General features: G+C 45.3%; 55 protein-coding genes (1 of these 55 running past the window's edge). 32 read left to right on the top strand and 23 right to left on the bottom strand.

All coding sequences use genetic code 11. From position 1 onward, the window contains the following. Positions 1–105, bottom strand: the 5' portion of a protein-coding gene (locus QUA80_RS07890) for a hypothetical protein (protein WP_333422983.1). The gene continues 132 nt to the left of window position 1, outside the view; the window shows 105 of its 237 coding nt (coding positions 1–105); the start codon lies at positions 103–105; the stop codon falls past the left edge of the window. Positions 106–281: 176 nt separating this feature from the next. On the opposite strand from QUA80_RS07890, the gene QUA80_RS07885 reads away from it, so the two are divergent. The 3 genes from QUA80_RS07885 (at position 282) to QUA80_RS07875 (ending at position 3843) form a co-directional block, all read left to right on the top strand. Further along, positions 282–1889, top strand: coding sequence for an aminotransferase class I/II-fold pyridoxal phosphate-dependent enzyme (locus QUA80_RS07885; RefSeq protein ID WP_333422981.1), 1608 nt, complete (start codon positions 282–284; stop codon positions 1887–1889). 99 nt (positions 1890–1988) lie between these two features. Continuing rightward, positions 1989–2582 carry a precorrin-6Y C5,15-methyltransferase subunit CbiT gene (gene cbiT, locus QUA80_RS07880; RefSeq protein ID WP_015174540.1) on the top strand — a complete coding sequence of 198 codons (594 nt, stop codon included), beginning with the start codon at positions 1989–1991 and terminating at the stop codon, positions 2580–2582. Between the two features lie 343 nt (positions 2583–2925). After that, positions 2926–3843 (top strand): phosphatidate cytidylyltransferase, encoded by a 918-nt coding sequence (locus QUA80_RS07875; RefSeq protein ID WP_333422978.1) that lies wholly within the window; start codon positions 2926–2928, stop codon positions 3841–3843. A 201-nt stretch (positions 3844–4044) separates the two neighbouring features. Here the strand turns inward: QUA80_RS07875 and QUA80_RS07870 are convergent, their stop codons facing one another. Continuing rightward, on the bottom strand, positions 4045–4836 hold the full coding sequence (locus QUA80_RS07870) for a DUF2993 domain-containing protein (protein ID WP_333422976.1): 792 nt from the start codon (positions 4834–4836) through the stop codon (positions 4045–4047). Positions 4837–5433: 597 nt separating this feature from the next. Here QUA80_RS07870 and QUA80_RS07865 point away from each other — a divergent pair. Together QUA80_RS07865 and QUA80_RS07860 are read left to right on the top strand one after the other, a co-directional pair. Then, positions 5434–6228: a pseudouridine synthase gene (locus tag QUA80_RS07865; RefSeq protein WP_333422974.1), complete on the top strand. Its 795-nt coding sequence runs from the start codon at positions 5434–5436 to the stop codon at positions 6226–6228. Next, complete coding sequence (locus tag QUA80_RS07860) at positions 6225–7106, top strand: RodZ domain-containing protein (RefSeq protein WP_333422971.1); 882 nt, start codon at positions 6225–6227, stop codon at positions 7104–7106. Before QUA80_RS07865 ends, QUA80_RS07860 begins: the two co-directional genes overlap by 4 nt. A 387-nt stretch (positions 7107–7493) precedes the next feature. Here QUA80_RS07860 and malQ read toward each other — a convergent pair whose 3' ends face one another. After that, positions 7494–9002 (bottom strand): 4-alpha-glucanotransferase, encoded by a 1509-nt coding sequence (gene malQ / locus QUA80_RS07855; protein ID WP_333422969.1) that lies wholly within the window; start codon positions 9000–9002, stop codon positions 7494–7496. A gap of 135 nt (positions 9003–9137) precedes the next feature. Between malQ and QUA80_RS07850 the strand changes: the two genes are divergently transcribed. Continuing rightward, positions 9138–9278: a hypothetical protein gene (locus QUA80_RS07850; RefSeq protein ID WP_333422967.1), complete on the top strand. Its 141-nt coding sequence runs from the start codon at positions 9138–9140 to the stop codon at positions 9276–9278. 158 nt (positions 9279–9436) lie between these two features. Here the strand turns inward: QUA80_RS07850 and QUA80_RS07845 are convergent, their stop codons facing one another. From QUA80_RS07845 to QUA80_RS07835, 3 genes are all read right to left on the bottom strand, one after another. Then, entirely contained in the window at positions 9437–9562 is a 126-nt protein-coding gene (locus QUA80_RS07845) for a photosystem II protein Y (RefSeq protein ID WP_333422965.1), read from the bottom strand. A gap of 205 nt (positions 9563–9767) precedes the next feature. After that, positions 9768–10526: a MinD/ParA family protein gene (locus QUA80_RS07840; protein WP_333422963.1), complete on the bottom strand. Its 759-nt coding sequence runs from the start codon at positions 10524–10526 to the stop codon at positions 9768–9770. Between the two features lie 82 nt (positions 10527–10608). Further along, on the bottom strand, positions 10609–11853 hold the full coding sequence (locus QUA80_RS07835) for an RNA-guided endonuclease InsQ/TnpB family protein (protein WP_445302219.1): 1245 nt from the start codon (positions 11851–11853) through the stop codon (positions 10609–10611). A gap of 29 nt (positions 11854–11882) precedes the next feature. On the opposite strand from QUA80_RS07835, the gene QUA80_RS07830 reads away from it, so the two are divergent. After that, entirely contained in the window at positions 11883–12029 is a 147-nt protein-coding gene (locus QUA80_RS07830; RefSeq protein ID WP_015174531.1) for a CopG domain-containing protein DNA-binding domain-containing protein, read from the top strand. A 30-nt stretch (positions 12030–12059) separates the two neighbouring features. On the opposite strand, the gene QUA80_RS07825 is transcribed toward QUA80_RS07830, so the two are convergent. After that, complete coding sequence (locus QUA80_RS07825; protein WP_333422959.1) at positions 12060–13847, bottom strand: CHASE2 domain-containing protein; 1788 nt, start codon at positions 13845–13847, stop codon at positions 12060–12062. A gap of 338 nt (positions 13848–14185) precedes the next feature. On the opposite strand from QUA80_RS07825, the gene QUA80_RS07820 reads away from it, so the two are divergent. The 5 genes from QUA80_RS07820 (at position 14186) to QUA80_RS07800 (ending at position 19001) form a co-directional block, all read left to right on the top strand. Next, the gene (locus QUA80_RS07820; protein ID WP_333422957.1) at positions 14186–14923 is read left to right on the top strand and encodes a DUF928 domain-containing protein; all 738 of its coding nucleotides are present in this window, start codon (positions 14186–14188) and stop codon (positions 14921–14923) included. A gap of 139 nt (positions 14924–15062) precedes the next feature. Beyond that, complete coding sequence (locus tag QUA80_RS07815) at positions 15063–15797, top strand: DUF928 domain-containing protein (protein WP_333422956.1); 735 nt, start codon at positions 15063–15065, stop codon at positions 15795–15797. 419 nt (positions 15798–16216) lie between these two features. Then, positions 16217–17011 (top strand): HAD family hydrolase, encoded by a 795-nt coding sequence (locus tag QUA80_RS07810; protein ID WP_333422955.1) that lies wholly within the window; start codon positions 16217–16219, stop codon positions 17009–17011. Positions 17012–17420: 409 nt separating this feature from the next. Beyond that, positions 17421–18638, top strand: a complete 1218-nt coding sequence (locus QUA80_RS07805) for a DNA double-strand break repair nuclease NurA (RefSeq protein ID WP_333422953.1) — start codon at positions 17421–17423, stop codon at positions 18636–18638. Between the two features lie 144 nt (positions 18639–18782). Beyond that, complete coding sequence (locus QUA80_RS07800) at positions 18783–19001, top strand: hypothetical protein (RefSeq protein ID WP_172184703.1); 219 nt, start codon at positions 18783–18785, stop codon at positions 18999–19001. Positions 19002–19109: 108 nt separating this feature from the next. Here the strand turns inward: QUA80_RS07800 and QUA80_RS07795 are convergent, their stop codons facing one another. Then, positions 19110–21161 (bottom strand): ABC transporter ATP-binding protein, encoded by a 2052-nt coding sequence (locus tag QUA80_RS07795; RefSeq protein ID WP_333422951.1) that lies wholly within the window; start codon positions 21159–21161, stop codon positions 19110–19112. Between the two features lie 44 nt (positions 21162–21205). Further along, positions 21206–21337 carry a hypothetical protein gene (locus tag QUA80_RS07790; RefSeq protein WP_333422949.1) on the bottom strand — a complete coding sequence of 44 codons (132 nt, stop codon included), beginning with the start codon at positions 21335–21337 and terminating at the stop codon, positions 21206–21208. A gap of 269 nt (positions 21338–21606) precedes the next feature. Between QUA80_RS07790 and QUA80_RS07785 the strand changes: the two genes are divergently transcribed. Next, the gene (locus tag QUA80_RS07785; protein WP_333422947.1) at positions 21607–22122 is read left to right on the top strand and encodes a GNAT family N-acetyltransferase; all 516 of its coding nucleotides are present in this window, start codon (positions 21607–21609) and stop codon (positions 22120–22122) included. Positions 22123–22212: 90 nt separating this feature from the next. Beyond that, positions 22213–22737, top strand: coding sequence for a GNAT family N-acetyltransferase (locus QUA80_RS07780; RefSeq protein WP_333422945.1), 525 nt, complete (start codon positions 22213–22215; stop codon positions 22735–22737). A gap of 198 nt (positions 22738–22935) precedes the next feature. On the opposite strand, the gene QUA80_RS07775 is transcribed toward QUA80_RS07780, so the two are convergent. Continuing rightward, positions 22936–24270 (bottom strand): tetratricopeptide repeat protein, encoded by a 1335-nt coding sequence (locus QUA80_RS07775; protein WP_333422943.1) that lies wholly within the window; start codon positions 24268–24270, stop codon positions 22936–22938. Between the two features lie 21 nt (positions 24271–24291). Here QUA80_RS07775 and QUA80_RS07770 point away from each other — a divergent pair, with 21 nt between their 5' ends. The 4 genes from QUA80_RS07770 (at position 24292) to hisC (ending at position 28482) form a co-directional block, all read left to right on the top strand. Next, positions 24292–25575, top strand: a complete 1284-nt coding sequence (locus QUA80_RS07770; protein ID WP_333422941.1) for an esterase-like activity of phytase family protein — start codon at positions 24292–24294, stop codon at positions 25573–25575. Positions 25576–25818: 243 nt separating this feature from the next. Then, positions 25819–26673 carry an alpha/beta hydrolase gene (locus QUA80_RS07765; protein WP_333422939.1) on the top strand — a complete coding sequence of 285 codons (855 nt, stop codon included), beginning with the start codon at positions 25819–25821 and terminating at the stop codon, positions 26671–26673. Then, positions 26670–27383, top strand: a complete 714-nt coding sequence (locus QUA80_RS07760; protein ID WP_333422937.1) for a glycerophosphodiester phosphodiesterase family protein — start codon at positions 26670–26672, stop codon at positions 27381–27383. The genes QUA80_RS07765 and QUA80_RS07760 overlap by 4 nt, the downstream gene beginning before the upstream one ends. Positions 27384–27435: 52 nt before the next feature. After that, positions 27436–28482, top strand: a complete 1047-nt coding sequence (gene hisC, locus QUA80_RS07755; RefSeq protein ID WP_333422935.1) for a histidinol-phosphate transaminase — start codon at positions 27436–27438, stop codon at positions 28480–28482. 89 nt (positions 28483–28571) lie between these two features. Here hisC and QUA80_RS07750 read toward each other — a convergent pair whose 3' ends face one another. From QUA80_RS07750 to QUA80_RS07725, 6 genes are all read right to left on the bottom strand, one after another. Further along, positions 28572–29045, bottom strand: coding sequence for a type II toxin-antitoxin system VapC family toxin (locus tag QUA80_RS07750; protein ID WP_333422933.1), 474 nt, complete (start codon positions 29043–29045; stop codon positions 28572–28574). Further along, positions 29039–29329, bottom strand: coding sequence for an antitoxin family protein (locus tag QUA80_RS07745; protein WP_193973425.1), 291 nt, complete (start codon positions 29327–29329; stop codon positions 29039–29041). The genes QUA80_RS07750 and QUA80_RS07745 overlap by 7 nt, the downstream gene beginning before the upstream one ends. Before the next feature lie 420 nt (positions 29330–29749). Further along, positions 29750–30550 (bottom strand): class I SAM-dependent methyltransferase, encoded by an 801-nt coding sequence (locus QUA80_RS07740; protein ID WP_333422931.1) that lies wholly within the window; start codon positions 30548–30550, stop codon positions 29750–29752. A gap of 144 nt (positions 30551–30694) precedes the next feature. Then, positions 30695–32335, bottom strand: coding sequence for a 2-isopropylmalate synthase (locus QUA80_RS07735; protein ID WP_333422929.1), 1641 nt, complete (start codon positions 32333–32335; stop codon positions 30695–30697). 315 nt (positions 32336–32650) lie between these two features. After that, positions 32651–33172, bottom strand: coding sequence for a LabA-like NYN domain-containing protein (locus QUA80_RS07730; protein WP_006633075.1), 522 nt, complete (start codon positions 33170–33172; stop codon positions 32651–32653). A 338-nt stretch (positions 33173–33510) separates the two neighbouring features. Then, on the bottom strand, positions 33511–34161 hold the full coding sequence (locus QUA80_RS07725) for a response regulator transcription factor (protein ID WP_333236948.1): 651 nt from the start codon (positions 34159–34161) through the stop codon (positions 33511–33513). A 45-nt stretch (positions 34162–34206) separates the two neighbouring features. Between QUA80_RS07725 and QUA80_RS07720 the strand changes: the two genes are divergently transcribed. Continuing rightward, positions 34207–34335, top strand: a complete 129-nt coding sequence (locus QUA80_RS07720) for a hypothetical protein (protein ID WP_333422927.1) — start codon at positions 34207–34209, stop codon at positions 34333–34335. Positions 34336–34808: 473 nt separating this feature from the next. Here QUA80_RS07720 and QUA80_RS07715 read toward each other — a convergent pair whose 3' ends face one another. Further along, complete coding sequence (locus tag QUA80_RS07715; RefSeq protein ID WP_333423085.1) at positions 34809–35234, bottom strand: ferredoxin; 426 nt, start codon at positions 35232–35234, stop codon at positions 34809–34811. 257 nt (positions 35235–35491) lie between these two features. Here QUA80_RS07715 and groES point away from each other — a divergent pair, with 257 nt between their 5' ends. The 6 genes from groES to QUA80_RS07685 all read left to right on the top strand — a co-directional run bounded on the left by groES (position 35492) and on the right by QUA80_RS07685 (position 42586). Further along, positions 35492–35803: a co-chaperone GroES gene (gene groES, locus QUA80_RS07710; protein ID WP_006633072.1), complete on the top strand. Its 312-nt coding sequence runs from the start codon at positions 35492–35494 to the stop codon at positions 35801–35803. 138 nt (positions 35804–35941) lie between these two features. Further along, positions 35942–37585, top strand: coding sequence for a chaperonin GroEL (gene groL / locus QUA80_RS07705; RefSeq protein ID WP_332958098.1), 1644 nt, complete (start codon positions 35942–35944; stop codon positions 37583–37585). A 126-nt stretch (positions 37586–37711) separates the two neighbouring features. Next, positions 37712–38713: an ATP-binding protein gene (locus QUA80_RS07700; RefSeq protein WP_333422925.1), complete on the top strand. Its 1002-nt coding sequence runs from the start codon at positions 37712–37714 to the stop codon at positions 38711–38713. 28 nt (positions 38714–38741) lie between these two features. Continuing rightward, positions 38742–41327, top strand: coding sequence for a S8 family peptidase (locus tag QUA80_RS07695; RefSeq protein WP_333422924.1), 2586 nt, complete (start codon positions 38742–38744; stop codon positions 41325–41327). A gap of 171 nt (positions 41328–41498) precedes the next feature. After that, positions 41499–42161, top strand: a complete 663-nt coding sequence (locus QUA80_RS07690; RefSeq protein ID WP_333422922.1) for a glutathione S-transferase family protein — start codon at positions 41499–41501, stop codon at positions 42159–42161. Further along, complete coding sequence (locus tag QUA80_RS07685) at positions 42158–42586, top strand: hypothetical protein (protein WP_333422920.1); 429 nt, start codon at positions 42158–42160, stop codon at positions 42584–42586. The genes QUA80_RS07690 and QUA80_RS07685 overlap by 4 nt, the downstream gene beginning before the upstream one ends. Before the next feature lie 259 nt (positions 42587–42845). Here the strand turns inward: QUA80_RS07685 and QUA80_RS07680 are convergent, their stop codons facing one another. Then, entirely contained in the window at positions 42846–43769 is a 924-nt protein-coding gene (locus QUA80_RS07680; protein WP_333422918.1) for an SH3 domain-containing protein, read from the bottom strand. Positions 43770–44359: 590 nt separating this feature from the next. Here QUA80_RS07680 and QUA80_RS07675 point away from each other — a divergent pair. Next, the gene (locus tag QUA80_RS07675) at positions 44360–44806 is read left to right on the top strand and encodes a hypothetical protein (protein WP_333422916.1); all 447 of its coding nucleotides are present in this window, start codon (positions 44360–44362) and stop codon (positions 44804–44806) included. A 169-nt stretch (positions 44807–44975) separates the two neighbouring features. Here QUA80_RS07675 and QUA80_RS33735 read toward each other — a convergent pair whose 3' ends face one another. Next, complete coding sequence (locus tag QUA80_RS33735; protein WP_445302218.1) at positions 44976–45140, bottom strand: zinc ribbon domain-containing protein; 165 nt, start codon at positions 45138–45140, stop codon at positions 44976–44978. A gap of 1049 nt (positions 45141–46189) precedes the next feature. On the opposite strand from QUA80_RS33735, the gene glcD reads away from it, so the two are divergent. Beyond that, positions 46190–47665 (top strand): glycolate oxidase subunit GlcD, encoded by a 1476-nt coding sequence (gene glcD / locus QUA80_RS07665; protein WP_333422914.1) that lies wholly within the window; start codon positions 46190–46192, stop codon positions 47663–47665. A gap of 136 nt (positions 47666–47801) precedes the next feature. On the opposite strand, the gene QUA80_RS07660 is transcribed toward glcD, so the two are convergent. Next, a complete protein-coding gene (locus tag QUA80_RS07660) occupies positions 47802–49619 on the bottom strand; it encodes a PAS domain S-box protein (RefSeq protein ID WP_333422912.1) in 1818 nt (605 codons plus the stop codon). 549 nt (positions 49620–50168) lie between these two features. Between QUA80_RS07660 and purH the strand changes: the two genes are divergently transcribed. Further along, positions 50169–51716, top strand: a complete 1548-nt coding sequence (purH, locus tag QUA80_RS07655) for a bifunctional phosphoribosylaminoimidazolecarboxamide formyltransferase/IMP cyclohydrolase (RefSeq protein ID WP_333422910.1) — start codon at positions 50169–50171, stop codon at positions 51714–51716. A gap of 215 nt (positions 51717–51931) precedes the next feature. Further along, positions 51932–52855 (top strand): 2OG-Fe(II) oxygenase, encoded by a 924-nt coding sequence (locus QUA80_RS07650; RefSeq protein WP_333422908.1) that lies wholly within the window; start codon positions 51932–51934, stop codon positions 52853–52855. A 306-nt stretch (positions 52856–53161) separates the two neighbouring features. Here QUA80_RS07650 and QUA80_RS07645 read toward each other — a convergent pair whose 3' ends face one another. Continuing rightward, positions 53162–54643 (bottom strand): ankyrin repeat domain-containing protein, encoded by a 1482-nt coding sequence (locus QUA80_RS07645; protein ID WP_333422906.1) that lies wholly within the window; start codon positions 54641–54643, stop codon positions 53162–53164. Positions 54644–54739: 96 nt separating this feature from the next. Here QUA80_RS07645 and QUA80_RS07640 point away from each other — a divergent pair, with 96 nt between their 5' ends. The 3 genes from QUA80_RS07640 (at position 54740) to QUA80_RS07630 (ending at position 56498) form a co-directional block, all read left to right on the top strand. Further along, positions 54740–55210, top strand: a complete 471-nt coding sequence (locus QUA80_RS07640; protein ID WP_333097454.1) for a DUF4079 domain-containing protein — start codon at positions 54740–54742, stop codon at positions 55208–55210. A 129-nt stretch (positions 55211–55339) separates the two neighbouring features. Beyond that, entirely contained in the window at positions 55340–55882 is a 543-nt protein-coding gene (locus QUA80_RS07635; RefSeq protein WP_333422904.1) for a type II toxin-antitoxin system antitoxin SocA domain-containing protein, read from the top strand. 4 nt (positions 55883–55886) lie between these two features. Beyond that, positions 55887–56498 (top strand): type II toxin-antitoxin system PemK/MazF family toxin, encoded by a 612-nt coding sequence (locus QUA80_RS07630; RefSeq protein WP_333422902.1) that lies wholly within the window; start codon positions 55887–55889, stop codon positions 56496–56498. A gap of 222 nt (positions 56499–56720) precedes the next feature. Here QUA80_RS07630 and QUA80_RS33730 read toward each other — a convergent pair whose 3' ends face one another. Further along, positions 56721–57047, bottom strand: a complete 327-nt coding sequence (locus tag QUA80_RS33730) for an HNH endonuclease (protein ID WP_445302217.1) — start codon at positions 57045–57047, stop codon at positions 56721–56723. A gap of 143 nt (positions 57048–57190) precedes the next feature. Beyond that, positions 57191–57526 carry a hypothetical protein gene (locus tag QUA80_RS07625; RefSeq protein WP_333422900.1) on the bottom strand — a complete coding sequence of 112 codons (336 nt, stop codon included), beginning with the start codon at positions 57524–57526 and terminating at the stop codon, positions 57191–57193. Positions 57527–57671 lie beyond the last annotated feature (145 nt).

Genomic DNA, 57671 nt, shown 5'->3' with positions numbered 1-57671 from the left:
GGTAGGATTATGTGCTTTAACTGAAACCACAGCCCCTAGACAAACCATAAGTAAAGCAGTAGCCAGGATTTTCAACTGTTTGGGTATCACACTTAAGCAGTCCATATTCAGTCATTTTAGAGAAGTTTGAAATTGAGACGGTGTTGCTTGTGGGCGATTGCAACGAAAAAGGAAGCAGTCGATGCGATCGCAAAATTTCCAGCAACGGTTTCAGCAATTAATAACGTCCAGTGAAACCTCGGCGGTTGCTATAATTCCAAATAATCAAATCAGGATTAAGCGTGTCACCAGCAAACTCTCAACAACAAACGCCTCTATTAGATGCCTTGCGCGATCGCACAAATCATCCGCACGCCCCATTTTATGCCCCCGGACACAAAGGCGGACAAGGAATCTCTCAACCCCTAATTGACTTATTCGGTGCAGCAGTATTTCGATCGGATTTGCCGGAATTGCCGGAGTTAGACAATCTCTTTAACCCAGAAAGTGCAATTGCCGAAGCTCAATACTTGGCCGCCGAAGCATTTGGATCTCAATCAACTCGGTTTTTGGCTAACGGTTCGACTTGCGGAATTATCGCCGCCATCTTAGCAACTTGCGGCCCCGGCGATAAAATTATCCTACCTCGAAATATCCACTCCTCGGCAATTTCTGGTTTAATTTTATCGGGTGCAATTCCAATTTTTGTCAATCCAGAGTACAACCCGGATTGGGATATTGCCAACAGCATCACCCCAGAAGCCACAGCCTCCGCATTAGAACAACATCCCGACGCCAAAGCAGTAATGATAGTTTACCCAACCTATCACGGCGTCTGCGGAGATTTGCGGGCGATCGCCCAAATTACCCATCAATACAACATACCGTTATTAGTAGACGAAGCTCACGGCGCGCACTTTAACTTTCATCCCAACTTGCCAGAACCGGCACTATCAGCCGGCGCCGATTTAACAGTACAATCCATCCACAAAACCCTGGGTGCAATGACACAAGCATCGATGCTGCACGTCAAGGGCGATCGCATAGATATCCAAAAATTAAATAAAGCATTGCAGTTAGTACAATCCACCAGTCCGAGTTACTTATTATTAGCATCCCTAGACGCCGCCCGCCAACAAATGGCACTCCACGGCAAAGAGTTAATGGCGCAAACTTTACAGCTAGCAGAAAAAGCGCGATCGCGCATCAGTCAAATTCCCGGCTTATCAGTTTTAGAACCGTTAAACACTCCGGGTTTTGCAGCATTAGACCGAACCAGGCTAACAGTCAAAGTATCAGATTTAGGAATCACAGGATTTGCCGCCGATGAAATTCTGCACTCTCAACTCGGCGTCACAGCAGAACTTCCCATGCCCCAACATTTAACATTTATTATCAGCTTGGGAAATACACAATCAGATATTGACAATTTAGTTAAAGCTTGTACTCTTTTAGAAGCCACATCTGACACGATAGTCAATAAGCCTTTTATGGGCGGGCAAGATGCCCACCCCACAAAAAAGTTGACTCTTCGCTTCACAGGCATCTTGCCTGTGATTAAAAGTGGAACGGGCATCTTGCCCGTTCTTGAGAATCGTGCAATATCTCAGTTAAAAGGAAGAAGTCAGAAAGAAGACGAGATTCTCTCCTTCCCCCGATTTTCCCCTCCCCCACTCTCCCCGCGCGAGGCATTCTTTTTCCCAGCGGAAACAGTACCTGCAGACAAAGCAGTCGATCGCCTGTGCGCCGAACTCATCTGTCCCTACCCCCCAGGAATACCAGTCCTGATGCCCGGTGAAATCATTACCCCAGCAGCCGTTGACTACCTGCAACAAATCCTGGCAGCCGGCGGAAAAATCACAGGTTGCAGCGATCCCGGCCTCCAAACTCTCAAGGTTGTGCGACAGTAAATACTAAGGCTTGGGGGAAATTGGGAGAATTTCTACTTCTTCGGCGAGTTCCCACTTCGGTCTTGCTTCAATCAAAAATCAAAAATCAAAAATATAACTATGCTTTGGCCCTACGTCACTCCAGGCATCCCGGATGACTTATTTGAACGTTTACCGGGAATTCCCATGAGTAAGCGAGAAGTCAGACTGCTGTTAATCTCCCACCTGCGGCTGCAAGCAGATTCAGTCGTGTGGGACATCGGTGCAGGTACTGGTACGATCGCCGTAGAAACAGGTTTGCTGTGTCCCAAAGGTCGGATTATCGCCGTCGAAAGGGACGAAGAAGTAGCAAGCTTGATTCGGAGAAATTGCGATCGATTCGAGCTCAACAACGTAGAAGTCATAGAAGGCAGTGCCCCGGAATGCCTGGAAAACCTGCCCCAACCCCCCCACCGAGTCTGCATCGAAGGAGGTCGCCCCATTAAAGCCATTCTCCAAGAAGTCTGGCGGTACTTGCAACCCCACGGTAGAGTTGTCGCCACCGCCTCGAATTTAGAAAATCTTTACGCCGTTTCCGAAGGGTTCGCCGAGTTGCAAGTCCGCAACATCGAAGTAGTCCAGTCCGCCGTCAACCGCTTGGAGACTCGCGGCCTGAGTCAAACCTTTGCCGCCGTCAATCCCATATTTATTCTCAGCGGCGAAAAGCTGGATTAGAAGTTAGTTGACAGTTGACAGTTGACAGTTAACTTTAACCTGGTTCCTCGGCAGATCCTGGGAATACATACCCAATGCCCTGCGCGGGCCAATGCCCTATGCCCATTCCTAAATGTAATTCTTAATCTTTTTTAAGTTCACTTAACCTTCATACTTAGAATAAGGGCGACCCTAGCTGGATTGACCGCCTGACTTGAGATATTGGATAACGGATCGGGGATGGGGGTTTGCTGTGCAAGGGATCGACTCGTGCTCTAGAAAAATCCAAAATCTCAAATCCAAAATCCAAAATCCAAAATCCAAAATCGAATTACCCGCCGCCGTCTGCAAGAGAAATTCATTTATGCCTTGGTCTCGTATCCTCAGTGGAATAGTTGCGATCGCCCTTGCTTTGGGAATGATTGTTATGGGGGGATGGTACTTCACCGTCGGCTTTGGAGTCATCGTCTACCTAGGCCAGTTGGAATATTTTCAATTAGCCAGGGCTAAAGGCATTGCGCCCGCTGCCAAAACTACCTTAGCCGTCAGTCAAGGGCTGTTAATTACTGCCGCCCTAGCACCGGAACTCGTAGATGCTATGTTCCCTCTAGCGGGAACCTTAATCTGTTTCTACCTGTTATTCCAACCTAAATTATCGACGATCGCCGATATTGCCTCCTCAGTTTTAGGATTGTTCTACGGCGGTTATTTGCCCAGCTATTGGGTACGCCTGCGAGTCGGCCTCGACCCAGCCAATCTTGCTACAACCCAACTTTCGCAAGCAGTAGCAAGCAATTTGCCGGTTAACATTTACCCGTCCCCGTCTTGGACAAATTCCAGCCACATATCTTTAGGATTGACTTCGCTGCTGCTGGCTTTCTTTTGCATCTGGGCCGCTGACATTGGGGCTTATTTTGTCGGCAAATTCTTCGGCCGCACTAGCCTGTCCCACATCAGCCCCAAAAAGACCGTTGAAGGTGCCGTATTTGGAGTTTGCGGCAGCATGGCCGTGGCAGTCGCTGGGTCTTGGTATTTACACTGGCCGGGGTGGCCGTATACTGGGGCTGCTTTTGGTCTGTTGATTGGGGTTGCTAGCCTGTTGGGAGATTTAACTGAGTCGATGATGAAGCGAGACGCCGGCGTTAAGGATTCGGGACAGTTGATCCCCGGTCACGGCGGCATTCTCGATCGCACCGACAGTTATGTTTTTACCGCGCCTTTAGTCTACTATTTTGTCACTTTACTGTTGCCCGCGATCGACTCTTTTTTAATTAATCGGTAATTGGGAATGGGGAATTGGCCCGCGCAGGCCAAACAGGCCAAACAGGCCAAACAGGCCAAACAGGGAATTGAGAATTGGGAATTGGGAATTGGCCCGCGCAGGGAATTGGCCCGCGCAGGGAATTGGGTATGTATTCCCAGGATCTGCCGAGGAACTAGGTTAAAGTCAACTGTCAACTGTCAACTATCAACTGTTAATTAACTAAGGCAAAACTCTAATTCCGCCCCGACAAACAATCTCCCCCGGACTCAAAATCAATTCTTCAATCTCAACTTCCGGTCCAAAATCAATTTTAAAACCATTGAAATCACTGCTCTTTAATTCTCCATCCATTTCGATTTCTGGTTCTTCAAACATCAATTCGCGACCGCTAGCCATCCGCAAACCCGTCTGCAATACCAAAGGAATTTGCCTACCGCCAGCGCGCAAAATTGTCGCCGAAAGCGTTAACAAACCCGCCTCAATAGCAATCTGCGAATTTTGCAACTTCAGCGACTGTTCCCTATCTGTCAGCGGCAGCATGGGCAGCAAAAATTCGCTCAAAGCATCAGCCAGCAAAGGCGCTTTCAGCGACGCATTCAAATCCGCTTGAGAGAGCCTCAAAACGCCTGTCACGGGAACGGATTCCAGGAGGCGCAGGGGTTGGCCTTTGAGAGCTTGACCGAGGTTGATGCGAATGCCGCAGCCCTCTATGGCAACTTCAGTTAGGTGTAGTCCTTTATACACAGCACCGCGAGCGGCAGCCGTGACTTTGGGGATAGCACCGCTGAAGATTTGTCGATCGCTTCCCTCTATTTTCACCTTCAAGTCGTCTACCTGCTGAACTTGCGATCGCAGCCACAACTGCACCGCCGGAGAGAGCACCGCGCTCGCGATCCGGCTGCCTTGACTCGGCGAAGGTCTCCCCGGCTCCTCGCCGAGATTAACAGTCTCACCAGAGCCAGCAGCGCCATCTTTATTGTCAAAATGAAGAGAGTTTCGATCGACAGTCATAAATAATTTCAAAATATAAACCTTAATATTCAAGCACAGAAATTTAACTAGAACTTGCGCATCCGGCCTCAAAAACCCCTTTGATTCACAGATATATTGCCGTAAACCTCATATTTTTATAAGAAACCGAGTTCATGAGCGCAACTCCTATTAACTCCAAAACCAAGCTGAAATCTCGCCTCAGCAACGCCAGAAGCAGAAAAATTCTCACCTTTTCCCCCCTTGGGATCTTTCCTGAGTTCCTGAGTTGTGCGATCCCGAGGAAAAATTCGCGATCGAGCGTATAAATTTAACCAGCTGTACGGGATTTATGGTAGTGTTGGTTTAGGGTTTGGTCAAACCCACACCTCTCAAACCAGCCGCACAGCAACGGTGCAAGCCTGTGCCTACCAGGAGTCTTTTCCTCGTAGTTTTTGCACAACATTCAGGGTCATGCCATCAGGACAATCTGCATCAAGCCGGGCGTGCTGTAATGATTGGTCAGCATTATAATTTATTCCCCACCAGGAATTGAGCATCAGTAGTAAGGTTAAGCAATTAACCGTATCGTGTTTCCTACCCCACCGCTCGCTCGTTGGGGGTTTCCACACTCCCGTCATGTCTGATGAAAGGCTGCAAAAAATCCTCGCCCAGTGGGGCATTGCCTCTCGCCGTCTTGCAGAACAGATGATTGTAGCTGGACGAGTCCGAGTTAATGGCAATATTGTTCATTTAGGACAAAAAGCGAATCCAGATCGCGATCTCATCCAAGTCGATGGAGTCCCGCTGAAACCAACGGATCGACCGGCAGAGGTCTATATGTTGCTCAACAAGCCGGCAGGCGTCGTTTCTACTTGCAGCGATCCCAACGCCAGATCGAAAGTTCTCGACCTGCTGCCGCCCAAACTGCGCTTTGGTCAAGGCATCCACCCCGTAGGACGCTTAGATGCAGATTCCACCGGCGCCCTCTTGCTCACCAATGATGGTAAGCTGACATTTTCTTTGACTCATCCACGTCACTCGATCGCCAAAACTTATCAGGTTTGGGTGAGCGGCGATCCCCCGGAACCCATACTGGAAGCGTGGCGTCAGGGCATAATCTTGTCAGGCAGAAAGACTTTGCCGGCGAAAGTTAAAGTTCTCGATCGCGCGCGAGACCAAACTCTGTTAGAAGTCATTCTATCAGAAGGCAGAAACCGACAGATTCGGCGAACTGCCGAACAGTTGGGATATCCCGTGGTGCGCCTGCACCGTACAGCCATCGGCCCGATTCAACTGCAGCGGCCCGGTTCGCCAATATTGCCACCAGGCTGCTGCCGACCCCTAGAAGATGCGGAAATTATTTATTTATGGAATCTAGTCAACCTAACATCAATAAGCGTGCCAGTAAATTCCCCGGAGCACAGCATATGACAAAGAATTTATTGTTTTTATTTTTCAAAACAACTAAGCAGAAACTGCACTCCCAAGAGCCAGAACCAGCTCAAAAGAAGCTAGCGGAAATAGGATCTCAACTCCGCCAGTACCGAGAACAGCAGTCGATTTGTTTGGACAAAGTAGCCGTGGTAACAATGATTCGGCGGAATCTGCTGCAAGCAATCGAGGACGGTCAACTCGACCAACTTCCCGAACCAGTCTACACTCAGGGTTTGATCAAGCGCTACGCTGAAGCAATGGGTTTGGACGGAAATCAGTTTGCCGACTTTTTCCCGATCGAACCGCCGCCCCGATCGAGAACGAAGCTATCCTGGCAAGATGGGCCTCAGTTGCGCCCGATGCACCTCTACCTCTTTTACACATTTCTAATTATCTGTTCGGTCAATGTCTTATCTCAGTTGATGAGCGGTTCTGTTACCGCAAAAAACGGTGCGGGAGCCGAAGAACTAGCGCTTGGGCAGCAAGAACAAGCCCGTTTAGCTGCTGAGGCATCGAGAGCCTCACAAAATCAGAAACCGGATAGTTACGAGACTGTCGAAGCAGTAAGAACAGGTCAAAGTTTAAATAAATCTGGCAATAAACCAGTGATGGTTAGCGTCACTTTTAAAGCAGAATCGTGGATGCAGGTTGAAGTCGATGGTAAAACAGAGTTTGAGGGAACTTTGCCGACCGGGACTGTTCGCACCTGGGGGGCTCAAAAGCAATTGGTAGTGGTAGCAGGTAACGCCGGCGGAGTAATGGTTGCCGTCAATAACGGACAAGCCGAACAACTCGGAGTTCCTGGAGTCGTCAAAGAAGTAGTTTTTAAAGCAGACGACCTCAAGCCTGCAACACCGCCCAAAAATGAAGGGTAAGTGTTAATTTGTAATTGTTAATGGGTAATCGGGAATAGGTAATGGCTGGCAGTCCACGGCTTTTAATTAGAATATCCGTCTTGATGGACTCATTACCAATTACGAATTACCCATTCTATCAAACCCGGTTGCATCGGAATAGTCAAATCCAGTCAACCGTCAACAATTCCCGACCGTACAACCGGAATCAAGAGAATTCATCTGCGTTAATCTGTGTTTATCTGCCCTCATCTGCGGTCAAAAAAGCTGAACCGCAGATGATAAGAGATTGACGCACATTTACGCCGATGAAAAGAATAGAGATAGGAATAATTTCGATGCTAACAGATTTGATATTACCCATTAACAATTACCAATTACCCACTACCAACTACCCCTTACCGACAATCAATTTTTATTGGGAGCGCGGCCGGAGATGTAAGTCATGGTTTTGAGGCGATCGCCCACTTCCCAATTCAAAGCTTCGGGCCGATACCGCCATCCCCAATTTCCTTCTGGTTTCCCCGGAAAATTCATCCGCGCGTCCGTACCCAAACCCAACAAATCTTGATACGGCACAATTGCCATATTAGCAATAGACATCCAACCCATGCGGATTAAAGACCAGTGAATTCCTTGGGGATCGATGCAGCCCAAATAACGTAAAACCTCATCTCTTTCGTAGTTTTGCAGTTGATTAAACCAGCCGACAGTCGTGTCGTTGTCGTGGGTGCCGGTGTAAACTACGCAGTTGCGATCGTAGTTGAAAGGCAAAAAAGGATCGCCAGGGCCCGCGCCGAAAGCAAACTGCAAAATCTTCATTCCTGGAAACTCGTATCGATCGCGCAAAGCTTCCACTTCAGGAGTAATTACTCCTAAATCTTCAGCAATAATCGGCAAGTTGCCAAACTTCTCGTTAATTAGATCCAACAAAGCTGTTCCCGGCGCTTTAATCCACTCTCCCTCGATCGCAGTTTCTTGTCCGCGCTTCACCGCCCAGTAAGCCTCAAACCCTCGAAAGTGGTCGATCCGAGTCACGTCTACATAAGCGAAAATCGCTTCAAAACGCTCCACCCACCACTCGAAATTATTTGCTTTCAACTTCTCCCAATTGTATACGGGGTTGCCCCACAATTGACCTGTATTGCTGAAGTAATCTGGGGGAACTCCTGCCATTAAAGCTGCTTCTCCGGTGGCTTCATCCAAGCAGAATGTTTCTGGATGAGACCACACATCCGCGCTGTCGTGAGCTACATAAATCGGAATGTCGCCAATAATTTTAATGTCCCGCAGGTTAGCATAGCGTTTCAACTCCGTCCACTGGCGAAAAAACTCAAACTGAACGTATTTGTAGTAATAAATCTCAGCATTTAGCTGCTGGCGCCACTTCTCTACCGACTCGGGTTTTCGACGGGCAATTTCTGGTTCCCAATTGTTCCAGCTAACACCGCCAAAGTTATCTTTTAGTGCCATAAATAAGGCGTAATCTTCCAGCCAATTCTCTTTGCTTTCGCAAAAAGCTGAGAATTCTTTTTGCTGGATAGGAGATGCTTTGGCTTGGAAGTTTTCGCAAGCTTTTTTGAGCAAAGGCACTTTCAGGGCGATCGCCCGATCGAAGTCTACATAATCCAGCGGAAATTCTGGCAAATTAGCGAAGTCTTCATCTGCGAGCAATTCCTCGTCCCGCAGCAGTTCTGGGTCGATCAGCAGCGGATTTCCCGCCATTGCTGAATAGCATGAATAAGGAGAATTGCCGTATCCTGTCGGGCCCAGCGGCAGTATCTGCCAGTATTGCTGGTCGCTCTCTACTAAAAAGTCAATAAAGCGATATGCTTCTATTCCCATGTCCCCAATGCCAAATCGACTGGGAAAGGATGTGGGGTGGAGTAGAATGCCGCTCGATCTGGGAAAAAGCATAATCTATCTAAAGATATAGGATTTAAACATTGACAATTTGACCGATATTCCCTATCACTTAAACTTCGCAGTTTTTAGGGCGATTGTCAGGGCAAATACTTTTGTGATTGTCTCATATTTTCTGCGGGAACGTGCTTGCCAAATATTTTTGAGGAAAACATCAAGATCCGAAGTTATGCGATCGCCCTGGTTTCGCAACTAGGTTTTTTTACTCAAGCTCCTCTGCTGCCACAAAGTATTTTGGTCGATCGCACCTGGTTTCTGGCTAAGTTTTGAAGATAACGTTTTTTTCGTTTTCGCCCTATCTCTCTGCAGTAGTAAATTGCCCGCCACAAATCAGCCATCGCTTAAGTAGAGCCAATGCACAAATCAGCCGGCTGTTTTTGTATCTCAAAAAACAGTCGGCTGCGGAATTACCTGAAAAGAGGCTGAGTTTAAGCTTGCTTGTTCAACAATTTCTGCACTTGTTTGAGAGCTATACTGCCGATGTTGTAAGCAGCCCAGCCGCCCGCCAACAAGACGGGCAGCAATACTATTAGTATGCGGAAGTCAAAATCCATGAGTTCTCCTCCTAAAGTTTTTTAACAAATTCTCATAATCTATTTGTATCTCATTTTGTCACCATTCTCCTGAGTCTTTAACCAAATATTGTCGGCTTTAAAAGTTCCTGGGTCACTAGCAGCCGGATACGCAGGAGGACATCGCTCCGCAAGATGAGAGCGAAAGCAAAACTCCTGGGCGGGAGCTCGGCATTCGCTGCACCAATTATCCCACAATCTGTTTCGCAATCCCTTCCACAACCTTAGTTAGAGGGTCGTTGGGGAAGTGCAGCGCAAACACTCCCTTGCTGGCGAGCAGCATCATCTGGTCGCTGTGGGGCAGTACCCCTGCCACTGGGATGTTGTAAATACTCTCTACTTGCTGCTTCAAATCCTCGAAATCAAGGGATTCTGGGGCTTTATTGATCGTCATCAAAATCTTGGGAACTTCTAATTTGCGGGCAACATCTACCGTGACAGCCGTTCCCTGAAAATCTTGCTGATCCGGACGCAGAATCAGCAGCAGGATGTCGGAAATAGTGATGCTGAGGAGGGTTTCTTCGTTGAGCCCCGGGTGCGTGTCTATAAATAGGTAGTCTAAGTTCAAAACCTCGATCAGTTCTTGAAAGCCGTCGGTAAGCAGTCCCACATCGTAGCCTTCCCGCAAAACTCGCGCTATCTCCCCTGCTTTAATGCTCGAAGGAATCAGGTAGAGGTTGCCGTTACTGGCTAATTTTGGCAACAGCGAACTCACATTGTAGGCCGTATCCGCGATCGGACACCGGCCCCACAGGTAATCGTTCAGGCAGCGATCCATGTTGCTCTCGCTGAAACCGAACAGCACGTGAATCCCCGGTGATTGAATGTCTGTGTCCACAATGGCGACCCGATTTCCGCCGCGAGCGAGAATAGATGCCAGGTTTGCTGTCGTGTTCGATTTGCCAGTTCCGCCCCGGTAAGAGTGGACAGAGATGATTTTGGACATGATCTGCGTATGAGCGTAAGAAACGGCGAGAACCCATTATGATGCAATTCTCGATGATGCAGTCGAGTTGTCTTTGACATCCTCACCGACTATCAGGTGCAGTGATTCCCGACAGGTCAAACAAACTGAGTTGAATGAACTCCGGGCGGGTTGACGCTTCAACGGATGCCGCTAACTTTGCGCTAGTCTTACGCTTCCTCTGCAATCCGTTTTGAGTCTCCGAATGCCCTCCGGCGACTTTAATATTTACCTCTGCATTGATATCGCGGTCGTGGCTCGATCCACAGAATAGACAAGTCCACTCACGAATAGATAGCTCCTTCTTGCCACCAATCTCGTTACAACACGAGAAACGCTGGCTGGTAGGTTCCCATCTACTAATGATGCGAAATTCACGCCCATACTTTTGGGCTTTTCCTTCTAGAAATGTTCTGAAATGTCGCCACCCTAAATCGCTGATTGCACGGGATAACTTACGGTTCTTGACCATGCCTGCGACATTTAAATCTTCCAGAATTACCGCTTGGTTTTCGTCGATTAATCTGGTTGATAACTTATGCAGAAAGTCTGTTCTTGTATCCTTAAGCTTGGCGTACAGTCTAGCTCTCCGTCGCTGTGCCTTCTCGTACCGCTTAGAGCCTCGCTGCTTTCTGGCTAGGTTTTTATCTAATCGCCTCACACGCTGAATACGCTTTTTCAGTGGCAGGAGTGCATCTACTTTTTCACCAGTGCTTAATGTGGCAAAGGTGGCTATGCCCAAATCAACGCCCACGCTGTTTTCAGTAGGTGGTAAAGTTTCTGGCCCAATCTCCACGACGAAGCTGACAAAATAGCGGTGGGCTGCGTCTCTAATCACTGTTACCGAGCTAAGCTCAGACGGGAGAGGACGCGACCAGACTACATCTAAGTTGCCTATCTTGGCAATATAGAGAGAATCATTTTGCAGCTTGAAACCAAAGGTAGTAAACCGTGCAGACTGTGCAGCCCGACGCTTCTTAAACCGTGGTGGCTTAACAGCTTTTCCCTTACGCTCTCCCTTACATGATTTAAAGAAGTTTTGGTACGCCTGTTCTAAATCATTGAGCGATTGTTGCAGAGGTACGTTAGAAACCTCCGTTAACCATTCTCTTTCTGCTACCTTTTTGGCTTGGGTTATAAATTGCTTCTGTAATGCAGCATTGCTCGGTTTCTTACCTCCTGCCCGATATTCAGCATTGCAGTGAGCCAGTGCATCATTCCACACCACACGCACACACCCGAACAGTTTAGCGAGTGCCAACTGCTGCGAGGGTGTGGGGTAGACGCGAAAACGATAACGTGCTTTCATCATAGTATAGTATCCTATTACGGACGCGAATGGCAAGACAAAACACTTTTAAAGTAAGGCTTACAGATGAGGAACTAGGCTGGCTCCAAGCTTATGCCGAGAGCAAACAAATAACTACCGCTGAAGTAGTGAGACAATATATCCAAAAACTCAAACCAAAAGAAAAGTCGCCCTGAAGTGCGAGGCTTGTATCCCATTATTTCCGGTCATTCTTCCTTGCCCCCCAAATCCTCCTTATCTGTTAAACTATCAATTTTTTCATCTTTTATCATCTTTTGGGCGCCCCTGCGCTCCCGCATCTGTTTGGCTTTGGCTTGCAAATCGCTGAACTCGTCATCGGGTTTGGTTTCCGCTGAACTAGCACCGCCGCCGACATCGGACGCGCCCGTTTTTGAGCTGTTTTCCGATTCAGTTGCGGCGGCGCGCTGCTTTTGCTGTGTGGCTTTTTCTTGCAACTGATTTAAATATTCGTCTGTCTGACTTTCGGCCTTGGGAAGCTCTGCGCTACTAGGAGTTATTTCTTGGGGATCGGAAGGTGCTTTTTCAGAGCTTTCTTTTTTGCTAATCCTCAGTTTATCTTTCTTTTGCTGCAATTCTTTAAAGAAATCCGATTCTGTGATTTCTGCGACTTGCTGTTCTTTTTTGGCTTGGTCTATTTCGATTTTGAAGACTTGTTTTACTCGATCGCTAATTGCTTTCCCGTATCCGGCTTTATTAAATCTGTCTGCTGATACAATGCTACCGCCAGTTAAGATTAATGCTAAGGCTGGCGCTGCCACAGGCACCCACCCTCCCAACAGAAAAATCCCAAAGCCGATCGCGCAGCATCCGGACAGTATTGCCCCGAATGTCAGCGCCAAGCGCACAGGGTGAGCCATCCGCGATGCCAAGGTTCCTCCCAAAATTGACCATCCCGAAATCCACAGGATTTCTGCCCATTCCGGCCAAAACCAAAACATCGGTCTGTTGTCTAAAACTGCACTCAAAATTTGGCTGACTACTTGTCCGTGTGCCACGATCCCCGGCATGAATTGGTTGCTTTGCTTTCGCGCACTGTAAGGAGTATAAAATAAATCTTTAACGGTTTCTGTGGTATAACCGATGAGCACTATTTTATCTTTAACTAAATTAGGGTCAACTTTCCCTTCTAAAACGTCCGTAATTCTGACTTGATTTGCCACCTGCTGTCTCGAACGATAATTAATTAGTATTTGATATCCTCTGGCATCGGCATTTCTGTATCCTCCGTCATTGCTTTCTAATTTTTTTAAGTTGGTTTTTCCCAGCCATAAAGACTGATCTGCTGCCAGTTTGGGAGAGATTTTTTGTCCTTGCAGGTAGCGGAGTGCTAGCTGGAGGTTGAATGAAAATAAAACTTGAGAACTGTCATTGCAAAGATGTTTTTGAACCGAGGAATTGCCTTTAATTGTTGGCGGTTTCATAAATAATAAAGCCCTGCGGAGTATGCCACCCGGATCGACTCCGAAATCAGCAAATCCCACTCGGTTTTCTGGCATTCCCGGCGGAGGCGGAGAACCGGGATTGTCGGGGCTTCCGTCGGTGACTAAACATACTCCAATAATTCGATCGTTTTTTTGTAAAACTTTAGTTAATTCCTGGCGGCCGTCTCCTAAAGGTACGTCTCGCAGTACATCTAAACCGATGACAGCAGGCTGCATTTTTTCCAGTTTTTGTAATATTTCAGCTATTTTGCGATCGGATATCGGCCACTGATTCAGTTTCTGAATGTCTGCTTCGGTAATCCCCACTACTAGCAAGCGCGAGTCTGGCTTTTCGTCGGAACGCCACCTCAGCATTTGATCGTAAGCGCTTAATTCTACTGGTTCGAGTATTCCTAGTTGTCTGGCCCCCATCAAGGACAATGTTACTGCCGCGCTGGCAATTAATACAGACCTAGCAAATGCTAGTGATGGTTTATACATTTGACTCAATTGAGCCGTTGCCGATCGAATTTTGTTAGATATTTTACTCATTATCCCAGCATAAAAGTTTGATTTGTTTCTGGAACAGCAGTTGTTTCGCCTTTGCCGCCTGCCGGAGACTTCATCCATCTTAGAACACCGAGAAACTCCGACCGCTTTGTAACAAAATTTTACAGTTGGCCGCGCTCAACTGTATGCAATTATACTCGCGACCTAGGGAACCTGATTTTTCGGACGGAGAATCCACTTGCCGATCGAATTGATTAATGTTATTGATGATATGTCAAGGTTCAAATTGTGTATCTGTGCCTTCGACTAGCTGCTCAAAAATATTTGTCGGCATCAGCGAATGCCTGTGTTTGCAATATTATAGTGAAAGGTACAACAAAATGAAACGTTTTCTACATCGGGCTACACTTGCGGTCGCCTTATCTGCGATCGCAGCTACCGTCACCAGTTCACTTGCACCGATGCGGGTACAATCCCAGGCGATTTTGCTGAGTCAAAATGTTAATTTCAAGCCTCCCGATGTCACAGCCCCCGGCAGCCGACAAGGAGGGACACATCGCGGCAGCAAGCTTTGTCCGGCGGGTTTATCTATTACTCCTTTAGTGCCTCCAACTAATATCGGTTTAACCCTAACAGAGTCTCCCACAATTTTTGTCTATGTTCCTCAAACTTCAGCAGAAATAGAGTTTACTGTACTCAACGACAACGAAGACAAAGTGGTCTACGAAAAAACATTTAAACTTGACAAATCCGGGATTGTTGGAGTTAGCATTCCTGCTACGGCTAACAACAAATCCCTTGAAGTTGGTAAGCGATACGTGTGGTCGTTTTCGATGGTTTGCGACCCCGAAGACCGATCGGCAGATTTAGTTGTTAAAGGGTTCGTGCAGCGAATTGAACCGCAGGCAACTCTCAAGAGTGATTTGGCAAATCCCGACCCGATGACTAGGCTCAACGTTTACGCTAAAAATGGGATTTGGTACGAAACTATCGCTACTTTAGCCCAAATGCGACGCCAGACACCGGGGGATGCGATGCTGACAGCCAAGTGGACCCAATTATTGCAGTCCCAAGGACTGGAATCAGTTGCAACTAAACCGCTGGTTGGCCCTCTTTAAATCTCGGTATTTCTTGAAGTTTTTTTCGGTCTTCAGATTGCGATGTAAAATTTGAAAAATTTACCCGATCGCCCCGGGGTCTAAACTCCGGGTTAACAGTGCAAATGCGATATATAATATCTCACAAATTGGTAAAAAAATGAAACGTTTTCTACATTTTACTGCACTGGCGATGGCTGTATTGGCGATCGCAGTTACTCTCCCCAGTTTGCTTGCACCGATGCAGGCTGTACCTGTACCCATTCTGCTGAGTCAGAATGTTAATTTCAAACCCCCAGATGTCACAGCCCCCGACAACCGGCAAGGGGGGACTCATCGAGGCTGTCAGTTACGCAAAGGTTTATCCATTACTCCCTTAATACCTGAAAGCAATATTGGTTTAACGCTAACAGAGTCGCCAACATTTTTTGTATATGTTTCTCAACCGGCGGCTCAAGTAGAGTTTATTTTGCTAAACGAGGATGAATCCGAAGTAGTTTACGAAACTACTATCAAAAATGACAAAGCCGGAATTGTTGGAGTTAGCCTTTCTGAGAAAGACAAGACAAAAAATATTGAGGTTGGTAAGCGATATGTGTGGTCGTTTGCACTAGCCTGCGATCCTCTGGAGCGTTCGGGAGATTATATTGTTAAAGGATGGATGCAGCGAATAGAACCGCAGCCAACTCTCAAAAGCGATTTGGCAAATCCCGACCCTATGGCTAAGGCGATCGCTTATGCTGAAAATGGGATTTGGTACGAAACTATTGCTACTCTTGCCCAAATGCGCAGCCTCGCACCCGATGATTCGCGGCTGAGGGCAGAGTGGACGAAATTGTTGGAGTCTCAAGGACTAGAATCGATTGCTACTCAACCCCTAGTTCAGTCTTTTTAATAACGACTCTTGACCAATCAATGCTGAGTGTTTGCACAGTCAATTATTCAATTCTTCAATGCAGTAACCGAAAGCAGCCAGGGTACAAGCCCCGAATTTAGAGGTGCAGAAATAAAAAACATAGTCTCCGATAACAAGTCCCCGAATTCATCAGTGATCTCGCTTCGATCGAGGCTCCAATTGTTCAATTGTTCAATCCCAAATCGAAAATCGAAAATCGATTAAAAAGTCCCAGGATTTATCAGCGATCTCGCTTTGTTCAATTCTCCAATTGTTCAATTGTTCAATCCAAATCGAAAATCGAAAATCGATTAAAAAGTTCCAGGATTCATCAGCGATCTCGCTTTGTTCAATTCTCCAATTGTTCAATTCTTCAATCCCAAATCTAAAATCTAAAATCTAAAATCTAAAATCGATTGATGGCTAATAACTTTCCGACAATTCTAGCTCTTGATTTTGACGGTGTGATTTGTGACGGACTAATCGAATATTTCCAAACAGCTTGGCGTACCTACTGTCAAATCTGGAAACCAGTCGAAACAGTGCCCGATCCAGATTTAGCTTTGAGTTTTTACCGAGTGCGGCCCGCCATCGAAACTGGTTGGGAAATGCCGCTGCTGATCCGCGCACTGCTGACAGGAATTACGGAAGAACAAATTTTGTTAGAGTGGCCGCATATAGTACCGCATTTATTGACCGAAAATAATTTGAAAGCGCAGTCTGTCGGCGCTATGTTAGACGGATTGCGCGATAATTGGATTGCTGAGGATTTAGCTGGGTGGCTGTCTTTGCACCGCTTTTATCCAGGGGTAGCCGATCGCTTGCACTCCTTGCAGGAGAGGGGAGTGAAAGTGGCGATCGTCACTACAAAGGAAGGTCGTTTTGTGCGGGAACTTTTGCAGCTAGCAAGCGTACAAATGCCGTCAGACTTTATTTTTGGCAAGGAATACAACAAGCCGAAGCACCAAATTTTGCGGGAATTTTTGGCAGCGGCGGGCAAAGATTCGACTATTTGGTTTGTAGAAGACCGGTTAAAAACTTTGCTGTCGGTGAAGCAGCAGCCGGATTTATCTCAGGTGAGGTTATTTTTGGCTGATTGGGGTTACAATACTTTGGCAGAACGAGAATCGGTAGCTCAAACTCCACCCGTTCAATTGCTTTCTCTGTCGCAGTTTGCCGGAGATTTTGCCGATTGGCTGCCGAGCGAATGTTGATGTTAAATTTGTTGGCAGGTGGGATTTTTTTCACTTTTCAGAGTCAAAAAAATCACAAAATTTTACATCTTTTTTGTTGACTTTTGAGGCGGTGGCATGGTATATTAATATAATGGGATGGTTGCAAAAATAATATTTTTGCAACCATCCCATTATAAGATATATAATAACAGGAATTGCCGAAACAAGCAAGGATATCGAAAAAAAAAATTGATTTTTTTATACAGTCTTGGAGGTACTATTGACCTGAGAAACCAGTTTTTTTATAGTTTGTTCGGGATGCAACGAAGTATTTTAGTTTATCAAACCCAGTTTATGACAAAAAAAGCAAGTTTCTGAACCCAAAATTTGAAAAGTGTTTTGATAATTTCTCAGATGGAAAGCTTTCTAATATTGAGACTTAAAACCAATGCTCGATTTAACTAAAGCAGCCAAGGCAATGCAGGGAATGAGCCAACATTTGAATGTGGAAGCTCAGGCGGCTCGCCAGCGTTTGGAAGTGGCTCAGAATTTGCTGTTGAAGGCGGCAGGGGAACAGGCAAAATTGGTGGAATTGCAAGAGAATTGGCGCGATCGCACTTTATTCAATGCTGCCACGCCGATCGAGCCCTTAGACGATCGCACCTACATCACCGCACCCCCCGCAGCTCACACAGTCTTTGCCACAGACGGATCGCAAATTTCCCCCAACCATCACGAAATAGCCTACTGCTACCTGCTAAACGTCGGCACAGTCATGCTGCACTACGGACAAAGCCGCCACCCAGTTTTAGACAGCGTGCCCGAGGTTTTCTACAAACCCGAAGATTTGTACGGTTCGCGGCAGTGGGGAATTAGAACCGAAGAATGGATGGGATATCGGCGAGCAGTTTCCGAAGCAATTGCCTTAGCAGAAATGGGCTGCAATTGGGCAAAAGTTAACGACAATAAATTGCCCGCGCCAGCTTTAGCAATGGTAGACGGTTCCCTGATTTATTGGTTTTTGGAACAGTTACCCACCGAAGCGCGCGATCGAATTTTGCTGCCAATTTTAGAAGCTTGGGACAAGTTGCGTTTAGCAGGAATTCCGCTGTTAGGATACTTAAGCGCTTCTCGCAGCAGCGAAAGCTTATCTTTTTTGCGGTTTGAAGCTTGCACCCACGAAGTACCAGACTGCATGACAAACTGCCCGAACGTCGGATTTTCCGCCACCATTTCTTTCGCCGAAAAAGCACCTTGTCAACAATTTGAACCTCTGCGGGATGCCATCTTGTGGGCAACAATCCTGTCGCCCGGACAAAGAAGCCCTTTGTGGAAATCCCAAGCTCGAATTTTAGATTTGTACGGTCTTAATTCCGTCTGTTTCTGTTACGTTCACGTCGGCACAGAAATTGCTAGAATAGAAGTGCCGGAATGGGTAGCACAAGATCCAGCACAGCTAGATTTAGCATTGGGAATGATGCTGGCTCAGGTACACAAAGGCGGCGGCTATCCGGTGACGCTAGCAGAAGCTCACAATCAAGCGGTAGTCACGGGGGGCGATCGAAGTCGCTTTTTCGCTTTGTTAGAGCAGCAAATGATTAAAGCCGGCTTAAAGAATGTCGGAATTTCTTATAAGGAAACACGGAAACGCGGCAGTATTGCTTAAAGTAATAAGTACAGTAGTCTTGGACGCAGAAACCGGGTTTTTACCGAAATACTGCATTTGAGCCTTTAACACAGATAAACAAGTCGGTTTTTTTGGTATTGATGCGTAAGTTATGTAGAGTTAAAATAGAGTTAAAAATGTTATATGCCAATAGAATTAATTATCTTAATTGCTTCGTTACTTGTATCTTGGCTGGTGTTTAATTGGGCTTTTAAAGTGTTGAAAGCAAGCATCGGGACAGCGATTGCTTTAGCAGCAATTGTGCTGGCAATGCAGTTATTGTTTGGCATCGGGCCCAACCAGCTTTTCCAACACATAATTCACCTGCCGGAAACCCTAGGGAAAATGATTTCGGGCAAGTGATCCGATTTTAGATTGGCGATTTTAGATTTTAGATTTTTTTAGATACCCGACTTATTCAAGAAGTCGGGTATCTGGGTATTCCGATAATTTTTCCTCTTCCTTCAGATATTAACTTCCCAGCATTTGCAGCTTGTACAAACTGGCATATAAACCTTCTTGCTGCAACAATTCTTCGTGGCTGCCAGACTCTACTAACTGCCCGCGTTTGAGTACTAAAATACGATCTACATTGCGGATAGTCGAGAGCCTGTGAGCAATAATTATAGCCGTTCTGTCGGCCATCAAACGCTCTAGAGCTTCTTGAATTAAAGCTTCCGTCCCCACATCCAAACTAGCAGTTGCCTCGTCTAGAACTAAAATACTGGGATTGCGAATGGCGGCGCGAGCAAACGCTAATAATTGCTTTTGTCCCCCCGAAAGATTGGTTCCCCGTTCCCGCAATTGCGTGTCGTAACCTTGAGGCAACTGTTCGATTAAACGGGCAACATTTGTCTTTTCTGCTGCTGCTTGAATTTCCTCAATCGAGTAATTTTCTCCCAGGCTGATATTGCTCTTCACGTCACCAGCAAATAGAAAGCCATCTTGAATAATCACGCCTATGTGCCGGCGTAACTCTGCCTGAGGCAAATCCCGAATATCCACATGATTAACCAGAATCCGCCCTTTACTAGGTTCGTAAAGGCGACACAGGAGACGGATAATCGAACTTTTGCCCGCACCGGTAGGGCCGACTAATGCTACTTTTTCGCCGGATTTGATGGTGAAATTGAGGTTTTGCAGGACATATTCGTCTTCTTTGTAAGCAAACCACACGTTGTCAAATTGGATTTCTCCCGATTCATAATTCTGCGATTTGGCATTTTCTCCCCCCCTTAGCAAGGTGGGGTTGTCGGGGCGCGATTGGGGATTGTTAGGCAATAAACGATATTCTGAACTTGCTGGATTTTGATGATTATCTGCCAATTCTCGATCGAACGGAGACAAGTTATAAGCCGTTGCCTCTGGATGTCCAGTGATTAGCAGCGGTGAATAACCTGCCCTTCTTCCTTTTTCCCTCTTCCCTCTTCCTTCTTCCTTCTTCCCTCTTCCCTCTTCCTTCTTCCCGCTAGTTGGATCTTTTATTTCGATCGGTTCGTTGAGAATATCGCTAATCCGTTCGACAGCGGTAAATCCTGCTTGAATTGCAGTGAATTTCTCAGCAAATTGCCGCAGCGGATCGAAGAGACGCTGAGCAAATAAAATGAATGCAGAGAGAGTACCGAAGTTAAGATTACCGGCTAAAACCCTTTGACCGCCCATCCACAAAACCCCTGCGATTGCCACTAAAGCAATCCATTCTAAAGTTGCAGATACGGCTGAGTCATAAAAGATAGTTGTGTCAACGGCTTTAATGTACCGTTTATTGGTGACGCGAAACAATTCTGAGTTGAATCTTTCGCGGCGGAATAGCTGCACTACGCCAATACCAGTCAAGTTTTCTTGCAGTTGTGAGTTAAGGTCTGAAAGTTCTTCTCGGGTATTGTAATTTGCTATGCGATATTGGTTCTGGAAATAAATTATGACTGCGCTAATTGGTATCATCATCAGCACCAACATTAAAGCTAGTTGCCACTGCAGGGTAAACATGAAAATGGCAATTACTAAAATTGAAAATAAATCGCTGACAATGCCGATCGCCCCTGAAGAGAAAACCTCTCCCAAAGCTTCCACATCGCTGGTGAGGCGAGTCATCAATTTACCGACAGGAGTGCGATCGAAAAATCTCACTGCTAGCGATGTGACGTGGGCGAACAAATCATTTCTAATATCTGTAGTAATTATTTGCCCTACTTTGGTGACTAAATAGCCTTGAACTGATTGCAATGCCAATCTAAGTGTTATAGTTAGCATGAGCAAAATAGCCAAAATATTCAATGCAGCAGATAAAGGCAATCCCCGCAAGAATTCGTAGGTAGGTTCCGAGCGAATTACCGAAATTGCCTGTCCGATGAGAATGGGTTGAATTGCTCCTGAGACTGCTAGCGGTACTAATAGTGCGATCGAAATAATCAGCAAGCGTTTGCTGCGGGTTGCGTAAGATGCCAACCTCATGAATAACCGCCAGTCTGTTTCCTGGCCGGATTTGTTTTTGGTGTCTGCTACTGGTGAGGAAGTTGTCATCCGATTTTAGATTTTAGATTTTAGATTTTAGATTGCAGAAGCTGTTATGCTACTAAATTTGGGGGCTTTTGCTGAGGATATCGAGCTTGTTTTTCGCTGCGCGGCTTGTAGGGCGGACGGGCGAGATCGGTTAGCTCAGCTTTGAGCAAAAAAGCTGTACAATATATCCAAATCACAATTGTAGCAAATAGAGTCAGTTAAATTAGGAAATCTTCTACAGCTCCAGCAAATTATCGCTCCCGACAGCACTCTGTCGCCCATATTTATTACAACAGCGGATACCCGCTACTTGCCACTTTATGCCTTTAGAGATAGAGTTCGCCACTGGTTTTATTTGCTGGATCAAAGGCTGGTTTTCAAAAGGCAGTTCACTGCATTGAAGAGATTGATTCTACATTTCACCGTTACCCCAAGGAAAGTGTATTAGACTTTTTGCTGATAAATTATGCACGAAATAGAAACAGCCCGATTGTATCTGAGACAATTTACGCCAGACGACTTAGATGACCTGTACCGCATCTACAGCGATTCAGAAGTGATGAAATATCTGAATGAAGGCGTCAGAAATAGAGAAGAAACAGCAGCAGATTTATTTCAGATAATCGCAGATTGGGAAAAACACGCTTTCGGTTTGTGGGCTGTTGTCAATAAAGAAAATAACCAATTGATCGGCGACGGGGGGCTTCGCTTATTACGCGAAACACCTGAAGTAGAAGTCGGTTACGTGTTAGCAAAAGCGTATTGGGGCAAAGGTTTAGCATCGGAAGTTGCAGTGGCTAGCCTCAAGTATGGATTTGAAGTATTGAAACTAGAAAAAATTGTCGCTGTTGCAGATACCGAAAACATAGCCTCGCGGCGGGTAATGGAAAAAGTGGGGATGAGATACCAGCATAACCTCCAGGATTCCGATCGAGTATATTATTCAATCTCGCGAAAAATCTACCAGTCAAAAGTAGTTTAGTTGAGTGGAGGAAGGAAATCCAACCAAAATGTTTGTAGCAAAAATTATCAAAACTGGTATCATAATCTAGGGGTAAAAATTATATTAATCATGCGAGAAATAGAGACAGCCCGATTGTATCTGAGACAATTTACGCCAGACGACTTAGACGATCTGTACCGCATTTACAGCGATGAAGAAATAATGAAATACTTGAGAGGAGTTAAAACTAGAGAAGAAACAGAAATCGCCATTCATAATATGCTCAAACGTTGGGCAGAAAACAACTTCGGAATGTGGGCTTTAGTACATAAAATAGACCGTAAAATGATTGGTCGCTGCGGACTTGCTTTTCTCGACCAAACACCGGAAGTTGAGCTGGGCTATGCGCTAGACAAAATTTACTGGAATCAAGGATTAGTCACAGAAGCATCTTTTGCTAGTCTCAACTATGGATTTAAAATATTAAATCTGGATAGAATAGTTGCGATCGCCCGTCCAGAAAATATCGCCTCCCAGCGGGTGATACAGAAAGTTGGCATGAAATATGAAAAAAATGCTCGTTATTACGAAACCGATGTACTATATTACTCTATCTCGCGAGAAACCTACGAGTCATTCGATTTTAGATTTTAGATTTTGGATTTTAGATTTACCCGACGGATAAATTCGGGGGCTTGAGAATTTGAGATTTTGGATTGATTCCACGGATAAATCACGTGGCGGGTACCATGAAGAAATTCTCGGTCACAAGTAGTTTGGTAAGGCGTGCGTTGCACACCTTACTGAGTTGAAATTACTCGCATTGCAATTTGTCATTATTGCTGCTGACAACTACGAAGTTCTTTGCAATTGCTTGTTAACTTTTTGAATTTTCTTAGCAAAATACTCTTGTCTGTGTCCCAATCTTTTAGCCACGTCCAACCCTTTTTGATAGGATTCCAAAGCTTTATCGTAAGCCTTCATCTCTTGATAAACTTGACCGATATTGTCATAAGCATTCATCAATCCGTAGAAATTGTAAGCCCGCTCTTCTAACAGCAACTGCATTTGATAAATCCGCAAAGTCGGCTCCCACTGCTTTTGCGATCGGTAAAGCAATGCTAATTTATCCAAAGCTTCGCTAGCTTGAGCATACTGTTGAATGGGGACGGCTAAATTGTAGGCTTCCTGATAGTATTGAGCTGCTAAATTGATTTGACCGATGGTTTGGTAATCGCTGGCGATCGCAATTTTGAGCGGTGGTATAGCGCTCGGGTTTTGCAGGTTGACATACACTGATGCTAGCTTTTCCCTGGCTGCGATCGCCTTTAGGGGTTGTTTCGACTGCTGGTAAACGTAGGCCAACTGTCTCAGAGTATCTACCTCAGTTGGAGGAGTTACAGGTTGCGGCGGCGCACCGTTTCCCGCAACAACAGCAGAATTTTGCACAGCAGAATTAGCAGCAAATAAATCGCGGTTTTCCTGAATTAAAGTAGCCAGTTCCTCATACACGGGAGCAGCTTTATCGTAACTCAACCAATTGATGTGAATAAGCCCGATCGCCTTCAAAATCTGACCTTCAGCCAATATATCTTGGTTTTGGCGCGCGTTTTCGAGAATTTCTTGGTAAACTTCTACAGTCGGGCCTTTAGCGCGCACCTGCTGAAAAGCCGCAGCGAAGGCGGGGAGCAACTCAGTATTAAGTGGTACTTGGGATTTGACTTGTTTTTGAATTGCTTGCAACCGTTTAGTAATAAGCTGTAATTCCAGGTTTTTACCGTTACTCCAAGCAACACTTCCCACCCGACTCAAAGCAGCAATTTCCGCCGCCGGGCCCAGATACCTCCGCAGCCGCAATTCTCGGAACCAAATATCAAAAGCACCAACCCCATCTCCAGCTTCCAGTTTAGCCGCTGCTTCTAAGTTTAACTCCTCCAAAGCCGCTGTCAGTTCCTCCCGCTGAGTGCTGCTCAAAGATTCAGTAGCGGGAGCTAGGGGATCGGGTGTGGTAATTTCTAGAGGATTAGGAGAAAATTGATCGAGGCCTGGTGGATTAGTTTGGGCGCTAGCAATAGAACCAGCACACAGCCACAAAAAAAGCAAGCACCCAATTGGCACAGAACTTCTCATTCTCAAAATTTGGTTGCCGCGATTCGGCATTCCTTCTCGAAACATCAAATTTTGCATATCTACAAAACGGTATAAATTATGTTACAAAGATGGCACAAAAGCAAACAGTTCAACAAGAGCAGCAAAATAAATGTCACCGCACTGAGCAATTCTTGGCATTTGAAGACGCTGGGCGATCCTCTTCGAGGGCTTCGCCAACGTATTTTACGCTTATTCAGTCTAGCCCTAATTCTGTTAACTGTTTGCACGGCTTGCGCCCCCCCTCCCGCAGTTGCTAGAGACCGCTCTTTTCCAGAAATGTCCCTAGAATTTTTGGGCGAGTACCAATTGCCAAAAATGAATTTTGAAGGAGTACCAGTCGGCGGTTTGTCAGGAATTACCTACGACCCCAAAGGTATTAGTGCAGCCACTTCCAAAGCTTATCGCTTTTACGCTCTTTCCGACGACCCCAGCGAAAACGGAGAAGCGAGATTTTACAGTCTGCGACTAGACCTCACATCAAGCGACCCAGCAAATATTCGCCTGAAAAAAGTTACCGTTGAAGGCGTTACATCCCTCAAACAAGCAGACGGTGAAACCTTCTCTTGGGGTTCCATCAATCCCGAAGGCATCGCCCTTTCTCCCCGCAACTCAGTATTTGTCGCCAGCGAAGGCGTTACTCATGTTGGCATCCCTCCTTTTATCGGAGAATTTGACCTCAAAACAGGGCAAATGCGGGGAAATTTGCCGATTCCAAAGCGCTATATTCCCGATACCAGCGATGAAAAACAGCAGCAAGGAGTGGTGGACAATTTAGGTTTTGAATCTTTAACCATCGACCCAGAAACCTTTAGTCCGGGCGGTCTAGATCCGTTTCGTTTGTTCGCAGCTACGGAAGCGCCGTTAATGCAAGATTTAGACCCCGAACAGGCAAGCAAACTCCGTGTTTTACATTATATCATCGTCGATAAAAAGCCGCAATTAGTTTCAGAAAATCTTTACAAGCTCGACCAAGTTCCCCTGACTATTTTGAACGGTTTAACAGAATTAGTCACTGTCGGCGGCGGTCAGATTCTGAGTTTAGAACGTTCTTTTGGGCTGTCGGGATACAGCGCTAGGATTTATCAAGTAGCGTTTGGGGCGGCTACAGACACTTCTAGAATTCAGAGTTTTAAAGGGCAATTACCAACGGTCGAACCTGTTAAGAAAAAGTTGCTGCTAGACTTGAGCGAACTCGGAATTCCGCTGTACAATTTAGAGGGGATGACCCTCGGCCCGCGCTTGCCAGATGGCAGCCATAGTCTAGTTTTGGTCAGCGATGACAATTTTGATGAAGCGCAGAAAACTCAGTTTATCTTGTTGAGTTTGAAGGGCAAAGGTTAAGTCAGAAGGGCGGGCTAGAAGCCCACCCACAAGAAGATTTATTCTTTGTGAAAAATGCCGGAAAGCCTGTTGAGGAAAACCGTACAATAAAATTCACTCTTTGTGGAACAGGCCGGAAAGCCTGTTTATAAAAAAGTTAAATCACATTTATCCACCTAGAAAACACCCTCTTTGTGGAACAGGCCGGAAAGCGTGTTCATAAAAAACTTAAACACATTTATCCACCTAGAAAACACCCTAATCATGCCAACTCGCAAGACTTTGCAATTACCAGACATCGAACTTTCTTACCTAGAATGGCAGCCAGAAACAGGCAAAGAAAAAGTTCCGCGTTTACTGCTGCTGCACGGTTTAGCAGATAGTGCGTGTGTCTGGACTAGCTTCGGCAATTACTTGTCCAACCGCTATCATATTGTAGCGCCAGATATGCGCGGTCACGGAGAGAGTAGCAAACCGAAAACAGGCTATACTTTTAAAAGTGCGATCGCAGATTTAGAAGCTTTGATGGCACATCTCAACTGGCCTGACGCCCACATTTTAGGACATTCTTGGACGGGAAAACTAGCACCGATTTGGGCGAGGCAAAATCCCGATCGCTTTTGCAGTATGATTTTAGTAGACCCCATCTTCATCACCAAACTGCCCGCCGCGCTTAAACTCACCCTGCCAATTGTTTACCGAAGATTAGACTGTCTCAAATGTGTGGGCCCGTTTGCGACTTTATCCCAAGCAGAAGCAGCAGCAAAACAATCGGGAGAATACGCAGATTGGAGTGACGTGCAGCAAAGGGTATTCCAACAGCAAATCGAACAAAAATCAGATGGAACTTGGGGCAGTAAATTTGCGATTGCAGCCAGAAATCAGATATTTGCAGAAGTGATGAAAGTAGCCGGTTTAACTGAAAATATTGAGATCCAGACTTTGTTTGTACAGCCGGAAAAAGGCGTAAATCGCATGGATTGGCAAATGCAGCCATACAATAGATACTTGAAAAATCTTACTGTTGCAAAAGTACCGGGGAATCACTGGTCTTTTTTGACTGAACCGGAAACTTTTAATCAAACTGTGGCAGATTTTTTAGAGGGTACAAGACAGTGAATGTAGAAATTATCGCACATCGGGGATTTTCGGCGATCGCCCCCGAGAATACTTTAGCAGCTTTTGAACTGGCGATCGCCCGTGGAGCTGATTCGATCGAATTTGACATCCAGCTATCCGCCGACAACGTACCAGTGATTTTTCACGACGCCACATTAGATAGAATCACTGGAGTTGCTGGCAAAGTGAGGGAAACAAGCCTGTCTGAATTGCAGACACTTAATGCGGGAAAATGGTTTAGCGATGAATTTTCACAACAAAAAATTCCTACTTTAAAAGAATCATTAGCTATCCTCAAAAATGTTGACAAATTTCTTTACTTTGATGTCAAGCCTCACTGCGAGTGGTCTGATGCAGATATCGCGGATTTTGTCAACACTTTGAAGGGCGAAAACATCCAGCATAAATGCGTTATTACGTCCTTTAACGATGGATTTCTGGAACAAGTGCGGCGGCTATCTGGCGATTTGGCGATCGGACACATTGTTGCTAATCTAGAAGCATACAAAACTCAATTTGCTCAAGCTGTGGCGCATGGGGATAATTTGATTAGCAGTCAGTATCGCGTGTTGCTGGAAAACCCCGCACTAATTCAAGAAAGCCGGAGTCAGGGAGTTGACATTGTGGCTTGGACTGTGGACGATCGAGCAGATATGCAAAAGTTACTTGATTTGGGTATAACGCGGATAGTCACTAATTGTTTGATATAATCTTTTTAACCGCAGATAAACGCAGATAAACGCAGATAAACGCAGATAATAGATGAATTACTTTCGCAAAACCATCCACCAAATGTCTGGCTATGTGCCGGGGGAACAGCCACCGCTAGGCACAAAAATTATTAAACTAAATTCTAATGAAAATCCCTATCCGCCTTCTCCAACAGCCTTAAAAGTGCTTCAGGAAATAGACGGAGAAATGCTGCGGCGCTATCCCGATCCAACTGGCAAAAGTTTTCGCATGGCTGCTAGTAAAGTGTTAGGAGTACCTGACGATTGGATTGTTGTAGGTAACGGCAGCGACGATTTATTAAACTTGATAGTTCGCGCTGTGGGCGAAGCCGGTAAACCAGTTGTTTGTCCTGCTCCTACCTACGTCTTATACCGCACTTTGGCAGAAATTCAAGAGGCAGAATTTGTCGAAGTTCCTTATCCCGACGACTACAATTTACCAGTCGATTTGTTAATAGCAGCCCGAGGTGCTGTGACATTTGTAGCCTCGCCCAACAGTCCATCGGGAACAGCCATATCTGTTGCAGATTTGGAGAAACTGGCTCAAGAGTTATCGGGTCTTCTTGTCATCGACGAAGCTTATGTAGATTTCGCAGAAAATAATGCTTTGGAATTGGCAAAAAAGTACAGTAATGTTATAGTATTGAGGACGCTTTCAAAAGGTTATTCCCTAGCAGGATTGAGGCTGGGTTTTGGCATAGCAAATCCGGCGCTGCTGGCAGAATTAAATAAAATCAAAGACAGCTATAATGTGGATGCTTTAGCCTATGCAGTGGGGGCGGCTGCGATCGCCGATCGAAACCACAAAACAGCCAACGCCGAAAAGATTAAGGCCTCGCGAGCAAAACTAGCCGTTAGTTTCCAGGAATTAGGCTTTGAAGTTTGGCCCTCGCAAACCAATTTTTTGTTAGTTAGGCCACCAAACGGCGATGCAGAAAGAATTTATCAAACGCTGAAAGTACGGGGAATATTGATTCGATACTTCAACCAGCCGCGATTGGAAGACAAATTGCGGATTAGTGTAGGTACGGAGGAACAGAATCAAACCTTAGTGAAAACTTTGAAAGAAATTCTCTAAATAACGATCGCACTCAAATTAGTTTCTAGTGATGACTTTAGTCCTCTGATTTGTATGAAGACTTGCATTCCTCACTACACACAGCTTGATTACGGATAATTATTAGGATTATCCGTCGCCAACCCTTCCGACTGAGCAATATCCAGCAATCTGTTATCCGCCGAAACAAAAACCAGTTGAGTATCTGGCACGAAAAAACGAACGAGAGTAGATTTAACCCGCAAAGCTGACGCTAATTGCACAGAATCATAAGCCCGCAGCGGGTTTTGCATCACCAGTGCACCCGCTGTTTCTATCAAAGTGCGATCGACTTCAAGAACTTCATACTGGTTATCAAAATCCGTGCGAAAATCTCCCATAAGTTGGTCAACCTCATCGACAGATAGACTACCCTCTCGTTGACGGCGTGAAAAAGCGCTGCATACCTCCACCCAAGTAATCTGAGAAATCGCGAGAAAGTTACCTGCTGCTGGAAGAGTAATTGATTGAATCCAATTACTTCCCAATTCAGGCACATACCGTTTAACCAAAGCGCTGGTGTCTAAGAAATAGGCATTTACCACGGGCCGCGATCCTCAATAACGATTTCAGAAAGAGGTTTCCCCACTCTTCCCTTCAGTTTTTCAAACAGTTCGCGCCGCTTTTGTTCTGCGGCTGCATCTAGCTTAAACTGTTTTGTTGGAAAAGGCACCAATTGCCCTTCTGTCATCATCTTAATCATCGACTTTTGGCGCTGCGACACTTCCGCTACAATTGTGATTTCCACAGTTTCCCCATCATTCAATGACAAAGGACTCAGGGGACGAAAAACCCCGTTTTCGTACACAGCAGTAATAGTTTCTGGCATAATTAGCCTCTTAATTAAATGCTTTGACTTATTGTACTTCTTTTAGAGTTTTCAGTAGGGTGCGTCAGTTGTGATTATTTTTGCTCCCAACAAACCATCTCGGAACTGACGCACCTGACAACAAATGGTGCGTCAGAATAATACTTTCGGCGCTGATTTAAAATCTCAAAACTGACGCACCCTACCGCTGATACAGCATATTCCATGTATATGCGGTACACACAACAAGGGTCGTAAGTAAGGTGCGTCGCCACCCGTCTGGCGAGCAAGTTCCATTAAACATGAGCAGCGACGCACCCTACATAACACGTACCGCACAATTAAGGCGGATACTGTACTTCACGAACCCGGAATATGCTGTATCATCAGTCATTCCCGGTTCTTTAATCTAAAATCTAAAATCTAAAATCTAAAATCGTCTTACTTCGTTGCTACCACAGCCAAATTCCAAGCCAAGCGCTTCATCAAAGGCAACTTTTTCAAAAATTTATCCAACCCTTCCAATCGAGAGTATTCCGGTTTCAATCTCTCTTGTTCAATGATAATCTTTTTCCAATAACGCTCCTCATTGGGATGCACTTTTTCTATCAAATAAAAGCGCAAAAAAATCCACAGCGCCGTCAGCCAAAACGTATCGTAAGCCGTCTCCGAAAACAAAGACTTGACAAAATTCACAATATTAATATCCAAAGGAGCTTCATCCTCCGTCCGCACCTCAGTAGCCATCCTGCGGTAAACATTAATCACCGGATTGTGCTTCATCGGGTCCCAAAAACAAGCTTTACCCCCAGGCTTTAGGACGCGGTGCATTTCGCGAATTGCCTTGGATGGTTCAGGCAAATGATGCAGCAAATTAGAAGCATAAACAATATCAAAACTGTTGTCCGGGAAATCCAGCGCCATTGCATTTACCGTGCAGCCCTCTATTATGACGCCGTTTTTCTCGGCCAATTTCAGAGCAACTTCTACCATGCCCTGAGAATAGTCTGCAGCCACACAATTGGCACCTTTTTTAGCAAAATAAACGCTATTTTCTCCCGCGCCGCAGCCTAAATCTAAGAGGCGTTTGCCTGTAATATCGCCCATTTGCTGGACGATAAATCTATTTTCTGGGGCGGTGCAAGCTTCAAAGTAATCATTGACTCGAATGCCGTCAATATCGATTGTGGATGCCCAAGCATCGTGGAATTGCCGCTCTTTTTTTAAAGTTTCTTCTTGCATTTTTTAGGGTTTGTTGTTGCTAAAAAAGATTTTAATTTTTAACCGCAGATGAACGCGGATTAACGCAGATTTATTTAGATATATCTGCTGTTATGTGCGTTCGTCTGCGGTTTGTTTCAAGAAAAATGGCTGACAGTAAATTTATCAGCGCTGTGCTTTTGCAACAACTTGATTTCCGATCGCAGTTGGCTGTTGGGAGGATTTTTCAGCACTATGCTGCAATGCCTGATACAGCCGATTTAAAGCGCTGATGTAAGCTTCTGCGGAGGCTACGATAATGTCGGTATTTGCTGAGTGACCGGAAAATACTTTGCCTTCGTGGCGCAAGCGAATTGTTACTTCGCCGATCGCATCTATGCCCGCTGTTACCGATTGTACAGAAAACTCGATCAACTCGTTGGGTACGTTTACCACCCGGTTAATTGCCCTGTAAATCGCATCCACAGGCCCGGTGCCGATCGCAGCATCGGTCAATTCTTCGCCTGCCGGATTCCGCACAGTGACGGTTGCTGTCGGGCGAGATTTGTCGCCGCAGGAAACTTGCACCAATTCTAACCGGAATAGTTCCGGTGCTTGGTGCACTTCGTTGTTGGCGATCGCCTCTAAATCCCAATCAGTAATTTCTTTTTTCTTGTCCGCTAAATCTTTGAACTTGACAAAAGCCTTATTTAGCTCATCGTCAGCCATTTCAAAACCCAACTCTTTCAAGCGAGTGTGGAAAGCGTGGCGGCCGGATAATTTGCCCAAGACGATTTGATTTTCAGTCAAGCCGATCGACTCAGCGTCCATAATCTCGTATGTCCGCTTATTTTTGAGCACTCCGTCTTGGTGAATTCCCGACTCGTGAGCGAAAGCATTTGCCCCGACAATCGCCTTATTTGGCTGCACCAACATCCCCGTCAAATTGGAAACCAAGCGGGAAGTTTTGTAAATTTGGCGCGAGTCAATATTTGTCAGCGGTTCCTCAGAATCCGCAGCCCGGCCCAAGAACGGATTATAATATTGGCGCCGCACGTAAAGCGCCATTACCAACTCTTCCAGAGCCGCATTTCCCGCCCGTTCGCCAATCCCGTTAATCGTGCATTCTAACTGTCTGGCGCCATTTTTCACGGCTTCCAAAAAGTTAGCAACCGCCAATCCTAAGTCATTGTGACCGTGCACCGAAATAATTGCGCGATCGATATTCGGCACATTTTCCTTAATTCCCCGAATCAAAGCCCCAAATTCGCTCGGAGTCGTGTAGCCTACAGTATCGGGAATATTAACAGTAGTCGCACCGGCTGCGATCGCCCGTTCCAGAACCTGATACAAAAACTCCGGTTCCGAACGACAAGCATCTTCCGGCGAAAACTCCACATCATCCACAAAGGACTTAGCGTAAGCCACCATTTCCGGCACAATTTCCAGAACCTCAGCCCGCGTCTTTTTCAGCTTATGCTCCAAGTGAATGTCAGACGTAGCCAGAAACGTATGAATTCGCGCATTGGCTGCGGGTTTCAGAGCCTCTGCTGCTGTTTTAATATCCTCCTTTCTCGCCCTCGCTAAACCGCAAATTGTCGGCCCATCTTCCGTGCCAACCGATCGGGCTATTTTTTGGACTGCCTCGAAATCTCCCGTGCTGGTGAAAGGGAAACCCGCTTCTATCACATCCACGCCCAATCTCGCTAACTGGCGGGCGATCGTCAGTTTTTCATCCACATTCAGAGATGCACCCGGAGATTGTTCTCCGTCGCGCAAAGTCGTATCGAAAATAATAATCCGGTCTTGACTTGGTTGAGTTTTCATAGCTCTAAAAAAGTGTTTTCCTGATTTTTACTTGTCCGTTTTTCTGGATTTTTAGCCTCCAGTCAGTCGATTTGAGATTTGAGATTTTAGATTTGAGATTTACTCCACAGATGAATCTGGGAACTTGAACCTTAGTCTAAAATTTTGGGCTACTGGCGGCTCCTATCGGAAAGCAAGTATGCGTTTTTGGGCGGGGGCACCTGTCCCGTGTTTCGCGCCAATAACGAATAATTAATAACCCATAACCCATAACCCATAACTAATGACTAATAACTACTAACTACTGACTAATGACTAATAACTACTAACTACTGACTAATAATCCATCTTCTCGATATGTTCCCTAATTTCATTTAAGTCTATATACCTATCAGTAGCATTTCGTAACTCTCTAGCAATCATTCCTTCGGTTGATACCACAGTAATATGAGTATTTTTCGATCGCAACAGCTCGATCGCCCGCTCAAAATCCCCATCCCCGCTAAAGAGCACTACTTGGTCGTATTGATCCACCGTATTAAACATATCAACCACAATCTCTATGTCTAAATTAGCCTTTTGAGAATATCTGCCCGAAGCATCGTCGTAATATTCCTTAAGAATTTTAGTGCGAACCGTGTAACCCAGACTTATCAAAGCATCTCGAAATCCCCTTTGATCTTGGGGGTCTTTCAGACCCGTATACCAGAAAGCATTGATCAAGATGACATTCGGCTGCGAAGTTTTGAAATATTCGAGCACCCTGCGAGGATCAAAAAACCAGCCGTTCTTTTGTTGAGCGTAGAACATATTGTTCCCGTCCACAAAAATAGAAAGGCGGTTCATTAAGTTTGTCATAGAAACTTAGACCTAATAATTGTAGAAAGAAGTTAATCTAAATATCACATTTTAGCAACATGGAGCTAACTGAGGCAATAGATTAAACTTCAGAAAACTCCATCCCCCCAGTATTTCATATTTTCGCCTCTACCGCCAGAGGGCTCTTTTAACGCTGCTTGCATTCGATCGACAGTTCCGATCGAACCCGACGCCCTGTAACTCTATAGCGGCTGAGGTTTCAAGGTTAATTGGGCTTAAATCTACCGCCCTACCGCCCTACCGCCTTTGCAGGTATGCCGAAGCGCATTGCAGTACCTTTTGCTCCCCTGATTTCATAGCGCAGAGAACCCCCGCGATCAAGCCTTTTTGCTTTCAAGGGCCCAGCGAGCCAACTCTGTCCGGTTGTGCAGACCTGTTTTGCCCAGCATATTGCTGACGTGGCTTTCTATAGTCCGCTGGCTGACATTCATCACGTCTGCGATCTGGCGGTTTGCCATACCCTGCGCTAGCAACTGTACCACCTTTAACTCAGTTGGAGTCAATTCGACATTGCGGCGTGCCTTAATTTTTGGGCCGCTCTCAATACCTTCATTTCGGTGGCGAATCAAGCGGGATGCCGCTTTCAAAGAAGATTCTACTTGAGCTACCAGTTCTTCGGGTTCAAAAGGCTTAACTATATAAACGTCAGCCCCCGTGCTCAAGCCTTTTACTCGGTCTGAACTTTGACCTTTGGCGGACAAGAAAAGAACCGGAATCCAGCTAGTGCGAGGGTCTTCTCTGATGTGTTTGACTAAAGTGTAGCCGTCCATTTCCGGCATCATCACATCGCAGATCATCAAGTCGGGAACTTCTTGTTCTAGTTTTTCCAGAGCGTCTCTGCCGTTTTCTGCTGTAATCACGTTGTAACCCCGAAACTCCAAGTAGTCCTTGACCAGCAAGATCAAGTTGGGGTCGTCGTCAACCAGCATCAGCCGTTTTTGGTCTCCTGAAGTATTGTCCTTTGTCATGTTTATTCCCACTAAAGTATCCCGCTCACTTCCTTTTTTTCACTCATGTTTTTTCCGTCAGTCTCCCGCCACCCGGCGGAGGGTGGAGGATGGCGGTCTGGTGAAGGGATAGCGGTGAGGGAAAGCGGGGCGGGTATTACCGCTTCCCAACCTGTGCTCGACGGCGGTTTGTGAAGGTCTTGCGACCTGGAACGCAGCCGAAACCTGTAAGGGACGATCGCCCTGTCAAGATCGGCCTTGATTGATTGGATACTCCCTAACAGAGCCCAAGTTAAATATTTAATCTCGATCGGTTTAATTGCAGGTTGATGCCCCAGTTTTAAATGATACTTCTGATATAGAGAAATTTAAGCAGACTCCCTACTTACGTATTTAACTGTTTCTAGTGTAGTTTGGCAACCTGCTTAGTGTCTGCCACTGAGAAACTTTTGCACAAAATTTCACAGTTCCTCCGACGATCGATTTTTTTGAGCGTACCTTTTGAGAAATACCAGCGACAAGCTAAGCCAGACTGTCAAGACAACCTAACTACAGTTTTTTTGAACTCTAGCAGGTGCGATCGCCGGACGCCAAACAGTCTCAAATTCTCACCCTTAACCTTAAATTTAACACTTGACCTATAACCCTGTACTTGAACAGCGCTATACTTAAATGTCTGGCTTCGCCTCAGTCGGCACAGGCAAAGGATGAGTCAAGAAAGCGTATTCTTGAACTACCTTTGAGTTTAGGAGATGTTCCTGAATAATTCTCTCAATGACGGGGGGAGTAACGTCGCGGTACCACACTCCGTCTGGATAGACTACCATAATCGGCCCCGACACGCACACTCGCAGGCAATTGGCTTTGGTGCGAAAAATGCAGGTTGGTCGATCGGCACTTGGCTTGTCCAACCCCAATTCTTGCAAGCGTTTTTTTAAGTAATTCCACGCTTCCAGACTGGTTTGGCGATCGCAGCACTTGGGCACGGTTTGGTCGGCACAGATAAAAATATGCCGCTCGATTTGAGCTATTCCCAGGCTTTGGACGCAAGCGCTCAAGCCTTGGCTGCAAGATTCATCGTTATGTTCAAGCATTTTATTCATTCGTCAACAGTAATTGGTTAGCTGCCGAAAGTCATATCACCACAGCCTCCACTCCCTCTCCTTCTCTCCAACTCATTCTCGGTTCGGGAACCCGTACTGACAAGTAAGTTGCGATCGCCCCTGACTAAAGCTAAATTAGCACTCAGGAGTCGAGAGTGCTAATATGTCAGTTGTAAGTAGTCCGCTGTTGCTTTCATCGTGACCCCTGACGACTGACTCACGACAATCTGTAATCTGGAGATTTATTTATGGCAGCAGTATCACTGAGTGTTTCTACCGTTAAACCGTTAGGCGAGCGCGTGTTCGTAAAAGTAAGCGCTAGCGAAGAAAAAACCGCCGGCGGCATCCTTTTACCCGACACAGCTAAGGAAAAGCCCCAAGTAGGCGAAGTCGCGGCCGTGGGCCCCGGCAAGCGCAACGACGACGGCAGCCGCACTGAAATGGAAGTAAAAGTCGGCGACAAAGTTCTCTACTCGAAATACGCCGGCACCGACATCAAACTCGGCACTGACGAATACGTCTTGCTAGCCGAAAAAGACATTCTGGCGATCGTTAACTAATTAATCATCAGTCATCAGTCCTTGGTCATCAGTCATTAGTTTAAAGCGAACGCCGCCAAACAACTAATGACACGGGACAAATGACTAAAATCCATCATCCAAAATCCAAAATCTAAAACCCTCAAATCCCCAAAAACTATGGCTAAGCGTATCATCTACAACGAAAATGCACGTCGCGCCCTCGAACGCGGTATGGACATTCTGGCCGAAGCAGTGGCCGTAACCCTCGGCCCCAAAGGCCGCAACGTGGTTCTCGAAAAGAAATTCGGAGCTCCTCAGATCGTCAATGACGGTGTTACCATCGCCAAAGAAATCGAACTAGAAGACCACATTGAAAATACAGGCGTTGCCCTGATCCGTCAAGCAGCATCCAAAACCAACGACGCAGCAGGCGACGGTACCACAACTGCTACCGTTTTGGCTCACGCAATGGTCAAAGAAGGCCTGCGTAACGTAGCAGCCGGCGCAAATGCGATCGCCCTCAAGCGCGGTGTTGACAAAGCAACCACGTTTTTGGTAGAAAAAATTGCCGAACACGCCAAACAAGTAGAAGATTCCAAAGCCATCGCTCAAGTCGGCTCCATCTCTGCTGGTAACGACGATGAAGTCGGTCAAATGATTGCCAACGCAATGGACAAGGTGGGCAAAGAAGGCGTGATTTCCCTGGAAGAAGGGAAGTCTATGACCACCGAATTGGAAATCACCGAAGGGATGCGCTTCGACAAAGGCTACATTTCTCCCTACTTCGTCACCGACACCGAACGGATGGAAGCGATTCTCGAAGAACCTTTCATCTTGCTGACAGACAAGAAAATCGCTCTGGTACAGGATTTAGTACCAGTGCTCGAACAAGTAGCCCGTTCCGGCCGCCCGCTGTTGATCATTGCAGAAGACATTGAGAAAGAAGCTTTAGCTACCCTCGTTGTCAACAAACTGCGCGGTGTGTTGAACGTGACTGCTGTTAAAGCACCCGGTTTTGGCGATCGACGCAAAGCCATGTTAGAAGATATCGCCGTATTGACCGGCGGTCAACTAATCACCGAAGACGCCGGTTTGAAACTGGAAAACACCAAGCTCGACATGATCGGCAAAGCCCGCCGCATCACCATCACCAAAGACAGCACCACAATTGTTGCCGAAGGTAACGAAGCCGCCGTCAAGTCCCGCTGCGAACAAATTCGCCGTCAAATGGACGAAACCGAATCTTCCTACGACAAAGAGAAGCTGCAAGAACGTTTGGCCAAATTGGCTGGCGGCGTCGCAGTCATCAAAGTCGGCGCAGCTACCGAAACAGAAATGAAGGATCGCAAACTGCGTCTTGAAGATGCGATCAACGCTACCAAAGCAGCAGTAGAAGAAGGAATTGTCCCCGGTGGCGGTACAACTTTGGCTCACCTGACTCCTCAATTGGAAGAGTGGGCTAACAGCAGCCTGAAGGGCGAAGAGTTGACTGGTGCTTTGATTGTGGCACGGGCTCTGGCTGCTCCTCTGAAGCGGATTGCTGAAAATGCTGGTTTGAACGGCGCTGTGATTGCTGAGCGCGTCAAAGAAAAGCCATTCAACGTCGGTTTCAACGCAGCGACAAATGAGTTTGTCGATATGTTTGAAGCTGGTATCGTTGACCCTGCGAAGGTGACTCGTTCTGCTCTGCAAAATGCCGCATCTATTGCTGGTATGGTGCTGACAACTGAGTGCATCGTCGTTGACAAGCCTGAACCGAAGGATGGCGCTGCTGCTGCTGGCGCTGGCGGCGGCATGGGCGGCGGCGACTTCGATTACTAATTAATCGATCGTCGTCTTTAAAGTAGGTGGGGGCGCAAGGGCCCTCACCTACTTTATTTTAATTAAGTAGTTGATTAATAAATCAAGTATCATAGTGGTGTACTCTCTAGTATAGTGAGAGGCGCTATGAAAGCAGAAGTTCTTAAAAGATTATTTAGGGCGATCGCGAGTGCCGACACAGAGGCGATCGACAAACTCACACACCTAGTCATTGAGGAAGAACGCCAGAAGGGACACACGCTACTAGCCGACCAATTAGAGAATATTACCAAAAAGAGCCAGAAAGAGAAATCGACCTCTAACAGCAAAGCAGCTTCGCCAGTAAAAAATAGCCTACAAGCTTTAAGCGAACTGCCGACAAGTAAGCGATTAAACCTTCCTTTAGTGACTGTCATAGGAAGGGAAAAACTGCGGCATCACATGGTGCTTCCTGAAGTTATTGAAAAACGTTTCCAGCGAATTGAGCGCGAGTATGCAGCAAGAGATAGGCTTGCTCATCACGGACTCCGCTACAGACAAAAAATTCTTCTGTACGGTTTCCCCGGCTGTGGTAAGACACTCGGAGCAGAGCGTTTAGCTTGGAATACAGGTTTACCACTTCTCAAAGTTCGATTTGATGCAATGGTATCATCTTTTTTAGGCGAAACGGCGAGTAATTTGAGGCTCGTTTTTGAAGAAGCATCAAAAAATCCCTGTTTGTTGTTTCTTGATGAATGCGACTCTATTGCTAAATCAAGAGAAGACCATCAGGAAGTAGGAGAAATTAAGCGAGTGGTAAATACATTTCTTCAAATTTTGGATGAATATGAACCCACCTCTGGTCTGATTGTAGCAGCTACAAACCTCACTAAATCTCTTGATACTGCACTGTGGAGACGATTTGACGATTTGATAGAAGTACCGAAGCCCGGAGAAAAAGAGTTAGAATTTATCCTAAAAGAAACACTATCTGCTATTGAAGTAGGCTCTATTAACTGGGCTGTGTTGATTGAGCAGATGAGAGATTTTTCTGCTGCTCAAGCTGTGAGGGTTGCACAAGATGCTGCTAAACGGGCAATTCTTGAGCGAGAGGAACTCGTGATTCACGAACACTTGGAAGAAGCGATTAAAGAAATCAAGGTTGCATAAATTTATTTTTTTGTGTCAGGAGAAGTAAATGGTTGAACGTTCTGATAGATTTCCGCATATTCAGCTCAGCCTTCCAAAAGAAGGAATTGCTGCAACTCCACCAGGGGGAGGCAGACAAAAAGATCCTCAAACAGTCGGAAATTTGGGTGACAGATGGGGACATGGTAGTAGGCTAAATAGTTCTGTGGCATCCATAACTGCTAATTGGAAAGAGACTCAAGAAAAAAGAGAAGAGGAGGATCAACCAGAACTTCCTAAATCTAGACGTATTATCTTAAAAATTGATCCACATCTTTTCGATCCTGATAGTCTTAAAGCCTATGGAATTGAGCTAATTGCAGAGATAGAAGATGGATACATTATTGGTGCATCAGCCGATTTAGAACTTAGTGAACTGCGAACTAAAATAGAAAAATTTATTAAGGAAGAAGCTCGGAGCGGAAAAATTGCAGAAATCTGGGATTTGATTGACGGAATTAAAAAGCCAGAATACATTCTTTCCCCAGAATTAATGAAACATTGGGATTTAGTTAAACATGACCAAATATACACAGTTGATGTAGGTATTGCTTGTTTGGGTATTAAATCTAAGTTGTCTGAGTGTCCAAAAAAACCAAAAGATGAAACTCCAGAAAAATTTCAAGAAAAAATTAATCGCTGGATTGACAAACGTGACTTAACTTATGCACAGTGGGATGAAATAAAATCTGAAAGAGAAGATGAATTCACAGAATTTATTCAAAGTTATCAAGGAGAAATATTAGATATAGTTGATGGAAGTATTCCTCCATCAGCTAAATTACCGGATAGTTTTTCCTGTAGAATTCAAATTTCAGGTAAAGGATTAAAAGATTTAGTTTTCAACTTTCCTTATATTTTTGATGTCAGTGAGCCTGATGAGTTTGCTGAATTTGTTGAGCGAGAAGCTTTATCTGATGTTGATACTCCTACTTTCAAACTACAAGCACCGAAATTAAATGCTCCCAAGGTATGTGTTATAGATAGTGGGATTCAAGAAAGGCATCCTCTCTTAAAAGCAGCAATTGATTGCGATAATTCAACATCTTGGGTGCCGGGAGAAACCGACCAAATTGCTGACCGTGTTAGGAATGGCGGACACGGAACCAGGGTAGCTGGTGCAGTCATTTACCCCATAACCATACCTCGTACTGGAAAGGAAAAAGCTATTTGCTGGATTCAAAATGCGAGAGTCCTTGATGTTAATTGCCAACTACCTAAACAGCTATTTCCACCGAAATTGCTAGGTGATATTGTGGATTGTTATCACGGTAAAACAACAACTAGAATTTTTAATCATTCTATTACTGGGTCTGTTCCCTGCCACACCCAATATATGAGTCCTTGGGCAGCGGCGATTGATAATTTGACCTGGAAAAATGATATATTGTTTATTGTGGCAGCAGGTAATTTACCTTTCAGTGGAAAAATAGGATATACAAGATTATCTGTCAAAGATCATCTGGCAGCAAATCGGCTATGTCCAGATTATCTTTTAGAAAATTCTTGTAGAATTGCTAACCCTGCACAAAGTTTTCAAGCCTTAACCGTTGGATCAATTTCTCCAGCTTCTTATCATGCACTATCCTATTCTTCAATATCACAGAAGGATAAACCCTCAGCTTTTTCATGCTCTGGGTTAGGAATTTGGGAGACAATTAAACCGGAAGTAGTTGAATATGGTGGGGACTTAATAAAAGATGAATCAATACCACCTAACATTATTTCACGTAAAGAAGTTTGTCCTGAATTAGTACGATCGACTTTGAATGGTGGGCCAGCAGTTGCTGCTGACACGGTGGGAACGTCATATGCTACGCCAAAAGTCAGCCATATAGCAGCGTGTCTTGCTGCTGAGTTGCCGGATGAGAGTTGCCTTTTATATCGTGCGCTGATAGTACAATCAGCCAGATGGCCAGAGTGGGCAGAAGAAAAACTTGATACTGTTCGTCAAATTGGTTATGGCATTCCAAATATCGATCGCGCTTTAGGTAATTCTCCCAATCGCATCACTTTGATTACCAGAGGAAATAATCGTATCAAAGCTAGACAGGCTCATGTTTACCAAGTTAAATTGCCAGACAAATTGCGTACTCAGGGAGAAGAACATGAGATTCTGGTAGAAGTTACTCTATCTTACAAAGCACAACCACGTCGAACTCGTAGAAATCGCAGAAAATATCTTTCAACTTGGCTGGATTGGGATTGTAGCAAAAAGGAAGAAGATCCCGGAAAATTTCTGACGAGGATTTTAAAAGAGTATGATACTCCAGAGAATGCAGACAAGGGAGAGAAAGTTTTTCAGTGGACTATTGGCAAAAAAGCGAAAAACTATGGAAAAATTCATGGTGTTTCTAGAAGCGCAGGAACTGTTCAAAAGGATTGGACTGTTGTCAAATCATTTGAACTCAGAGAAGCATTCTGTATTGCAGTAGTTGGACATGAAGGTTGGAATAACGATCCAGATGCTGAAGCACCCTATTCTCTAGTTATTAGCTTTGAAGCAATAGCATCGGATATTCCCATTTACGCTCCATTTGTTGAGGCTCAAGTCGAAATAGAATTAGAGCAACAGGTGGAAATTAACTCAATATGATGTAGCTAAAGTAGCTAAATGCGATCGCACATATTTTTGTTATATTTAACCAGTATTTGCCCTGACAATTCCGGATAGGGTAAAATTGACTACAGTCTAAATATTTTCAGCAGCGCGAGCGACAGATCAATCCTCAACACCTGACACTCTCAATAACCAACGCAAGCAGCCATGAAACTTTACCACACTCCCATTTCCCCCAACTCCCGCCGCGTGTGGATCGCCCTCTTAGAAAAAAACCTCGACTTTGAATTGGTAGAAATCCACTTGGACGGCGATCACTTGCAGCCTGAGTTTGTTGCAATCAATCCTTTTCACCGCATCCCTGTTTTGGTCGATGATGACTTCACTGTCGTCGAGTCTCTAGCAATTCTTGACTATCTAGAAACCAAGTATCCCGAACCGGCAATGCTGCCAAAAGAACCGAAAGATTTGGCAGTTGTGAGGATGGTAGAATTGGTCACGGTTAACGAACTTCTACCGGGACTTAACCCACTAAGCAGTGAAAAAATGGGATGGGGAACTCCCCAACCGCAGGAAATCGCAAAGGCTAAGGAAAAAGTCGATACTGTGTTGAATTTCTTTGAAGGCTTGCTGGACGATCGCCCTTTTTTCGCTAGCAACAGTGTCACCTTTGCCGAGTGCGTTGCTGGCACCGTCGTGCCCTTGCTATCTTGGGTTGATGAGTCCCTAGACGGCTATCCTAAAATTCAAGCTTGGTGCGATCGACTAATGTCGCGTCCCTCATGGCAGCAAACTCAATTCACCCAAGCAGATTTGGCGGCTTTCGCATCAAGAAGACAAAAATTTTTGGCACAAACTGAAGCCTCATGAACAAATCAATTGTGAAGCGATCGCTCTTTTTCCTCGCACTTTTCACCTGCATCCAACTTCCCATCGCAGCAATCGGGCAACCCGCAGCCCGATCGGGCTACGAATCAATTAACCCTAAACAGTTCGTTGCCGATGGCAAAATTACCGTCTCCAACCCCAAAGATATCGCAGCAAAACTCTTTAGCAGCGAGGAAGAATCTGAAGGCAGAAAAAGCGACCAAATTTCCCTTGAATATCCCACGCGAGAAACAGCAGTAATTGTACATACAGTCATCGGTTTAGCCGACGATTCTGTTGCCGGAATGCGACACCGCATCGAACTCAGACTCAGGCAAAATAAGTGGGAAATTGTCTGGATTGGCCGACAATCGAAGTGTCAACCAAATCGCGGACACCAAAATTGGGCAAGCGGCCGCTGTAACTAGAAAGGTAGATCGGCTTTTTGCTTAAATTCATTCATCCCGCCTGCCTTGCGAGGAACCAAGCTAGGCATCGACGCAACCGACGAAAAACAAAGGCCAAGAAAGATTCGCTACTGCTGGCAGCCTGGAGAAATAAATTATTCCTGCGTAAGTCCAAGAAGCAGTCTGAGCTTAGCGTTGTTCATTGACTGCGCGACAATCTTAAAACTATTTTCAGTGTCGATCGCTCTTTTAGTCAAAAAGAGCGATCGAACTCAGAAGTTTACTTGCACATGATTAAATTTCCCGCCGAGATGAATCCGGCCACAGGGGCTGAAATCTCAACCCAATTGCGGTTTTCTCCATTCTTATCTTTCACTAACTGGAAATTCGGCACAAGCGTTACTTGACCGTTAGCCGGTACGCCACCTTTAACCGCAGCAGTCTTTGAAGGCTCCGCACGGATAGCTAGACCCCTCGGCGCTACGCGAGGTTCTACTTGGCGGCACAGACTTACCGGACCCGTTGCTGGTGCTGGTGCTGGTGCTGGTGCTGGCGCTGGTGCTGGCGCTGGTGCTGGCGCTGGTGCTGGCGCTGGTGCTGGCGCTGGTGCTGGCGCTGGTGCCGGTGCTGGTGCTGGTGCTGGTGCTGGTGCTGGAGTTGGTGCTGGTGCTGGTGCTGGTGCTGGTACTGGAGTTGGACTTGGACTCGGTGCCGGTGCCGGTGCCGGTGCTGGTGCTGGTGCTGGTGCTGGTGCCGGTGCTGGCGCGGGACTTGGGGAAGGAGTTTGACTAATTGTGCACGAACCTAAATTACTTTCGTCGTTGGGATATCCGCTAGCCACATACCCTTTGACAGGTGCGGTAATTTGAATCCAGAGGCGGCCGTCGGAGGCTTTAACAGAAGTAGCGCCTTGGGACAGCATGACCTGAGTGTTAAGTGCTACCCCGCCAACTCTAGGGGATTTGGGGTCTGGGTTCTGGCGAACGGTCAAACCTTCTTTGGGAGTGACTATGCGGCAAAGGTTGCCAGCCTGGGCTATTTGAAAGGTGGCGCTATCTTCAAATGAAATATTTTCAGCGTCTTGACTGACAGTGGGTGTTGATGGGGCGGCAACACCGATCGCATTCGCTTGCAAATTTCCGGCTGCTATCGCGATCGCGCCCAGCAATGCAGCGGGTTTGTTCCAGTAACTCAAGTTTTTCATCCGTTCAACTCCTCATCTAATCAAAACCATTATCTTTATTGCAGGTCAATATAGCAAAAAAATTGATTTGTCTTCCAGGAAAAAGCTTTATGTAACATTTTGATGAGGGTAAGTCAAGTTTTATTTATATAAATTAATAATGGCTGAGTTCAGCGAAGACAAATTAAGCTGCTGCACGTATGAATTTGGTGGTTGTGGCAGAGCCCGAAAGGGGGAGAGTGGGGGAATGGGAGAGCGGTAAAGTAAAAAGTTAACAGTTTAAATGCGTAAGAGTCGATCGCACCTTACTTAAAATTACCGCAAAAAGCTGATAGCGGGAAAGTCCCCAAATTCATCTTTGGAGTCAATCTAAAATCTCAAATCTAAAAATCGACTGACCTTAGTTAAACCTCCCAGAGCGCGGTGCAGTCAATTATAAAATCTAAAATTTAAAATCTAAAATCTAAAATTGACTGAGGTTTCTTGCTTCAATCTATCAAAAGAGGGAATTTTTCTAACAGCTCATCGTTGGATAACCTCTACCTAGAGAATGGTTCAGCTAAGCGCTCTGATCGAGTAGAAATAGAATGTTATCTCTGATTTTGTATTGTATGAAACTCAATTGTTTTACGAAACGGCTTTCGACTCTCGGGCGCTGGATGGCTGCAACTGTGCTTTGCGTGTCAGCGATGGCCTTCGTTTGGCAGGGTGCGTTTTTCTCTAAGACCGCAGCAATGGCCTCTCCTATTGTAAACTCGATCGCAGCAGCAGATGTGGGCGATGAGATTCAACAGAAAGCCAGCAAAGATGCTGGACGAACCAAGAATTTCATCCGAGATACAGAAGAGAAAGTTAAGGAAACTGCGAAGAAAAATGCTGCTAAAGTCGATCGAGCATCGGATGATGGTAGTTTCGTAGAGCGCAAAGCTAAGAAAGATGCCGCTCGAATTGAGAAAAGAGCAGAGGAAGATTCAGCTCGCACTCAGAAAGCAGTAGATAATACCAAGAATGCTGTAGAACGCACTGTTTACAGCATCAAGGGTGCTTTTAGCAAGTAGAGAATAAATTAGTAGTTGACGTTATCCCCAGTCTGAAGACACGGGGATTATAACCATCACTAATTAGAGGTTCTCTTTCGTTGATTTCCCTTACTTGAATCTGTTTCCACCTTCAAGCAGAGGGGAATCTCTCTCAATACTTTAAATTCGGTCTATCCACGGTATTTGCTCATTCTTTTAGGGATAAAATTAAAATATTTAATCTTGCATTTTCGTCCCCGTCTACTGTATAGCCACAATGGGGAAACTTATGAGTTCTGGTACTTAAACTTTTAACGACTGTTTGCCCACACATAGAGCAATTCTGACTCGTGTACTTGGGGTTAACTGCTATTATCGGAACACGCTAAACAACGCCAACAAACTCTAACCATTCTCGAAATCTGTACCGTGCAGCATCAGATATTGATTTGGCTAGATTGTAGTTCTTGACAATGTTACGTACTTTTATGACTTACGCAAAAACCAGATCTCTGCACGTAATTTGGTGATATGCTTGAACGTGACAGCGCTCGAGATCTGTTGTTAATCCATTGTTAGGAGCAAGATTTTTCAGTTCGCTTCACAGACAAAATCACTTCTCTATTACCGAGCGGTAAATCTTTTACTAAATGCGTTGATTTTGATGAAGACGATGACTTTTTTGACCGCAGCGGGGACAAAGGGCTGTTTTATGATCTATCCGAGTTAACGAGTAAAATTAATGTATCTTCTGTTTGTTGACTATTTTCTACTCCAACTCCCGGCAAATTTATCAATTTCGTCATCAACCTGTTCATAATAAACTAGCTTATTTAATACTTACCTAATATTTTAGTACAGTAAGTACGGACACCACAAAAACAACAAAGGATATCAAATTTCTTGTTGGAATTACCCATATCAAGGGTCAAAATACAGAGGATTCAGATGACGCGAAAGTATCACGTCTGGTTTTGAAAACGAGCGGTTTTCGTGAGAGAATCGCTGAGTTTAACCTCACATCGCCTTCTGAAGCAGAGGTAGGGGTAGAGATGCCCCGATTGACTCTAACATTTCCCGATCGCCTAGAGACTGCCGATCGTTGCCTCGGTCAATATTGCAACCCTTCAAAAAATACAGGACTTGCCCCAGGGGGCTAGAAACCTGGTTTCTTCGCCGGTACTTGGCTGTCAAACCCAAAATTTATTACCAGAAACCCGGTTTCTGTTCGCCTGCGGCCCAAAAACGCGGTTTCTGTGTCGATACCTCGTTACCAAACCGAAAATTTATGGTAGAAATCGGGTTTCTTTTCATAAGTCCTAAAATAATGGTTGTACAAAATCGGCTTTTTTAACACTTAGTTGCCTAAACTTAGTAAAGTTTGCAACAATATTATTGCTAGTTCCATAATTAAAGTCACTAATGATAGCCCTAGAAACAGAACGCAACTGGAAACCCGTTATTAAAGAATTCGAGGCTGTAGTCGGCAAACAGGGCGTCGTACAGCGGCGCGAAGAATTGATTGTCTACGAGTGCGACGGACTTGCCAGCTACCGCCAGCGCCCCGCCCTGGTGGTATTGCCTCGAACTACGGAGGAAGTGGCGCAAGTGGTCAAAATATGCGATCGCAACTCAATTCCCTGGGTGGCTAGAGGCGCCGGAACCGGCCTTTCCGGGGGCGCTTTGCCTGTAGAAAACTGCGTGCTGATTGTCACTGCCCTGATGCGAAAAATCCTGAAAGTAGACTTAGAAAATCAGCAAGCAGTCGTGCAACCGGGAGTAATTAATAACTGGGTAACGCAAGCAGTTAGCGGCGCAGGTTTCTACTACGCGCCAGATCCTTCCAGTCAAATAGTTTGTTCGATTGGCGGCAACGTTGCCGAAAATTCTGGGGGCGTTCACTGCCTCAAATACGGAGTTACGACGAATCACGTTTTAGGATTAAAATTGGTAGTTGCCGACGGTTCAATTGTCGATGTCGGTGGCGAAATTTCTGAAATGCCCGGTTACGATTTAACTGGTGTATTTGTCGGTTCCGAAGGCACTTTAGGCATCGCGACAGAAGTTACTTTGCGAATTCTCAAAGCGCCGGAATCTATTTGCGTTCTCTTAGCGGATTTTGCCAGTATAGAAGCAGCGGGTGAATCGGTTTCCGATATTATCAGCGCTGGTATTATTCCCGGCGGCATGGAGATTATGGACAACATCAGCATTAATGCTGTGGAAGATGTGGTGGCAACTGGATGTTATCCCCGCGATGCGGCGGCAATTCTCCTCGTAGAAATCGACGGTTTAGAAGTGGAAGTTGCCACAAACAAACAGCGGATTGCCGATATTTGCAAGCATAACGGAGCGCGAAATATCACGACGGCAAGCGACCCGGAAACGCGCCTAAAAATTTGGAAAGGGCGGAAAGCTGCTTTTGCGGCAGCGGGTCATCTCAGCCCAGATTATTACGTGCAAGACGGCGTAATTCCACGAACGCAAATGGCTTATGTTTTGAAAGAGATTGAGGGTTTGAGCGAGAAATACGGTTATCGGATTGCGAATGTATTTCACGCGGGAGACGGAAATTTGCACCCACTAATTCTGTACGATAACTCGGTAAAAGGTGCGCTGGAAAAGGTGGAAGAATTGGGGGGGGAAATTCTCAAGCTTTGCGTGAAAGTTGGGGGAAGTCTTTCGGGGGAACACGGTATCGGTGCTGATAAGAAGTGTTTTATGCCGGATATGTTTTCGGAGGTGGATTTGGAGACGATGCAGTGGGTGCGTCAGGTGTTTAATCCGAAAGGTTTAGCGAATCCTGGGAAGATGTTTCCGACGCCGAAGACTTGCGGGGAAGCGGCGAGGGCGAAGGTTGAAACTGTTAAGAAGTTGGAGGGTGCGGAGGTTTTTTAATTCGCGATTTATGCGGGTAAGGTGCTTTTTGGCGCACCCTACGTTAGTCAGTAGTTGGTAAGGTGCGCCGAAGAACACCCCCACGTTAGTCGGTAGTTAGTGAGCAATTTGTAAGGTGCGCCGAAGAACACCTACTCTAATTTTCGATTGGCATTTTAATAGTAAATTCCGTGCCCTTGCCCAGTTCCGAAGTACAATATAATTCCCCTTTGTGTCTTTCTACAATAATTTGATAGCTAATTGACAAACCCATTCCCGTTCCTTTGTTAATGGGTTTGGTAGTAAAAAAAGCATCAAAGATGCGCTGCTTGACTTCCTCAGTTATGCCCGGCCCATTGTCGGCAATTTGGATTTTTACAAAATTGCCGACAACTTCCGTGCAAATCCTAATCTGACTGGAATTGTCTGTCATTTCTTGACAATTTCGCCTACTGTTCGCATCATCTAAAGCATCGAGCGCATTGCTGAGAATATTCATAAAAACTTGATTGATCGGCCCGGCAAAACACGTGACAGGCGGCAATTTTCCGTATTGTTTGACAATTTGAATTGGTGGCTTTTCTGCGTTTCCTTTCAAACGGTGATTGAGAATTAACAGCGTGCTGTCAATTCCTTCGTGGAGGTTAACGGGTTTCATCTGTGAATCGTCGTGTCGCGAAAAGTTGCGCAGCGACTGAACAATCTGGCAAATGCGATCGACACCAACGCTCATTGAAGACAGTATTTTAGGTAAATCTTCAGCTAAAAAATCGAGGTCTTTCTCTTTTCTTTCCTGTTGAATTTCCTGCACGGGATTAGGATAGTGCTGTTGGTAAAGTTCGAGGTGGTGAAACAAGTCTTGAGTATACTTTGTCAGATGAGCGAGATTGCCGTAAATGAAGCTGACGGGGTTGTTTATTTCGTGAGCGACCCCGGCAATTAGCAATCCCAAACTAGACATTTTTTCGCTCTGAACTAATTGGGAATGAGTGGATTTGAGTTGGTTAAGTGCTGCTGTTAGTTGAGCTGCTTGCTCTCTGCTTTGTGCTTCGGAATTATGCAAGGCCTCTTCGGCTTGTTTGCGATGAGTGATGTCTCTCTGTACGACAATAAAATGAGTCAATTTGCCCGTTCTATCGCGCACCGGAGATATTGAAAAACAATTCCAGAAAGTGGTTCCGTCTTTGCGGTAATTCTTTAATATTACTTTGCATTCGCTTTCTGTTTGCAAGGCTTGGCTAATTCTTTCTACTGCTGCAGGATCTGTATCGCTTCCCTGCAAAAATAGGCAGTTTTTTCCGATAATTTCCTGCCGCCGATAACCTGTCATCCTTTCAAAAGCGGGATTGCAATAAATAATTGGATGTTCTGGGTGAGTGGCGTCAGAAATTGTAACTCCGGTGCTAGTAGCTGCCATAGCTCGATCGTACAACCAAAGTATTTCTTCTGCGCGCTTGCGATCGGTAACGTCCCGCAAAGTAGCTAAATAAGCCATTTCTCCCTCCCATTCCGTTTCCACCACCCGCATTTCTACTACAGCATTTGCTTGGTGCTTGCGAATAGCTTCAACTTCTGTTTGCACGACGCGAGTTCCTGCTGTTTCTGTTTTTCCAACTTGGGGAATAATAGCCATGTCCATCTCTATGTCGCAAGCTGAAACTTGTACTACCAAATTGCCAAAAAATGCTTGACCTAAAAGTTCCTCTGCTTTGCAGTTAAACAGCGCTTCTGCTGACGGGTTGGCAAAACAAATAAGTCCTCGCTTGTTGACGATTGCGATCCCGTCGGCATTTTTTTCTATCGCATTCCGAAACCGAGATTCGCTAGCTTTCAAATCCTGCTTTAGCAGTTCGATTGCTCGCTCCATCTGCTGCATTTTGCACAAACTAACACTATAAGCTTCTGAAATGTTAGCCGCTGTCGAGTTCTCAGTTGACTTTTTGGGCATCTCTGGATAGTTTGTTCTATCAGTCATGTTTTTAGCCATTTTTTTCGGGGTCCTGCTAATATTACTGAGCTTATTCTCTGAATCGGCTTCTTGAAAAAACATATTTAAACCTTAGCAATTTATTTTTTAGGTTAATATTTTGCGATCGCCCAAATTTACCGCAAATTTAGGGAGACAGCAATTTATACTCGATGCTAGCACATGACTTTTCTAATTCATCATAAAAGATCGTTAAAATTCAAGAGCGATCCCCATCGAATTATCTATTACACTTTACTAAGTAATTTCAACCACATCGCATTTACGTAGCGAGACGAAGCGCGAAGACTGGAGATGCCTTCAATCGCCCTCGCAGCGGGCAAAATAACACTCTCAACGCGCAAGTCCTAAATATTTAGAACCCACTGCCCCGTATAAATTATTATAGGATTTAAAAAAAAATACGCTTGCCGACAAGCAAACTCATCTTTAGTTATAACAAAGTAATTATAGTTATTAATTACCAAATCATGTCTCGGTCACCAGATTTGATATAAAATATAACCTGTCTATTTTTGCGATCGCAACTTCAAACCAATGGCACGTCTAGCACTTCTGAGCACATCCAATAAAACCGGACTAATCGACTTAGCGCGCAGTCTAGTAGAAGAATTTGAATTTGACATAATTAGTAGCGGCGGGACAGCAACGGCCCTCAAAGAAGCAGGCATCCCAGTCACCAAAGTTGCGGAATATACTGGTTCTCCCGAAATTTTGGGAGGGCGAGTCAAAACACTTCACCCACGAATCCACGGAGGTATTTTAGCACGCCGCGATGTACCGGAAGACCTGGCAGATTTAACGGCAAATCAAATTCGGGCGATCGATCTAGTGGTAGTCAATTTGTATCCATTTGAAGAGACTATTTCTAAACCAGGAGTTACTATAGCAGACGCAATTGAGCAGATAGATATCGGCGGGCCCGCCATGTTGAGAGCTTCCGCCAAAAACCACGCTCATTTGACAGTTTTGTGCGACCCAGAACAGTACAATACTTATTTAAAAGAATTGCGGGAAAATGGCGGCGAAGCATCGTTAGAGTTTCGGCAAAGGTGCGCGCTAGAAACCTTCAAACATACAGCAAACTACGATCGCGCGATCGCAAATTATCTCAGCAGCAGCCAATCCGCTGAAGAATCTGCGCTACCAGACCAGTTTAATTTATCAGGAAAAGAGTTGCAAACTCTCCGCTACGGCGAAAATCCCCATCAAGCCGCCACCTGGTATCAAACCGGAACTACACCAACAGGCTGGACGACTAGCACCATCCTGCAAGGCAAAGAATTAAGTTATAACAATTTAGTAGATTTAGAAGCAGCAAGGCGGCTGATCGTAGAATTCCCGGACACACCCGCAGCCGCAATTCTGAAGCATACAAATCCTTGCGGTACAGCCTTGGGAACAACTATTTCTGAAGCTTATCAAAAAGCATTCGACACCGATTCAGTCTCAGCTTTCGGCGGAATTGTTGCCCTCAACCGCCCGATTGATGCTGCTACCGCAACGGCCTTAACTCAAACATTTTTAGAATGTATCGTCGCGCCGGGGTGCGAACCAGAAGCGGAAGAAATTATCAAGAAAAAGGCGAAAGTTCGAGTATTAATTTTGCCAGATTTGACTCAAGGGCCGCCACAAACTGTTAAAATTATTGCAGGCGGTTTGCTGGTGCAAGAGTCAGATAATATAGTAGAAGAAACGAGCAAATGGCGGACTGTTACTGAGAAACAGCCGACGGCGGGAGAGTTGGAAGAATTGCTGTTTGCTTGGAAAGTAGCGAAACACGTCAAATCAAATGCGATCGTTGTGACGCGCGATCGCACTACAATTGGTGTCGGCGCCGGACAAATGAATCGCGTCGGTTCGGTTAAACTAGCATTGGAACAAGCAGGAGACAAAAGCAAAGGAGCGATTTTGGCCAGCGATGGTTTCTTCCCCTTCGACGATTCCGTAAAAACGGCGGCTGAGGCTGGCATAATTGCGATCGTCCAACCAGGCGGAAGTCTGCGCGATCGAGATTCCATCGAAGCAGCCAACCAACTTGGAATCACAATGGTTTTCACCGACATCCGCCACTTCTTGCATTAATTAAGTTCGTAGCAATGACATTTTACACCTCTATTACGAACAGGCTTTCCGGCCTGTTTCACAAATAGTTAATTCTATTGTGGGGTGGGAAGAAAGCCCGCCACAAACAGGCTTACCGACCTGTTTCACAAAGAAAAGAGTCAATTCCCGTTCTATTGTGGGGTGGGCTTCTAGCCCGCCCTAAAAAAATTTTCCTTCTTCGATAACTAACGGCTATGAATACCACAATTCAACCGCAAGACATCAAAGTCAAAATCCTGCTCACCGGCGGACATCAATGCACCATCACCCTTAAATCTGATACACCATTATTGCACAGCCTGATCAAAACATTAGTCGATCGCACTCAACAAACACCCGGTTTTTCCACCTTATTTCAAATCCCTATAGACGGAGGTCGTTCCGCCCTTTCTTTTCCCGGCGAAAACCTAGTCGGATTAGTCACCGAACCCCCAATTTACTTGCAGGAACTGCAACCGCAGCAGCCTGCAACTCCCGTAGAAATTCCCGTCACAGAAATTCCCGCCCCTGCACCGCCTGTAAATGACGACTTAATATCTCGCTACGCCCAAATAGACAACTTTTTGACGCCTGCTGAAAAAAACAAACTCATTAAATATGTCTTAGCAAAAGAATCAGAATTTGTGACTACCAGCACTTCAACCAATGCCGAAGATTACCGCCGTTCGATGGTACTCCACTCGTTCCCCGAATTTTCCGAACTGATGGTTAATCGCATCAAAGCAATTCTCCCGGACGTACTGAAAAAATTAAATATCCCCTCATTTCCGCTGGGTGAAATAGAAGCTCAGCTAACCATGCACAACGACAACAACTTTTATAAACTTCACAACGACAGCGGCTCGCCAGATACCGCCACCCGCTTTTTTACTTACGTTTACTATTTCTATCGAGAACCGAAGGCTTTTTCAGGCGGCGAATTGCAAATTTACGACAGCAAAATAGAGAACAATTTTTATGTAGCTGCCGAGACATTTAGAACCGTTGAACCGCGCAATAATAGCATTGTATTTTTTCTGAGTCGCTACATGCACGAAGTTTTGCGAGTTAGCTGTCCCTCGAAAGCTTTTGCCGATAGCCGCTTTACTATTAACGGCTGGGTACGCAAAGCAAATTGAGGTTAATATTATGTCGGGTCGAGCTACCGCGATTTTTGTAGGGGCGGGTTCCACCAACCATAATCGCCAACAATCTCCTATCTCAAAAACCCGCCCCGACCGGGATATTATGGTTGATCGATCGGACATGATATAATTCATTGTCCTGGACGCACTAATCACCTAATTGTGTCATTCTGAGTGAAGCGAAAAATCTCAAATTATTGCCACATTGTTATAATGCGTAAGTCCCGATATCTGAGATTATTCACTTCCCAAAGGCTACCTCAAAATGACAGAATTACCTTACTCAAAAATATTTAATTCTTACTCCAGTGCTCCAGCACTTTTGAGCAATTTCACCACACTGGAATAACCCTTAAACTCAGCCAGCATTAAAGCTGTATAATTTCCCGGATTTTTGTGGTTTAGTTCTGCACCAGCATCAATTAAAATCTTTACTGCATCTGCATAACCCCGATGTGCGGCCCACATTAAAGCTGTTGCGCCCGAATCATCCAGCAAGTTGACATCCGCACCTTTTTCGACTAATAATTGGACGATCGCCACATGACCGCGATCGCACGCCTTCATTAAAGCCGTTTTCCCCAAATCCGCCGGGATATTCACATCGGCACCGCCGTCAAGCAAAGCCTTCACCGTCTCGGTATGTCCGTGAAACGCAGCCAGCGTCAAAGCAGTCTCCCCAAAATTTTTAGCATTCAGAAACTCATCCCGATTTGAGTTTACTTTTTGCAGCAAAGCCGATACGATCGCACTGTGACCGTGAACAGCCGCCACCAGTAAAGGCGTATCGCCCAACCGATTTCTAGAACCGACACTAGCACCTCGGTTTAAGAGCAATTCCACCACATCTTCGCAACCTTCAACCACCGCAAAATTTAAAGCAGTTTCATCATCTTTATCCTTAGCGTCGATCTCCGCGCCAGCATCGAGTAAGATATGAGCGATCGCCGCATTTCCCCCAGCAGCAGCGGCCATCAAAGCCGTACCCCCATCTCCATTTTTCACATTCGCATTAGCACCCGCACCAAGCAAAGTTTGCACCACATCAGTATTGCCGGAATCCGCAGCCAAAGTTAAAGCAGTTTCTCCGTTTTTGTCGGGAATTTCGACATCAGCACCGGCAGCCAACAGCGCCTCGACAACAGCCAAATTTCCCACCGTCGCAGCCAGCATCAAAGCAGTTTTGCTCTCTAGATTTTTAACATTAGCATCCGCCCCACACTCGAGCAAAATTCGCACAATTTCAGCGCTTCCTTGACGGACAGCTAAAAATAGCATAGAATTATCAGAACCAGCACCCGCATCCACCAAAGCTTTAACAACAGCTTCGTGACCCGATAAAGCAGCTATTTTCAGACCAGAATCTCCATCTTTATCTCGCACATTTACATCAGCATTAGCATCAAGTAACATCCGCACAACATTGATATCTCCCTTCAGAGAAGCTGCCATCAAAGCCGTACTTCCATCATCATTTTTAGCATTAACATCAGCACCAGCAGCTAACAACAGCCGCGCAGAATCAGGCTGTTTGTGAGCCGCCGCCAGCATCAAAGCCGTCAGCCCAAAACGCCTGCTCGCTTGATTGACATTAGCGCCATTGTTTAGTAAAATACGCACAATTTCCGTATAGCCCTTTTGGGCAGCAAACATCAAAGCCGTCGTCCCCTCAGAGTCTTTGGCATTAGCGTCAACTCCCTTAGCGAGTAAAGCTTGGACGTGAATAATGTTGCCAGTCTTGGCGGCTTGAATCAATACAGCGTCTTGTTTAGTGGCAGCCATAATAGTCTCTCATACCGTATATTTTTACCGTCGCACGAGACGGCCTGACTGGTATGCTAAGTTTTATGAAGTATGTTTGCTAATCCTGAGAACACCATGAATCTCGAAATTCCGCAGTCTGTTAAAGTTTGGAGCCAATTCTTTCACCCAGTGTTAATGTGGGTACTGCTGGCCATCTCATTCTATGCTTTGTATCTCGGCCTGCAAATCCGCCGTACCAGAAGCGCCGAAGGCGAAGTCAAAAAAGAGTTAATTAAGGGAAAATTCAACATCAAGCACCACCAAATGGGTTCTTTGCTGCTAGCGTTGATGGTAACGGGTGCAGTCGGCGGGATGGCCGTCACCTACATCAACAACGGCAAACTATTTGTCGGTCCGCACTTGCTAGCAGGGTTGGGAATGACGGCAATAATTGCGATCGCGGCCTCGCTGACTCCTTTGATGCAAAAAGGCAATGATTTGGCCAGAAACACTCACATCTTTCTGAACGTTGTGCTGTTAGGGCTGTTTGGCTGGCAAGCGGTAACAGGCGTAGAAATCCTCCAAAGAATTATCAGCAAAATGTGAGGATTGGGGTAAAATTGCTAATTGCTAATTGCCTTGGGGCGATTAGTAATTAGCAATTAAATTGGGATATTTTTTTAGTGGTTTAATAGCTAAGCTTTCCTTTGGATGATATAATAGAATAAAGTTAAATTGAGCGAACAAATTATAAGATTAATTAGGGAGCTTTTTGAAATCAAAAGAAGGAAAGCCATGCTAGAAAACCTGATCAAATACTTTGTCTACGCAACAAAAGGCTATATTACAAAAACGCAGTTAATCAAGTTTTTGTACTTAGCCGATCTTTATGCGGTCAAATGGACAGACAAGCAGCTTACTGATTTAGATTGGCGTTATTATTACTATGGGCCTTGGAATGAAGGCATAGACGCTGCTTTAAATCAAATGAATGGCAAAGAGATTTTTCAAGAATCTCAGGGAGAAACTATATTCATCAGACTTGGTGAGAGAGCAGGTAATGTGGATGATTTAAAGTTACCTTTAGGTCTGAAGCTCATGCTTGACAACATCAGGAGAGAATGGGCCGGTGCAGGAGAGGATAAACTGAATCAGTTACTAGAATATGTCTATAACACTGCTCCCATGCTTGAGGTTAGATATAGCCACCAACCAGAGGAACAGGTGAGACTTAATCTGTACAAAGAAAGAGAAAAGTTAATGAGTGAATTGGAGTGAGCGAGTGGCTGGACAAAAACCGCGTCAAGGTTGGATTTATTTTATCAATCCCTATAGAGTATCTCTTCGTTGCAAACTCGGTCACGATCATATTTATGAGATAAATGAACCAGGGGAGATTGAGTGCAAGACAATTTCTTGCACTCAGGTGATTAATTCGAGTCGGGTTTTTCGGGGAGATCATCCTTATATTGTTTGGACAAGTGACCAATTTCAAGATGAATCTAAATACATCCAAACTTTGACGCTGATTCCGTTGACTTCACAAGAAACCTATAAAGGTTTGCCAACTGTATATCCGATTAATTCTACAAGCACAAATGGTCTTTCTAAGAATTCCTTCGCTCTAGTGCATCAGATATGTACTGTTGATGCTAACTGTTTTAAAGACTCGCAAGGGGATTGGCTTAAGCGAGTTGGACAACTGGATAAAGCAGATAAGGAAGCTATAGAGGAACGTTTAAAGTATTTTTTTAATCTTGGGGATAATCCGGGTGAAGATTGGTTTAGTAAAAATGCGTCTATAGAACTTTTGCAGAAAGTGTTTAATTATCTAGGGGATGAAACCACAAAAAGTATGGCTATAGAAAAACTGATCGACGATTTGCGATCGTAGTCAATAGACATCTCCAAAAAATCAAATATCGCGTAGGAGTACGATCCCATAGCCTGGGGAGGATGAAGCATTTGCGGATAAAATCGCCCGTTTTCAACATAAATTGTTGCCCCTGGGTGTACTCCTTAAATCTCGCTCAAAAACTTGAGATTATTTGTTGGAGATGTCTAGTCAAACAGTGTCGGTGGACTTCATTTTAAACCTACATAGGCTGGTTTTGTTCTAAATAAACCAACCACACTGCTTGCAACGCGATATAAGGGCATCTTTGTCAGGCAAATCAGATTGATTTTTGGGGAGGTGTTTCATTTGATTATTGTGCAGTTTACCATAAGAGGTGTGCCGTAAGGTAGGTGCAACGTACACAATGAGGTTTTCTCTATCATCTGGATAGTGATGACCTGGAGCAATAGCAATTAGGTTCAGATCAAAAAGTGTATGTATATCAGCTCGCAAGAGCAACCCATTATAGATAGTATTATCTTCAGTCTCACAGTAAGGGATGATATGAGCAGCTTCTAGGGCTTCTTCGGCGTCGCAGCCAGTAATAGCACAGCAATAGCCGTAAGCCTCAAGTAAATCTTTACGAAACTTTGGCTGTCCTCGTCTTTGAGCGATAGACCGTGAAACTCGCTCTCTTGCTTCCTCTCGACTTTTTGGGGTGAAGTCCCCTTCAGTATCCAGATGTTCACCTATAGATTCAAGCTCCTCATTTTCGGGAGCAACTGTATAGTAATTGAGTCTTGATTATTTTGCTTGTACTCTAAAGCAACGATTGTTTTAAGAGTTTTTTGTTCTATTTCACACATCCCTAAGCGAGAGAAAAAGCTTTTAAGAACAAGAATTTCACAGTCTTTATATTGAGTGCATAATGCTGCATTTACACTAAGCAATCCTTCTGTGTAAATTCGTACTCTTGAATTCAAGGCTTTGAGTCCTTCTAATCCGGGTTTCCAAACTACTTCCAAGGTTAGGGGAAGCATTAATAAACCCCAACGAGGAAAATGCCCATCAGGAATTTCCTGCAAGTCTAGAGTTATTTGATTATTAGTAAGCCAGCCTTCTTCAGGAAGCCACCATTTTAGGTAACCAGCACCTAGTAGACGTAGGCGGGAGTTAACCTACCATTGATTATTTCTTCAATGCTTTGCCCGAATAAGTCCATTTGAAGGG

It is taken from the genome of Microcoleus sp. F4-D5, from assembly GCF_036704885.1.
Classification (GTDB): Bacteria; Cyanobacteriota; Cyanobacteriia; order Cyanobacteriales; family Microcoleaceae; genus Microcoleus.
The sequence above is the reverse complement of the archived record's forward strand: the minus strand, read 5'-3'. Positions and strand labels throughout refer to the sequence as shown.

Bases quoted from the DNA above. Each gene is read 5' to 3' on its own strand.
- cbiT (WP_015174540.1), top strand. From the start codon at position 1,989: ATGCTTTGGCCCTACGTCACTCCAGGCATCCCGGATGACTTATTTGAA.
- QUA80_RS07875 (WP_333422978.1), top strand. From the start codon at position 2,926: ATGCCTTGGTCTCGTATCCTCAGTGGAATAGTTGCGATCGCCCTTGCT.
- QUA80_RS07870 (WP_333422976.1), bottom strand. From the start codon at position 4,836: ATGACTGTCGATCGAAACTCTCTTCATTTTGACAATAAAGATGGCGCT.
- QUA80_RS07865 (WP_333422974.1), top strand. From the start codon at position 5,434: ATGTCTGATGAAAGGCTGCAAAAAATCCTCGCCCAGTGGGGCATTGCC.
- QUA80_RS07860 (WP_333422971.1), top strand. From the start codon at position 6,225: ATGACAAAGAATTTATTGTTTTTATTTTTCAAAACAACTAAGCAGAAA.
- malQ (WP_333422969.1), bottom strand. From the start codon at position 9,002: ATGCTTTTTCCCAGATCGAGCGGCATTCTACTCCACCCCACATCCTTT.
- QUA80_RS07845 (WP_333422965.1), bottom strand. From the start codon at position 9,562: ATGGATTTTGACTTCCGCATACTAATAGTATTGCTGCCCGTCTTGTTG.
- QUA80_RS07840 (WP_333422963.1), bottom strand. From the start codon at position 10,526: ATGTCCAAAATCATCTCTGTCCACTCTTACCGGGGCGGAACTGGCAAA.
- QUA80_RS07835 (WP_445302219.1), bottom strand. From the start codon at position 11,853: ATGAAAGCACGTTATCGTTTTCGCGTCTACCCCACACCCTCGCAGCAG.
- QUA80_RS07830 (WP_015174531.1), top strand. From the start codon at position 11,883: ATGGCAAGACAAAACACTTTTAAAGTAAGGCTTACAGATGAGGAACTA.
- QUA80_RS07825 (WP_333422959.1), bottom strand. From the start codon at position 13,847: ATGAGTAAAATATCTAACAAAATTCGATCGGCAACGGCTCAATTGAGT.
- QUA80_RS07820 (WP_333422957.1), top strand. From the start codon at position 14,186: ATGAAACGTTTTCTACATCGGGCTACACTTGCGGTCGCCTTATCTGCG.
- QUA80_RS07815 (WP_333422956.1), top strand. From the start codon at position 15,063: ATGAAACGTTTTCTACATTTTACTGCACTGGCGATGGCTGTATTGGCG.
- QUA80_RS07810 (WP_333422955.1), top strand. From the start codon at position 16,217: ATGGCTAATAACTTTCCGACAATTCTAGCTCTTGATTTTGACGGTGTG.
- QUA80_RS07805 (WP_333422953.1), top strand. From the start codon at position 17,421: ATGCTCGATTTAACTAAAGCAGCCAAGGCAATGCAGGGAATGAGCCAA.
- QUA80_RS07800 (WP_172184703.1), top strand. From the start codon at position 18,783: ATGCCAATAGAATTAATTATCTTAATTGCTTCGTTACTTGTATCTTGG.
- QUA80_RS07795 (WP_333422951.1), bottom strand. From the start codon at position 21,161: ATGACAACTTCCTCACCAGTAGCAGACACCAAAAACAAATCCGGCCAG.
- QUA80_RS07785 (WP_333422947.1), top strand. From the start codon at position 21,607: ATGCACGAAATAGAAACAGCCCGATTGTATCTGAGACAATTTACGCCA.
- QUA80_RS07780 (WP_333422945.1), top strand. From the start codon at position 22,213: ATGCGAGAAATAGAGACAGCCCGATTGTATCTGAGACAATTTACGCCA.
- QUA80_RS07775 (WP_333422943.1), bottom strand. From the start codon at position 24,270: ATGCAAAATTTGATGTTTCGAGAAGGAATGCCGAATCGCGGCAACCAA.
- QUA80_RS07770 (WP_333422941.1), top strand. From the start codon at position 24,292: ATGTTACAAAGATGGCACAAAAGCAAACAGTTCAACAAGAGCAGCAAA.
- QUA80_RS07765 (WP_333422939.1), top strand. From the start codon at position 25,819: ATGCCAACTCGCAAGACTTTGCAATTACCAGACATCGAACTTTCTTAC.
- hisC (WP_333422935.1), top strand. From the start codon at position 27,436: ATGAATTACTTTCGCAAAACCATCCACCAAATGTCTGGCTATGTGCCG.
- QUA80_RS07745 (WP_193973425.1), bottom strand. From the start codon at position 29,329: ATGCCAGAAACTATTACTGCTGTGTACGAAAACGGGGTTTTTCGTCCC.
- QUA80_RS07740 (WP_333422931.1), bottom strand. From the start codon at position 30,550: ATGCAAGAAGAAACTTTAAAAAAAGAGCGGCAATTCCACGATGCTTGG.
- QUA80_RS07735 (WP_333422929.1), bottom strand. From the start codon at position 32,335: ATGAAAACTCAACCAAGTCAAGACCGGATTATTATTTTCGATACGACT.
- QUA80_RS07730 (WP_006633075.1), bottom strand. From the start codon at position 33,172: ATGACAAACTTAATGAACCGCCTTTCTATTTTTGTGGACGGGAACAAT.
- QUA80_RS07725 (WP_333236948.1), bottom strand. From the start codon at position 34,161: ATGACAAAGGACAATACTTCAGGAGACCAAAAACGGCTGATGCTGGTT.
- QUA80_RS07720 (WP_333422927.1), top strand. From the start codon at position 34,207: ATGTTTTTTCCGTCAGTCTCCCGCCACCCGGCGGAGGGTGGAGGATGG.
- QUA80_RS07715 (WP_333423085.1), bottom strand. From the start codon at position 35,234: ATGCTTGAACATAACGATGAATCTTGCAGCCAAGGCTTGAGCGCTTGC.
- groES (WP_006633072.1), top strand. From the start codon at position 35,492: ATGGCAGCAGTATCACTGAGTGTTTCTACCGTTAAACCGTTAGGCGAG.
- groL (WP_332958098.1), top strand. From the start codon at position 35,942: ATGGCTAAGCGTATCATCTACAACGAAAATGCACGTCGCGCCCTCGAA.
- QUA80_RS07700 (WP_333422925.1), top strand. From the start codon at position 37,712: ATGAAAGCAGAAGTTCTTAAAAGATTATTTAGGGCGATCGCGAGTGCC.
- QUA80_RS07695 (WP_333422924.1), top strand. From the start codon at position 38,742: ATGGTTGAACGTTCTGATAGATTTCCGCATATTCAGCTCAGCCTTCCA.
- QUA80_RS07690 (WP_333422922.1), top strand. From the start codon at position 41,499: ATGAAACTTTACCACACTCCCATTTCCCCCAACTCCCGCCGCGTGTGG.
- QUA80_RS07685 (WP_333422920.1), top strand. From the start codon at position 42,158: ATGAACAAATCAATTGTGAAGCGATCGCTCTTTTTCCTCGCACTTTTC.
- QUA80_RS07680 (WP_333422918.1), bottom strand. From the start codon at position 43,769: ATGAAAAACTTGAGTTACTGGAACAAACCCGCTGCATTGCTGGGCGCG.
- QUA80_RS07675 (WP_333422916.1), top strand. From the start codon at position 44,360: ATGAAACTCAATTGTTTTACGAAACGGCTTTCGACTCTCGGGCGCTGG.
- glcD (WP_333422914.1), top strand. From the start codon at position 46,190: ATGATAGCCCTAGAAACAGAACGCAACTGGAAACCCGTTATTAAAGAA.
- QUA80_RS07660 (WP_333422912.1), bottom strand. From the start codon at position 49,619: ATGACTGATAGAACAAACTATCCAGAGATGCCCAAAAAGTCAACTGAG.
- purH (WP_333422910.1), top strand. From the start codon at position 50,169: ATGGCACGTCTAGCACTTCTGAGCACATCCAATAAAACCGGACTAATC.
- QUA80_RS07650 (WP_333422908.1), top strand. From the start codon at position 51,932: ATGAATACCACAATTCAACCGCAAGACATCAAAGTCAAAATCCTGCTC.
- QUA80_RS07645 (WP_333422906.1), bottom strand. From the start codon at position 54,643: ATGGCTGCCACTAAACAAGACGCTGTATTGATTCAAGCCGCCAAGACT.
- QUA80_RS07640 (WP_333097454.1), top strand. From the start codon at position 54,740: ATGAATCTCGAAATTCCGCAGTCTGTTAAAGTTTGGAGCCAATTCTTT.